Origin of the sequence: Oceanobacter sp. 4_MG-2023 (assembly GCF_030689165.1) — a bacterium.
GTDB lineage: Bacteria > Pseudomonadota > Gammaproteobacteria > Pseudomonadales > Oceanobacteraceae > Oceanobacter.
In genome coordinates this window covers 57,672-110,041 of the sequence record NZ_JAUYVV010000012.1, presented here as the reverse complement: position 1 = coordinate 110,041, position 52,370 = coordinate 57,672, and the positions used below count along the sequence as shown (strand labels likewise).

The window sequence follows — 52,370 nt, the reverse complement described above, 5'->3', positions numbered from 1 at the left end:
AGGCCTGCAAGTCGGCTTCGTGATTCGAAACCATCCGGTAGCCCAGAGTGAGCACCGGATTAAATAGATGTCCCCTACAGGGCAGCATTATTCGTTTGGCTATTTCACAGAGTAGTAGAAAATTTATCTAACTATTTGTTAAATAATCATTTTTTAGCAGTGAATCGTGGCTGGATTTTTTCTTTTCAAAAAAATGAAAGTCGGATTCCTGTTGATCTATGCAATAGCGGACATAATCTGCCGTGCTATAGTCGCCCAATTCTAACCCTTATTATTGCTGGAAAATCTATGCGACGTATCACTCGTGAGGATTGCCCGCCGGATACCCTTCATCGTCTTCTGGCTGGTGTGACTTTTTACAAAGAACTGATCAGTACCGATCAAACGCAATTCGAACTGCTGATGTCTCAGACCCAATTCGGTTTTGCCGAACAGGGAGAACTCATTCTGCACAAGGATGCCCCTGCCAATATTCTTTATTTTCTCTTGCGTGGCGAGCTGGAAGTGATGGCAGATGACAACAGCGAGACCATCAATATTATCAGCGCAGGAGAATTGCTTGGCGTAATGGCCATGGTGCTCGATGATCGTCGTTCGGCGTCGTTACGTGTTAAAACCCGCAATGCCATCCTCGCCGGTGTCGACTATGAGCATTTTCGTGATATTACCGATTTCTCGACGTTTTCCCTCGCCACCAAGCTGAGTTTTTTCCGCATGCTCACGGCGAATATCCGCTGGAACATCGAGAAAAACCGTTTTGCCAATCCATCCCACCCGCTGGTATCCCGGCTGCGTACCATCCCACTGTTCTCTGGCTCACGAGATACACCGGAAGAACTGGAAGCTCTACATGTACAGGCCCATGTACTGGCGGAATTGTTATGCGACTGGAATGCCACTCCGGCCGATACAACCCCGGCTACTTAAGCCCGCGCCCAAGAGGAAATGACTTGGATGTTGTTTCCACAGACTGACACCGCCCGCACGACACTTTCTCGCCATCTTACCCCGCAGCCCCTCAAAAATGACGACTTTGTACGCCTGAAGGCTTGATTTTCGTACGATTATCAACACCAAAGTATTGCAATGTTCGTTAATTAACTACTATTTCACGAATGTTTTCTGCTCTAGAATAGCCGCCTTACTATTTTATTGGAGATGGATACTTCTTCCCTCTCAATACGGCTACCGTGATGTCTGGTGAACGAAGTCTTTCATCGATTCGGAGCCCGCATGACAGATATACTGCAATACCTGCTGATAGGCTTGGCCGTTCTTGGCCTGCTATCCGTTGTCCTCGAAGAAATCATCCATATCAACAAAGCACAATCGGTGCTCTTCTTTGGCGCTCTTGCCTGGGTCTTGCTGTTTGTATTCAGTAGCAGCAACCCTGATCCCGCCGAGCATCAGCGTGTGATTGATGGGCTGGAAGAAAATATTGGCGAAATCGCCAGCCTCTGGCTGTTCTTGTTGGCCGCCATGACTTTTGTGGTGTATCTGAACAAAAAAGGCATGATCGAAAGCCTGATTTACAAGGTACTGCCCAGCCAGATATCCGAACGCAAATTGTTATTTCTGACTGGGCTGTTCTCGTTTGTGTTTTCTTCGTTAGCCGATAACATCACCGCCACCCTGATTTCCATCGCCCTGATTCTGTCGCTGAACCTGCCGACCCCAAAAACCCTGCGTTTTGCCACTCTGGTGGTATTCGCCGTCAACTCTGGCGGGGTCGCCATGATTACCGGTGATGTCACCACCCTGATGATTTTCCTTGAAGGCAAGGTCTCGATCACCAACCTGCTGTTGCTGTCGATGCCCTCGCTGCTGGCTGTTTTGTTACTCGCCACCATACTGTCCGCTCCACTCACCGATACTGCCATCATTCAGCACAAGACCCATGTCCTGCAAAGGGTCGACTCCGCCATTGCGATTATTTTCCTGTTTACCATTCTCTCCACCATTGCCGGTAATGTGCTGTTTGATATTCCGCCGGTACTGAGCTTTCTGACGGGCCTGGCAGTGATGTTTCTGGTGGCGCATCTGTACGGTGAAGATACGGTCAATGATCCGATTCTGGATTACGTTCGCCAGATCGAATTCGATACCTTGTTGTTTTTCCTTGGCATTCTGTTGCTGGTCGGCGCGTTGAAAGAGATCCACGCCCTCGACACCTTCGTCAAGCTGTACGAGCACCTGCCCGCCTGGTCGGCCAACTACCTGATGGGGTTGTTGTCATCCTTGATTGATAACGTGCCATTAACCGCCGCCTTGCTGAAAGCCGACGTCAGCATGAACCTGGCCGAATGGCTGTCGTTAACTTACGCCGTGGGTGTGGGTGGTTCGTTGCTGATCATTGGTTCGGCGGCCGGGATTGTCGCCATGAGCAAAATTGAAGCACTGACATTCGGTACTTACCTGCGCTATAGCCTGGCCTTGCTGCTGGCTTATAGCGTGGGTTATATCGCCGTATTGGGGTTGGGAATGGCTATTTCCTGAGCCGGTAGATACCGCTGGATTTATGCTTGCCGGGGAGGCTTTGCCTCCCTGTGTTTTCGCCTATCGCCTATCGCCAATTTCCTTCTGCCTGCTCCAGCTTGTTGGTCTGCTCCAGCGTGTTATTGGCGGGTAGCGTTCAAGGTAAACGAAAACGTAGCTCAACTTCAGCGCCGGTAATATTTTCCCGCATTGGTTTGGTCTCCGCCTCTTCCGACTCATCCCAGTACAGTTTGCCCGACATATCCAGCACCGATGCAGGTTGCTGTGTATTAAATACATTGGGCAGCAGCGCCGGGTTGGTACTGAAATTGTACGGCTCTTGTTCAAGGCTATCGGGTAATCGCAGGTTTAATGGCGGGTTTTCTGACTGCAGCATATCCTCTTCCAGCGCTTGTTGCTGCTCGGTCGGTGGTTGCCACTCCGCCACATTTTCCTGGATTTTGACAACGGTATTCTTGTTCTTTGGTTGTTCCAGAGACGGTTCCCTGGACTGTACCGGCGATGGTTTTGAGGTGGTTTCCTGCTGCTTCGGGTCTGCTGCTGCGGAGGACACCGCCTTGATGGCGTTATGATCCGCTGACTGGCTCGCGCCGGTCTGGTCATGTCCCTGATCCGTATTCGCGGACGAATCAGACTCGGTCAGCGGGTCAGTGCCCGCTATCGCTGCCGAAGGCAAGGTTGCAGTCGCACCCACACCGGCCTCATCTGCACCGGCCTGAATAGCAGGTATCTGTTGGCCAGTCAGAGATAACGACGGCTCCACCGAATTTATTCCCAAGTGCTCACGTATTTCAGGGAAAAATGTCGGCCAATGTGGCTCCCTAACCTGCCAATATCCTGCGACCGCTACACCTGTGATCAATATCACCAATCCTGTGGTCAGACCTTGTTGCATGTATCCTCGTTGTTTCTGTCTATGTTGGCTGCCAGCGATCCGTCCGCTGACTTGACGCTACACGTCAACCCAACCGGCTCTCTGGCCAGCAGGTCATCGGGCAGACCGTCGAACGACGTTAAGGGGTAGAGTCTGGAAATAACCACCGGTTCCGCCGCTAGTCGCCGGAGCACAGCACTCCAGACTGCCATAGCAGCGTACAGCCACCCTGGTCAGCGTCTGCTGCCACTGCCTGGTCGCAGGCAACTCCCACCACCGCCACCAGCGTTTTCTGCTGCTGTAACAGCGGCCAATGCGGCCGTAACCAAGGGGGAATACCGGCTTCTTGCCAGAGTTGTTTCAATGATTTGGAAGGACGCCCTGGTGGTCGTAATCTTGGCGTGTTCGACCTCTGAGTATGCGCCTGAAACGATGCCTGAATCTGTAACAGATTCGTCAACTGATACTCCCCTGGCCTGATAATGCCCGCAGGTGTAGCACGATTGGCCTCTGCCAGCACCAGCTCACCAACCGACCAGAACAACAAGTGGGTGGTCGTCACCGGCACACCCGGATCGGTTAATACCAGGGTAGTGGCCGGGGTTATGGGCCAGTCACGCTCAGCCTGTACCAGATGCAAACGTCCCCGGAAGCGCCGCACCTGCACATCTCCCAGTTCTATCAGCACCTGTGCATCGGCCGCGGCATATAACGCCTGTTTGACCAGCGCACCCAGCCGGGCTTCACTGACGACATCAACACCGGCTTGCTGTAACCAGGCAAACAGTAATGGCTCGTGTAATACCGCCGCTTGCCCTTGCCAGGCCTGAATATCCAGACAGGGGCCGACACTGGCGGGCCATTGATCGGCAGCCACACATTGCGCCAGCACCGGTGCCAACAGATGGTCAAAGGCGGATTTATCCGCTGCCAGACGCCGTACCGTACGCTTGAGTGAGTGCTCACGGCCAGGAAACCGCTGCGACAATTGCGGTAACAGATGTTGCCGCCACCAGTTCCGTTCCAGCCGGGTATCCTGATTGGAGGGGTCTTCTATCCAGTTGAGTTGGTGTGTCTGGGCGTACTGACGCAATTGTTGCCGGGAGCAAGCCAGTAACGGCCGTAACAACCGGGGAGCATGGCCTTTGCCGTCTGACGACAAATAACGCACTTGAGGCATCCCCAAGCCGCCCAAGCCACTGCCCCGGGTCAGGCGGCTGAACAGGGTTTCGACCTGATCGTCAGCATGGTGCCCTAACAGCAGCCAGTCGTGCTCCTGGCAATAATGCTGAAAAACCTCGTAACGCGCTTGCCGGGCCGCCTGTTCAAGGCCGTCTTGACGACCTCCTAACGTGACCCGTTCAACCACCAGTGGTATTCCCAGTTGCTGACACTGTTGCTGGCAAAAATCGACCCACTCATCGGCTTCTGCCATCAAGCCGTGGTGAACATGGATGGCGTGTAATCCGGCGCATAACGAAGCGCCACCTTGCTGTTGCCACCAATGCGCCAGCAAATGCAGCAACACACATGAATCCATACCACCACTGAATCCAACCCAGATCCGACCGGCTGGCGTTATCCGCCGGGCCAGAATTTCTGCCAGTGACGTTGCCAGTAACCCGGACTCCGCCTCAGGGGTGCTTGCCATCACTACGCTCTCCCCGTCATCGTGCTGCTGTCGACATCAGGCTAGCCGAACACCAGTTCGACCGCTTGCTCACCAAATTCATAGCGTAGTTGCAGCAACTGTTCATCGGTTGGGTTAACCCGCCATTCTTCGCCGAGGCGAATGTCACAACGGGCGGTCTCGTTACGATAGTCCAGCACCACCGGGCAGCCTCCTTCCAACGGCTGTAATAACTGCCCAAGTGACCGGCAAAAGGTATCATCCAGTTGTTCACCATTCATGTGAATACGGATTGATTGGGCGAAATTCAAACGGGCCTGGGTGATTTCCATGGCGGAACGACCAATGGCTTTCAAACCACCAGAATACGAGTCGTTGCTGATCTGGGCTTCCACAATCAGCACCTTGTCTTTGGCAACCACTTCCCGTACCTGTTCATAAACATCTGAAAACAGCGCCACTTCCATCCGGCCAGAGCGATCATCCAGGGTGACAAAACACATGTTTTCACCGCGCTTGTTTTTCATCAAACGCATATCCACCACCAACCCGGCCAGTTTCTGCGGTTTTTTGCTGTCTTGCAGGTTGGCCAGTTTGGCAGGAGCCAGCTGCCGCACTTCCGCTTCGTATTCATCGAACGGGTGTCCTGTTACAAACAGGCCAAGGGTATCTTTTTCACCTTGCAGACGTTCTTTTAGCGTCCAGTCTCGCAGCTTGCGGAAACGTTCGTACGGATCGGCACCCACCGCTTCTTCGGCCTGTACCTCACCAAACAGATCCATCATGCCGGCGGCTTCGTTGGCAGCAGTCTGGCCGGCGCTTTTCATCGCGTCCTCGATACTGGCCATCAGCACTGCCCGGGGGGCAGCAACCGGCAGGGCATCAAATGCACCACAACGAACCAGGGCTTCGAGTACTCGTTTGTTGAGTTTTTTTCCGTCTACACGCTGACAAAAATCAAACAGGTCCTGGAAGGGTTGACCGGCTTCGCGGGCGGCAATAATGGCCTCAATCGGCCCTTCACCTACGCCTTTCACGGCTCCCAATCCGTATACAATCGCACCGTCATCATTGACGGTAAAACCGAAGTGCGACTGGTTCACATCGGGCAAGACCAGCTCCAGCCCCATTTCCCGACACTCTTCAAAGAAGATCACGACCTTGTCGGTGTTCTGCATGTCGGAGGTTAATACCGCCGCCATAAAAGGTGCCGGATAATGCTGTTTCAGCCACAGTGTCTGGTACGACACCACAGCATAGGCGGCCGAGTGGGATTTGTTAAAACCGTAACCGGCAAACTTCTCCACCAGGTCAAAAATTTTCATCGCCAGATCAGGATCGACTCCGGTATCAATGGCACCGCTGCGGAAAATATCCCGCTGCTTGGCCATTTCTTCCGGTTTTTTCTTACCCATTGCCCGTCGCAGCATATCCGCGCCACCGAGGGTGTAGCCGGCCAGTACCTGGGCGATTTGCATCACCTGTTCCTGATAAACAATAACGCCGTAGGTGGGTTCGAGGACTTCTTTCAGGCTTTCGTGTTCAAAATCCGGGTGCGGATATGCCACCTTGGCACGGCCGTGTTTCCGGTTGATAAAGTCGTCCACCATGCCGGATTCCAGCGGGCCGGGGCGAAACAGTGCCACCAGGGCGATCATGTCTTCAATGTTGTCAGGCTGCAGGCGGCGGATCAGGTCTTTCATGCCTCGGGATTCGAGCTGGAACACCGCAGTGGTCTGGGCTTTTTTAAGCAGGGTGTACGACGCTTCATCATCAAGCGGAATATGCTCAATCTCGACCGGGGGCAGATTTTCCTTGGCGCGCTTGCTGTTAATGGTTTTCAGCGCCCAATCGATAATGGTCAGGGTACGCAAACCCAAAAAGTCGAATTTCACCAGGCCGGCTTCTTCAACGTCATTCTTGTCGAACTGGGTCACCAGACCACTGCCGTCCGGCTCACAGGCGGTGGCGGAAAAGTCGGTCAGTTTGGTCGGCGCGATCACCACACCACCAGCGTGTTTACCGGTCTGGCGGGCGATACCTTCGAGCTTGAGCGCCATTTCCCAGATTTCCTGGGCTTCTTCGTCTTCTTCCAGAAATTCTTTTAGCGGGGCTTCGGCATCGAGGGCTTTTTCCAGCGTCATACCAGGATCACCCGGAATCAGCTTCGACAAGCGATCGGCCAGACCAAATGGCTTGCCCTGGGCGCGGGCAACGTCACGTACCACCGCACGGGCAGCCATGGTGCCGAAGGTAACGATCTGGGAAACCGCCTGACGGCCGTAAGTGTCTGCCACGTAGGCGATCACTTTTTCGCGGTCTTCCATACAGAAGTCGATATCGAAGTCGGGCATCGATACCCGCTCCGGGTTCAGGAAGCGTTCGAACAGCAGGTCGTATTCCAGTGGGTCAAGGTCGGTAATTTTCTGGGCATAGGCCACCAGCGAACCGGCACCGGAACCCCGGCCAGGCCCGACGGGAATATCGTGCTGTTTGGCCCACTGAATAAAGTCCATCACGATCAGGAAGTAACCGGGGAATCCCATCTGGATAATAATATCCAGCTCGAAGATCAGCCGTTCATCATAGGGTTTGCGCTTCTCACGGTATTCTTCGGAGTCTTTCGGAATACCGGCCAGAATCACCTCCAGACGTTCTTCCAGACCCACTTCGGATATCTTGCGGAAAAAATCCGCTTCACTCATACCTTCGGGGATCGGGTAATCCGGCAGGAAATATTTGCCCAGCAGGACTTCAACCGAACAACGCTTGGCAATTTCGACGGTGTTCTGGATTGCCGTCGGGGCATCCTGAAACAACTGGATCATTTCTTCAGCACTACGGAAATATTGCTGATTGCTGTATTCCCGGGGCCGGCGCTTGTCATCCAGCGCATAACCCTGGCCAATCGAGACCCGGGTTTCATGCGCTTCGTAATCGTCGGCGTAAATAAACCGCACATCGTTGGTGGCCACCACCGGCAACCGCAATTTGCCCGCCAGTACCAGGCTGGCTTTCACCAGCGCTTCGTCACCAGTACGGCCGGTACGCTGGATCTCGAGATAAAAACGATCACCAAAAACCCGCTGATATTCCAGCGCCAGTGCCTCGGCATCTTCCAGTTTGCCTTTTAATACCCGCTGGCCAATATCGCCTTCCCGAGCACCGGACAACAGGATCAGGCCGTCGTTTTTTTCGATCAGCCATTCCCGCTTGACCACCGCCTTGTCGTGATACTGGTTCAGGTAGGCCTGGGAAATCAGCTCACGCAGACCAAGATACCCCGCCGGAGTCATACACAATGCCGTTACCCGAAACGGCGCATAGCTGTCTTCCGGGTTCTCAAGCCATAAATCAGCTCCCAGAATCGGCTTGATACCTTGACCCAGACAGCCTTTGTAGAACTTCACCAGCGCATACATATTGCTCTGATCGGTCAGGGCCACAGCAGGCATATCAGCCGCCACGGTGGCACCAATCAGCTTTTTCACCCGCACTGTACTGTCGTAGAGAGAATATTCAGAATGAACACGCAGGTGAACAAAAGCAGCAGGAGACGACATAACAAAGGCCTGTAGTAATACGTAATGATGCGCAGTAGTGCGTCGTGATAATGGATAATCAAACACGGGCAGGGAGTTTACCGCAGATCACACCATCGGATGCTGCAGTGGGCGGGATTCCTGCTCAGCCTTGCTTACGAACAGGACAAGGCTACCCGGACAGGACCCACTCCTCAGACAAGATAGCGACTCAAGGCGGCTACCGTGACGCCACTGACAATCGCCGGTAACGGTTTTTTGACCAGCAGCATAACGCCTGCGGTGGTTATCAAGGCCAGCCGGGCACCACTATCACCGTTAATCACCATCGGCGTCAGCAAGGCGACCAGCACAGAACCAGACATGGCCTGAATAAATTGTTTGACCCGGTAATTGATGGGTACAAACGCCATTACATAAACGCCACCCCAGCGAGTGGCCAATGTCACCAGCGCCATCACCAGCACCACCAGCAAGGCCCCGCCTCCGGCGGTTTCAATGTCCACTATCTTGCTCTCCACCCCAAACAGTACCCACGATGCCGCCTGCCAGGGCACCAACAATCACATGGCTGTTATCGGGTAAGTACCAATATGCCAGCGATGATGAAGCCGCAGCCACCACCCAGATAAACAACATGCGCACATCTTTTTCACCACCCACAATCAGGGCAAGGAAAAAACACCCCATCACCATATCCAGCCCAAAACTCTTGGGATCATTAATGGCATTACCAAAATGCATCCCCAGCCAGGTACCCAGTACCCAAAAGAGCCACAGGGCAATCCCTCCCCCAAACAGCAGGCCCAGACCGGGTTTGCCGCGACTGAACTCCTGCATCGACATGGCCCAATTGGCATCGGAGGCCACCAGCATCATGCCGTAACGTTTTAACGGAGGCTGGTGCCGTAACCAGGGATACAGGGTTGCTCCCATCAACAAATGCCGGGCATTAATGGCAAATACGGTGATGATCATCGTCAGCAGCGGTATCTGTGCGCCCCACAATTCCAACGCTGCAAACTGGGCGGCTCCGGCAAACACCAGGGCACTCATCATCATAATGGTTGAGTCATGCAGGCCGGTCTGTGCCGCAGCCAGGCCAAAAGCCACGCCAAAGGCAGTGACCAGCACAGAAATCGGTGCCAGTTGCTTGAAGCCAGACCAGACCAGCGGTCTGCTGACATGGTGTAATTCGGTATGACGATGGGTCATTATCTAATCCTCTTGCGGCACAGGGTTATCGACACAGCGGCTATCACTCACAAAAACGGGCAATGGATAACAGTGAAGCCCACTCAAACAGAACGCCTGTGGCGGGTACAGACACACAACAACTCTTTTTGACCCGGACAGTAGCGGCAGGCAGAACAAGCGCCTACAGCGATCAAGGTAATACTTGCCAGCTATCTCCCGGCGCACATTCTGGCGGCAACTGCCATGGCCCGATACTGAGCCGGTGTAGTGCCAGCACAGGGTTCCGGAAACGGCCAAACATGCGTTTGATCTGGTGATAGCGACCTTCGGTCAGCGTGACCTGTACTTGCCGCTCAGCCATGATTTCCAGCAATGCCGGACGGGTGGTGATATTTTCGTAAGGGAAATACATGCCGGCCGCAAACGCAGCAATACACTCCGTACTGACCGGGTGCGCCAGCGTGACACGATACACTTTGGCGACCTTGTGCTCCGGGGACATCAGCCGCCGCGACCAGTCACTGTCGTTGGTCAACAACAGCAATCCACTGGAAGCCCGATCCAGACGCCCGACAATATGCAGCTGCTGCAGTTGTTCTGTCGCCAGCGGGCAACCTGGATGCTGGCACAACTGGTCGATCACGGTTGTATGTTCGTCATCGCGGGTCGCACTGACCACGCCTGCCGGCTTGTTCATCCCCAGATACACCGGCTGCTGCTGTTGCAGCACCGCAGCGTCCAGGGTTATCCGATGAAAAGGCCCAATCGGCTGGTTAATATCCCGCGCGACCACCCCGTCAACCGTGATACGTTGTTGCGCCAGCAGCAAACGTACATCACGACGTGAATACGTTGAATGCTGGGCAATAAACCGATCCAGGCGATAGCGACAACTGGCCATACACGCGTCGAAGCTCCGATGACGAAAAAGCCGGTCATGATAACAGTCGACCAGCGCAAATTGCAGCGACAATCACTCCTTCCTGCCGTTATCAGGACTGGATTCGCAACACGTTGACCAGTACGCTTTGCCGTCTCTGCTTGCAGTACGGGAAATACCATGTTTCGACACGGATGTTTTGCCCTGTCACTCCGCCGCCGATTCTGGTGCGGTGCCAAAAGCCATTGGCGATGCCGCTTGCTGCTGCCAGTCATCTGCGCCGGATTGCTGTCCTGCCCGCAGCTGCACGCAGGTGGTATCAACTGGCAAGGCGGGCTGACCTGGCAATACGCCCGCCTTTCGCTGGAAGAGAGTCACCGCCACTACCAACTCGACAATCATGGCCCTGCCGTTTCGGCAACAGCAACCTGGAATGAGCAATGGTTTATCGCTGGCAGCATGGATCGCCAGCAGGCCACCGATAACGGCCTGAACTACCAGAACCGGGGTGGATCAGTCTCTCTCGGCTATTTGTTTCAGGACGGCTGGCTACGGCTGGAAGGCTCTCGTTTCTACGAGGATTACGACGTTCAGTTCGGTGTGTTGGAGGATCGCCATACTGTGCGCCAAAACCATAACGATCGCTCCCTGTCCGCTGCTGCCAGCCGGGATTTCTGGCTTGCTGACCAGTGGCTGCTTGGCAGCCATGTCCAACTGGGGCACACCCTGAGTCACTCGAAACGCCGGGAATCGGTCGCCATCGTGGCGCCCGGCTCAAGGGAGACCGGGCGTCGTGTCATCAGCCTCCAGGCCGACGATACCCAGACAGGTGTTGATCTGGGTACGGGGCTGAGCCTGACCTGGTTACTGGAAGAACAACAGAGCCAGCGCTTGTGGGCGCCCGGCGTCGCGCTGGATTACCAACGTATCTTGAGTGGCGATCTGTTAACGCCCCCCGCCAGCGGCGGCCTCGCCTATCGCTGGCAGCAAACTGGCGCTCGGACAACAACCGTCAGGCAGCAATGGGCCAGTGCCAGTGTGTTTGTTGCCTTGCTGAATACTCACTGGCAACTCACCAGCCAGCTGGTCATGCCTTTGCAGACACCACACGACCAGCAGATTTCAATCGGTCTCGACTGGTTTTGGTAACCGTTAATAACGTTTTAAACGCAGTTGTTGCCGTATGGCATTACGCTGTTGTGGCGACAAGCTCTGAAAGCGCTGACGCAGTCGCAGCCGCTGCTCCGGCGTCGCCTGTTGATAATTATGCAAGGCATCGAGAATTTGCTGGCGCTGCTCAGGGCTCATATCGCGCAAGGTGTGCAACCGATCCCGTAATATCTGCCGCTGACTTTCTGGCAAACTCTGCCAGCGGCTGAAGCGCTCACTGACGGCCTGCCGTTCACTGTCAGTCATCGACTGCCAGCGTTCAACCCCACGCAACAACGCTTGCTGCCGCTCGTCATCCAGACTGTCCCAACGTTCGGATATCCCCTCCAGTAACTGCTGGGTGCTGTCGGGCAAGCTTTGCCATTCCTGTGCCTGCACGGGTTTTGATAACAGTACCCATCCGCTCAACAGCGCCATCAGCATGAGTATTGTCAGACTGATTCGCCGCGGCCACTGCAGTAATACCTGGGGATGCTCACTCTTCATTGTCCACCTCCGACCGCGTCCCGGTTGGCTCGGTTGTGTCTGGAAAACCTACGCTTGCTTGTGGCACAGACGCCGGGCTGCTGACCTCGGTATCTTGCGGGGTCAGAGGCGACGCCCCCAGCAGCATCATCGGATCAATCCACTCGTCATCAATCTCGACCTGATCGGCCAGATAGAGCAACAGTCCAATATCCGGCGTACTGTCCGACTCACGTTTCGGCGCACCCTCCGGTTCTGCCTGAACAGGCACCAACGGCAGCATCCAGCCCGCAGAAGATGACAGGGTTATTAGTGCCGCCATCTTAACCGGCCTTATCCAGGACTGGGGGATTGGCATTCGGTAACTCGCTTAGCCAATAGGCAAATTCCAATTGCTGCAGTATATCCCATTCATCTTCATCAAGCGCCGCCAACGCCATCATGTCATCCAGTTGCTGCTGTGCCTCGACCTGTGCCAGAGCGACAGTATCATGGCCCGACGGATGGGTACCTGCTGGCGCCCCCTTCCCGGCTTGTATCAACCAGATCACACTGGCCAGTATCAAGCAGGCCGTCACTCCCACTGGCAATAGCGGCCTGGAGTACCAGGTAGCGGACGTGGAAGTTCGACCTGTATCGGTGTCAGCCATGGCTTGCCCGAAAGCAGCCGCCCGTCGTTGTGCCAGTTGATCGGTCAGGGATTCTGGCAACGCCTCTGCCTGCTCATCCAGCAGTGCCAGAAGCTGTTGCTCTGTTACGGTTACCGTCACCGGTCCAGCCCTTGAGGTTTTATCCGCAGATTTCGATATCATGATACTCAGCCCATCTCATTCAATTTTTGCCGTGCTCTGGACAAATGGGTTTTGACACTGCCCTCGGAAATATTCAGCGCATCTGCCGTCTCCCGTACGCTTAGCCCTTCCCAACAGCGTAACAAGAAACACTGCTGTTGCTGGAAAGGCAGGCTCTCAATGGCGTTGATCAGCGCTTGCTGTTGACGACTGCTGGCCAGGGCCTGATCCGGCTCGTCGCGGCAATCACCCAGATAGCCATCCATACCATCGGCACTGCCAGTGTCTGGAACATCCGTCTGACTGCCCGACCAGAACATCCAGCGGCGCTGCTTCCGTTGCTGACGCAAGCTGTCGGCGAGACAGTGCTGCAAGATGCGGAAAAACAGCGGCCGCCATTCCGCTTCCTCCCGGTCGCGATAGTGGCTGATCAGCCGGGTCATCGCTTCCTGCACTACATCCAGAGCATCTTCATCATTGGCAGCAGCAAGCCGCACCATCCGAAAGGCCCGACGCTCAACCGAGATCAGGAAATCATTCAACCTGGCGGTCATACCATGTCTGTCTCCAAGCCAGTCACCTCCGCTTCCTTTTCTGTCTTTCAGCCTTGTTTTACTGGGTGTAATCCGTAGTAGAGAAGGCTTTCAGCCAGTGTCATCTCCGGCATGGAGGTAAAGCGGGTGTCGTGGCTACGGCGCTCGGTCACTGCTCCGTTCAGGGTGAATCCATGGCCGCTGCGGGCGCTAACCATACCGCTCACCACATCGCCACCGCGCCAGACGACACTGGCACCGGTCAATATTTCTGTTGCGGTAAACGTACCGGTGTTATCAAGACTGCCGTAGCTCACAATCGGTGTCGCGTTATCCAGTGTCATAATCAAGGCCAGGCCGCCACTGCCGGTATAGGGAACCCCATCAATGTCATAACGCGTTGTTTCTGTCACAGCCACCACCAGATCGCCAAATTCGCCGCTGCGGTGCCGCATGGGGCGAATCGCCAGGGTAATCTCTGCAGTATCAGTATCGGAATGGATCAACTGGCCACGAACACGATGCTCCTTGTCCGTATCGTCGCTGGCAACAACCATCAGGAAAGGTTCGACTTCAACAACAGCGGGATCACAGGAAAGTACTTCGTTGGAAGCCGCCAGATCCAGATCCAGTGTCAGAGCTGCCACGCTGTTACGGCCAACATTCAGTTCTCCCTCGCCAAAATCAACGGATACTTCCAGGGTACTGATGGTTTCGCCATGGGAATCTACCGCTGTCGCGTTATAAGACACACCAGTACGGTCCTGAACGACAATATCAGCGTCAGCATAATCAAGATTGACCAAGACGCTACGGTAATAGCCAGCCGGTATGGACGCGACCATCAGCAGCTCACTTAACTGCTGATACTGAACAAAATCCACTGCCGTGGCGGCAGGAAGAACATCCACCTCGGTGCCATCGTCACGAACCAGAGTGATACCCAGTACCTCAACCTGATAAGTCAGAAAATCTTCTTCTGCATCGGTCAAGGCAATTTGAACCGTGCCGGTTTCACCAGCTGCCGGAGCGCTGGCGCTATCATCCCCCACACCACCGCAACCTGCCATCAGGCTGGCTGCAATTGCCAGCCACCATGCCGTTGCTTTCATAGGCCACTCCTGAAACTGACACCTGCTTGCTGTTGGAATATCGCTATTATGTTGTTTCACGTATTCATATAACGGAGCAGGTTCGTTTCGGTTGACACAACAAAAAAACAAATCGAGAAAAACAGGGCAACAGGACAACCGCTTCCAACGGCGCGCCGCAAACAAGCGGGAGCCGTGTCAGTGTATCGGCCAGCAAGGCAGGCTCATGACCCGCATGTCCGTCATGGCAGCAAAGCCGCCCGGACGATTAAAGCAACGGATGACGCACTTCGATGGTGATGTGCTGTAATTGCGGATAATCAGCCAGATGCTGACGAATCCGGCTGGCGATCTCGTTCTCACTACTGGCTACCGACAACACCAACGCATAATGATCTGCCGATATTTTCCAGATATGGATATCGCGAATTTCTGCTCCAGCGGTCAGTATCCGGTCGATAATCTGTTGCCGGATTGGCGCTTCAATACTGCCATCCAGCAGAATGCGACTGGTATCTTTCAATAACCCCAAAGCCCATACCGAAATAATCGTCGCTCCCACTATACCCATCAGCGCATCCAGCCATAACCAGCCCAGCATCATGGCTGCCGTCAGGGCCACGATCGCCAGGATTGAGGTCAGAGCATCGGCCAGGACGTGCATATAGGCTGCCCGCAAATTATGGTCTTGCTCGTGATGCTCGTGATGCTCGTGGTGATCGTGGTGATCGTGGTGATTATGATGTGCATGATGATGGGAGTGATGGTCTTTCAATAACCAGGCACTGGCCAAATTCACCAGCAAGCCAATGACTGCAACCGCAATCGACTCCGAAAAGCCGATTTCATGAGGCATAAACAAACGCTGAACCGATTCCAGCACCATCATCAGAGCCACCACACCCAACGCAACCGCACTGGCAAATCCCCCCAATACCGACACCTTGCCGGTACCAAAACTGAAATCCGCATCCATCGCATGACGACGAGCATAGCGGTAAGCAAACAGCGTGATGGTAAACGCCGCCACGTGCGTTCCCATATGCCAGCCATCCGCAAGCAACGCCATTGAGCCATATGCAGTACCGACAATAATTTCGGCCACCATGGTGAATAACGTCAACCACAGTACCCAAAGCGTGCGGGTTTCCCCGGATTGTCGATCCGCAATAAGGGTTGGCTGATAACACAAACAATGATTGGATGAAGGCATAAGTCTGACTATTGGCTAATAAAAAAAAGTGTATAAATACCGGAGCATCACAGGCACATGGATGGATTACGCTGATAATACAGCGGGCCTATCCATCGACTAACCCTACCTGTTCGCGCTATCTATTGGCCTATCGAGCAACAGCGTTGATCGACACGACCAGACACACACAAGGTGCCGCAGAATAACGCTCACACCGCAAAAAATCTGCCCTGATTTACTCAACAACAACAGAGAAGCAGTGACAGATGGTAACACTATTGGCAGACTCCACGGATCTTCAACGGATGCCTATCATGAGCCGACGCCCCCCTATCCAGCCCGCCCTGAGCATCGCTGGACACACGATCGAACCAGGTACTACCTGCCAATTGAACCTGCCATTGGGAAGCCTGTATACCAGCACCGATGTCACCATGCCGGTGTACGTTCGTCGCAGCAACAAGCCAGGGCCGACATTGTTTATCAGCGCAGCGATTCATGGCGATGAACTCAACGGGGTAGAAATCATCAATCGCCTGATTCACGGCTCCCGATTACGCAACCTGCGTGGCACCCTGATTGCGGTACCTATCGTCAACGCCTTCGGGGTTATCAACCAGAGCCGCTATTTGCCCGATCGCCGGGATCTCAACCGCTCGTTCCCAGGCTCCAGCCGTGGCACTCTGGCAGCTCGTATGGCCCATATGTTCCTTAACGAAGTGGTGGCCAAATGCGATTACGGCATCGACCTGCATACCGGTGCCATTCATCGCTCCAACCTGCCCCAGATTCGCGCCAACCTGGACGATGATACCACCCGGGAAATGGCGCTGGCCTTTGGTGTTCCGGTACTGCTGAATGCCAACCTGCGTGATGGCTCGTTACGGGAATCAGCCAACGAAATGGGGGTCAAGATCTTGCTCTACGAAGCAGGGGAAGCCTTACGCTACGATGAACTCTGCATTCGGGCTGGTGAGCGGGGAATTCTGCGGGTAATGCGCCATCTCGGCATGCTGCCGGCCAGCCGTCAGAAAAAATTTCCTATTGAACCCCTGATTGCCCGTAACAGCGGCTGGATGCGAGCCACCGACAGCGGCTTTGTGCGTAATCTCAAGCACCTCGGCGACAAGGTCGAAAAAGACGACATCATGGCTATTATCTGCGATCCCTTTGGTACCCAGCTCGATAAGGTTATCGCCCACAAGGACGGCATTATTATTGGCTGTCAGAACATCCCGCTGGTCCATGAAGGAGATGCCATGTTTAACGTTGCTTATTTTTCCGCGCCGGACGATGTCATCGAAAGCATTGAAAACATGCACGACAGCCTGCTGCCAGACGACATTCTGCTGCAAAACTGACCCATAACCCCAATCAGACCCGTATTCCTCAACAGCGGCAGGTAATACAGGTCAAACAGCTGGAGTGACAGGCCGAATGCTTAAAATCCTTCTCGTAATTCTTGCGGTAGTAGGCTATGCCTATCTCAATCGTATAGTGATGGGCTTTATCGAAGATCAGGGGCACAAAAGAAAAGTTAGTCTGAGTCGCGTGTTTTATTTGCAAAAAGCGCTGCAGATCGCCCTGTTCACCTGCTTGCTACTGGTAATCGGGCTGGTGGTCGGGTTTGGCTATACCGAGCTGACGTTTGTACTGTCATCGGCGGTCGCCTTGCTTGGCGTTGCCCTGTTCGCGCAATGGTCAGTGCTCAGTAACGTAACCGCCAGTGTGATTATCTTTTTCTTCTTTCCTTATCGTCCAGGCGACCGTATCCGCATTCTGGAAGAAGATTGCCCGGAAGCCGTGATTGAAGAAATCACTCTGTTTCATTTGCTCTTGCGTACCGACGATGGCTACGAATTGAGTATTCCAAACACCATGGTGTTTCAAAAGGCAGTGATCATGTCACAACGAGGGGAACGCTGGCTCTCGATTCGTCCAGCAGAAGACAAGCCACACAGTGCGGTCTTTCGGGAAGTTATTTCCGATCACCCTGACCACCAGCCAGTACCAACCGACCAGGACCAGCCCAGACAGTAACACGGCTTGCAGGCTTATCAGAGACAGAAATTATTCAGAACGGGGATGATTTCGCCGAGCAGCCGACGTCAGACAGGTTGACCCTTCTTTTCCACCCTGCAATTCACCGAATAGCAGGCACAAAAAAACGGGCACCAGGCCCGTTCTTTTATGTACTACTTAATTCACATCAGCGAATCAGATAGCAACGATGTTTTCAGCTTGTGGACCTTTCTGGCCAGGCTTGACAGTGAATTCAACACGTTGGCCTTCAGCCAAAGTTTTGAAGCCAGTGCTAGCAATAGCGCTGAAGTGAGCAAAAACGTCTGGGCCATTTTCTTGTTCAATAAAACCAAAGCCTTTTGCTTCGTTGAACCATTTTACTACGCCAGTTGTCTTAGACATTTTAATATTCCTGTATAAATAGAAGATAAGGCAGTGCGATTAATTCGCAAGCCAATCGCTGGAACTCAATTGGTGCTTATCTACTACAAACGAGGGAATATAAACTACTACTTCGAAGGGTACTAATAAATAAGGGCAATGCTTTCAAGCTGTGAACAAGTATACGCACAAATAGCTCCATGGCAACCATTATTTACCCTGCCGGAAAGTACCGACTCTCTCAACGTCTTCGACCTGCTCCACACCACCCCCAAAACAGCAGGCAACCACTTTTGCCGCAAAGCCAAATCTGCCATCAATCCCGACTCAACCCGACCGATGGCATTCGGAACACCGCCCATCCTTGGCCTTATTCTCCACTCAGCTACTCTACAAAGAGAGCAAACAGCCTGTTTATCAACACAAACACTGCATTTTCATCCGTGTTGTAACAATAATTGATCAAGCTAGGGAACCAATAAAGAACTTGGTGCATACTAGACTCACAGTACCCAAATCACGTTAAACTTCAGGATAAAGCCCTATCAGGGCCGCTGCGTTTGCAGTGTGTATTCCAGAACCAGTTTAATAAGCTAAACTAGGCCGGAAACGCCTTTAAAATGCGGATTTTCGTATTCAGAAGCGCTTCTTGGGCTTTATATTGGGCATGCCGGCGACACCATGGTTGGCCTGTACCAGACAGCATGGTGTCGATTGACGATTCCTTACACGTTAGCCTGTCGACTCAAACATCTTACGCAACGGAGCACAACTAGATGAACAAAAAAAACTACCTTCTTTCAGCACTGACACTGGCCGTCATGGCTGGCTGCGCTAGCCAGCCATCCAGCGACACGGCGTCTGCTACGCTGGAAGATTTTCCGGAATACCAAAGCCTGAAAGAATCCCGTGACGAACTGGAGCAGGAGAACGCCAAGTTAAAGGCTGAAGTAGAAGAAACCAAGGCGATGGCCGCCGGACAGGTAGAGGACTCCCAATCCATGGAGTCCATGTCAATGACGCCAACGGCTGACTCTGTCATGCCACCCAATGCCGTACCTGGCCACTGTTACGCCCGTCTGGTTATTCCTGAAGAATACGAAACCCAGATGCAACAGGTCATGGTATCTCCTGAGTTGTCCAAACTTGAGGTAGAACCAGCCAAGTACGAAATGGTGTCTGAAGAAGTTCTGGTCAGCGAAGAGTGGGAAGAGCTGGTCGTTGTACCCGCCACCTACAAAACGGTTACTGAAGAGGTTCTGGTCAAGGAAGCATCAACCAAACTGGTTAAGCTGCCAGCAGAATACGAAACCGTCGAAGAAAAAATTGTTATCCGTCCAGCCTACTCCACCTGGAAAAAAGGTAACGGCCCGATTGAGAAAATTGACGAAGCCACTGGCGAAATCATGTGTCTGGTCGAAGTGCCAGAAGAATCAAAAATCGTGACCAAAACCATTCTGGTAAAACCGGAACGTACCGAAGAAGTCGTTATCCCTGCTGAATACAAAACAGTTGAAAAACAAGTTGTTGATGTACCAGCACACACCACCAGCATCATTCACCCAGCTGTCTACGAAACTGTAGAAATTGAAAAAATGGTAGAAGCACCAAAAGAAATTGCTGAAACCATTCCTGCGGTTTATGAAGAAATTCCACAAACCGTCAAAGTCAAAGACGCACAACTGGAATGGCGTGAAATCCTCTGTGAAACCAACACCACAGAAGATGTTGTTGCTGAACTGCAACGTGCCCTGGAAGAGAAAGACTACAACCCAGGCCCTATCGATGGTGTTTACGGCTGGCAAACCATGAATGCAGTGACTCGTTTCCAAAAAGACAACGATCTGCCTTCTGGTCAACTGACCATTCAAACACTGCGTCTGCTGGGCGTTGCAAGCTGGGAATAATCCACTTGCCGGTGTAGCCATTCAATTGGTGTAACCACAAAAAAGGGCTGGCCATTTATTTGGCCAGCCCTTTTTTATTGGTGTTATAAAAGCCTGATGGCTTGGTCGCACTTACATATTCGGATAATTCGGCCCACCACTGCCTTCCGGTGTTACCCAATTGATATTCTGGGCCGGATCTTTAATGTCACAGGTTTTACAGTGCAAACAGTTCTGACCGCTGATTTGCAGCTGGTTTTTACCATCCGTTTCAATCACTTCATACACCCCGGCCGGGCAATAACGTTGTGCCGGTTCTGCGTATTTCGGCCAGTTCGAAGCCATTGGCACACTGGCATCTTTCAAGGTCAGGTGGCATGGCTGGTTTTCTTCATGGAAGGTATTCGACAAAAACACCGAGGTCAGCTTGTCGAAACTGAGTACACCATCCGGTTTCGGATATTCGATCTTGACGCACTCAGTGACGGGTTTCATTTGAGCATAATCAAGGTGATTGTCATGCAAGGTGAAAGGCAGCTTGCCGTTGAAGATATTCTGGTCGATAAAGTTGAAAGCACCGCCAATCAAAGTACCAAACTTGTGTAACGCCGGGCCGAAATTCCGGGTAGCGTACAGTTCTTCGTACACCCAGGAAGCCTCAAACCGCTCCGCATACCCCTGGAGATCCTTGCCGCCTTCGTCACCAGCAGCAACAGCGGCAAATATTTCCTCAGCCGCCAGCATGCCGGTTTTCATCGCCGTATGAACCCCCTTGATCTTGGCCGCATTCAGGGTGCCTGCATTACAGCCACTCAACAAACCGCCAGGGAAATGCATTTTTGGCAGGGCATTCAAGCCGCCCTTGGCAATGGCACGGGCGCCGTAAGAAACCCGTTTTCCGCCTTCCAGATAGTTCGCCAATACCGGGTGATGTTTGAGCGTCTGGAATTCATCATAGGGATTCAACCAGGGATTGCTGTAATTCAGATCCACGATCAGGCCAACCACTACTTGCTGGTTTTCTGCATGGTAGAGGAAGAAACCACCACCGGTACCGTCTTTACCGGCTCCGGTTAATGGCCAGCCCGCACCATGGATCACCAGACCGGGTTGATGTTTGTCGGCCGGAATATCCCACAATTCTTTCAAGCCGATGCCATAGTGTTGGGCATCAGCGTCTTTATCCAGTTCAAATCGTTGATATAACTCTTTACCCAGGCTACCCCGGCAACCTTCCGCAAAAATAGTGTATTTACCCAACAGATCCATACCGGGCGTATACATGCCGTCTTTCGGCTGACCTTGGGTATTCACCCCCATATCACCTGTTGATATTCCCGCAACCGACCCGTCATCGTTATACACAATGCCAGCCGCGGCAAAACCGGGATAGATTTCCACCCCCAGCGCTTCTGCTTGCTGGCCCAGCCAGCGACACAGATTACCCAGGCTAACAACGTAATTGGTTGTGCTGCCCAGATGCGCATTGTGCATGGTTTTAGGGATCATCATGCCGGGTAGCTTCACCGCTTTTTGCGGGTCTTTGAGCAAATACAGCTCGTCTTCGACTACCGGAGTATTCAAGGGTGCACCGAGTGCTTGCCAGTCCGGTAGCAGCTCATCCAGAGCACGGGTTTCTATCACCGCGCCGGAAAGAATATGCGCCCCGACTTCAGAGCCTTTTTCGACCACACAAATGGTCAGTTCCTGACCCTGCTCCTGCGCCAGTTGGGCCAGTCGTATCGAGGCACTGAGGCCAGATGGACCTGCGCCGACAATGACGACATCGTAGGCCATGGATTCACGTTGGGTCATAGCTATCTCTCACGGTTCACAGCAGCATTCAGGATGCTCGTTATTATTGATTCAGGACAAACATCGGATTATCCATAAAAAGACCTCTGACCAACCCGAGTTGGCCAGAGGAAAGCCGATAACCAAAAGCGCGTTACCGGCGAATTGTCGGAACAGGGTGAGCCCGACAATCCATGCTCATATCACCTTTGCTTCAAGCGATATATCCAGCCCCGGTCGATTTTGCATGTTCCGGGGTTGTTAAGGCAGAGCCGTTATCAGGGGCCTAGAACTGGTCGTTGGTCAGTCCCATGATGCTTTCGCTACCGGCCAGCAAGGCAGAAGCATGTGCCTGATGACGTGGCACCATGTGCTCGCAGAAGAAACGGGCAGTCACCAGCTTGGCTTGCAGGAATTCAGGATCTCCCTGGCCTGCATCCAGCATGGCTTTGGCTTTTTCTGCACTTCTCGCCATCAGCCAGCCACCAGTGACATAACCCATTTGCATCATGAAGTTGACCGCAGCACTGCCCAGCAAATGAGCATCAGAGCGCGCATTGGCCAGAATAAAATCACGGCTTTGCTTGGCGGTTGCCAACGCCGCGTCAAGCTGATCCAGAGCACTGTCTGGCAATACCGCGGCAGCCCGGGCAGACGCTGCAGTCGCCTCCATTTCGGTCAACAGGCCGGTCAGTACTTCACCGCCGTTGGACAGGGTTTTACGGCCAATCAGATCCAGTGCCTGAATCGCTGTGGTGCCTTCATAAATCGGCAGAATCCGGGCATCACGATAGTGCTGGGCTGCACCGGCTTCTTCGATAAAGCCCGCTCCACCGTGAATCTGTACTGCCAGGGAAGTCAGCTCCACAGAGAGTTCGGTACACCAGCCTTTGACAATCGGGGTATACAGCTCGGCACGAGCCATATGCGCCGCGGCGTCATCACCACCCACCAGACGGGTGCGATCCAGCTCGGCCGATGCCATCAGGGCCAGTGCCCGCATCGCTTCCGTGGTGCTCTTGATGGTCATCAACATGCGACGGATATCCGGGTGCTCGATAATGGCAATACGGCTGCCGTCTCGCAGCGTGCCCTGGATACGGTCCTTGGAGTACTGGAGCGCCAGCTGATAAGCCCGTTCCGATACCGACAGTCCTTGTACACCCACACCCTGACGGGCATCGTTCATCATGGTGAACATGTACTTCAGGCCCTGGTGCGGTTCGCCAACCAGATAACCCAATGAGTTTTCAAATTCCATCACACAGGTCGGGCTGCCATGGATACCCAGCTTGTGTTCCAGCGACAGGGCGCTGGCAGTATTCAGTTCGGCAGTGGTTTGGCCGTTTTCATCCAGCAGGAATTTCGGAACGATAAACAGCGAGATACCTTTCACACCAGCCGGTGCATCTGGCAGACGAGCCAGCACCAGGTGAATGATGTTCTCGGTCATCTGGTGATCACCCCAGGTGATAAAGATCTTGGTACCACTGACGCGATAGGCATCGCCATCCGCAACGGCACGGGACTTGATCGCCGCCAGGTCAGACCCCGCATCAGGTTCGGTCAGGTTCATGGTGCCAGTCCACTCACCGGAAATCAGCTTCGGCAAGTAGGTGTTTTTCATCTCGTCGCTGCCGTGGTGCGACAGTGCTTCGATTGCCCCCTGGCTCAACAGTGGACACAGGGCAAATGCCACATTGGCAGAATGCCAGATTTCATTAACCGCGGTGCTCAGCACCTTCGGCAGACCCTGACCACCAAATTCTTCCGGTGCATTCAGCGATAACCAGCCACCTTCTGTCATCTGCGCATAGGCTTCCTTGAAGCCCGGTGTCTGATGAACACCTTGCGCGTCGATACTGGCCCCTTTTTCATCACCTTCACGGTTTAAGGGTGCCAGCACACCGGCACCCAGCTTGCCAGCTTCTTCGACTACCGTGTTGGCCAACTCCATGTTGATGCCTTCCAGGCCAGCGTCTTCACACAGAGAGTCAAAACCAACCAGTTGGTCCAGTACAAATTCTGCGTCACGGTAAGGATGCTGATAATCACTCATAAATTGATTTCCTTGTTAGCCGTACCGCTCGCCCGTTCAGCGAGCGGCATTGGTATTAATAAAATGGGTGTTGATACATAAAAGCGTTTAATAAAAGGTGTTGCCATTGGCAACCATGGCCTTGATGCCATCAGTCAACTCGTACAACGGACCACATTCCGCATGGGTCTCAACCTGGGCAGCAAATACTGCGGCCCCCAGGTTGTCGATATAGCGTAATGCACCACCCCGGAAACGTGGAAAACCCAGTCCCAGAATCAGGCCCATATCGGCTTCCGTTGCTGAAGCGACGATGCTTTCTTCCAGACACCGTGCGGTTTCCAGACACATCGGTATCATCATACGCTCGATAATTTCAGCATCCGTGATCTCAGTGCTACGAGTGACGCGTTGAGACAAAATCGTGGCCACTTTTTCAGAACGACGCTTGTAACGCTTGCCATGTTCATCCGTGCCGTATTCATAAAAACCGATACCATTCTTCTGACCCAGAGCGCCCTGCTCCAATAAGGTTTCGATAATCGGGCGATCGTCGTGACCCATACGCTCAGGAAAGCCGTCTTCCAGTACCTTGTCGGCATGCACCATGGTATCCAGACCAATCACATCGGCCAGATAGGCCGGACCCATTGGCCAGCCAAACTGCTCCATTACCTGGTCGATCCGCTCAAAATCCACCCCGTCCATCAGCAGCCGGTTAAAGCCGTTGAAATAGGGGAACAACACCCGATTCACCAGGAATCCGGGGCAGTCGTTTACCACAATCGGGGTTTTGCCCATTGAAGCGGCAAAGGCTACGGTCGTCGCGATTGTGTCATCGCTGGTCTGGCTGCCCCGAATCACTTCCACCAACTTCATGGCGTGCACTGGGTTAAAGAAGTGCATGCCGCAGAATTTATCCGGACGCTGCAGACTCTCGGCCAGCAGATCGATAGAAATCGTTGACGTATTCGTGGCGACAATGGTGTTCTCGGAAACCTTGTGCTCAACCTCAGCCAGCACAGCCCGTTTGACATCAACCCGCTCCACAACAGCCTCAACAACATAGTCGACGTCGGTAAAGCCTTCATAAGTGAGTGTTGGGTGAATAGCTGCCAGGATGGCTTCTTTTCCGGCCTCGGTCATGCGTCCTTTGCTGATACTGCGATCCAGAATGCTACCCGCATGACTGATACCCAGATCCAGCGCTTCCTGGTTAATGTCTTTCATCAGCATCGGCGTACCATTCAGAGCCGCTTGATAACCGATACCGCCACCCATGATCCCGGCGCCCAGAACGGCGGCCTTGCCGACCGGATGGGCCTGCTTGGCCCAGCGTTTGGTTTCGCGCTTGAGGTATTGATCATTAAGAAACAGTCCAACCAGGTTTTTGGCTTCCACACCACTGGCCAGCTCACCAAAGATCTGGGCTTCCATCGCCTGTGCCTTGTAGAAATCTTCGGTCATGGCTGCGGTGATGGTCGCTAAAATTGCAGGAGCAGCGGGATAACGAGGGTCCAGCTTTTTACCCAACGTCTGCTGCAGGTTTGCCATGGCAGCAGCCGTCTCGGCGTTGTTTTCCAATGCTTCCTGTTTGCGATGACGATTAGCCAGATAATCACGCTCGCCGGCGATGGCTTCTTGCAGCAAGGCACGAGCGCTGTCGAGCAATTGATCGCCATCAACAACGCTATCCAACGCACCCTGTTGCTGTGCCTGTGCTGCTTTTACCGGTTTGCCCGACAGAATCCAGCCCAGTGCCGCTTCGGCACCCACCAGGCGACTCAATCGCACCGTACCGCCCCAGCCAGGGCAAATACCCAGAGTGACTTCCGGGAATCCAAGTCTGGCGCTGGTGTCAGCAATGCGGAAATCGGCCGACAATGCCAGTTCCATTCCGCCACCCAATGCCATGCCATTAACGGCGGCGACTGTTGGGTAAGGCAGTTTTTCAATTGTATTAAACAGCCCATGAACCTTGCCGGCCCAACGGGAAATATCAGAGGCCGACAGACCGAATAACTCAGTAAACTCGGTAATGTCCGCTCCTAGCACAAAGGCCGGCTTGGCACTGCGGATTAACAATCCCTGTACATTCGCCTGAGTACCCAGCGCCGCCAGCGCCTGACCCAGTTCATCCTGAAGATGGGCGTTCAACACGTTAACAGAGGCTTCATGGGTATCCAAAACCAGCTCGGCGATTCCCGAGTCGGTCAATGTCAGCGTTACCGATTGTCCAGCATACATAGTGAGCTCCTTTTCTGTGATGGCTGAGAGTCAATGTGAACAACGACATTACTCTCAAAAACCGAACCATGGTGAAATCGGTGGTGTTAATACCCCAAACCTTGAGGCAACACCGCCTTTGAATAATGTTTCTATTATTGCGAGGAAAGGTGGTGCCAATATTGTTTAACGGCTCATTTTTGTACCATGAGACAGCACCACCAATCTTGATTCAATCCTGTATTAGTCGCGCGCAAACAGTGCCGCAATACCCTGGCCACCTCCGATGCACAAACTCACCATGGCGTATCGACCACCGATGCGTTCCAGTTCGTACAGGGCCTTGACGGTAATGATGGCACCAGTGGCGCCAATAGGATGGCCAAGTGCAATACCACTGCCATTCGGGTTCAGACGTTCCTGTGGCAGCTTCAGTTCACGAGCCACTGCCAACGACTGCGCGGCAAAGGCTTCGTTGACTTCATAAACATCAATATCGTTGGCGCTCAAGCCCTGGCGTTCCAGAATCTGGCGCATCACTGGTACCGGGCCAATGCCCATGATTTTGGGATCAACTCCATGGACGGCGTAATCCACCAGTCGCCCAAGCACCGGGACACCTCGAGCCGTTGCCGCTTCACGCTCCATCAAGACCAATGCCGCGGCGCCATCGTTAAGGCCAGACGCATTACCGGCCGTCACCGTGCCATCTTTCTTGAATACCGGGCGCAATTTCTCCATATCCGCCACACTGCAATCCATGCGGACATGTTCATCTTGTTTGAATTCTTTCGGACCTTTGCGCGACTTCAGTTCAATCGGCAAGATCTGGCTTTCGAAATAACCGTTTTCAATGGCGTTCTGGGCACGCTGATGACCCTGAGCGGCATAAGCGTCCTGATCAGCACGGGAAATATGGTATTGCTCAGCCACGTTTTCAGCGGTCACGCCCATATGAATATGATTAAACGGACAGGTTAACGCCGACACCATCGGGTCAATCATGGCGCCATCTCCCATACGCTGGCCAAACCGGGCCGTCGGCAGATGATAAGGAGCACGGCTCATCGATTCTGCACCGCCGGCAATAACCGTTTCTGCCAAGCCCAGTTGCACTTGCTGCGCCGCACTGATCACCGCCTGCAAGCCGCTGCCGCACAAGCGGTTCAGCGTCAGTGCCGGGGCTGACTCACGTACACCACCATTCACGGCAGCCACCCGAGCGATATACATATCACGAGGTTCGGAGTGGATCACATTACCAAACACCACCTGATCCACATCATCCCCACTGATACCGGCACGCTTGATGGCTTCGGCGACCATTGCAGTTGCCATATCACACACGGGCGTCTCTTTCAGACTGCCACCATACGTACCAATTGCAGCGCGAACGCCACTGACCACAACCACTTCTTTCATTATTATTCTCCTTAATTTGACGATGATCATCGCTGCCAGACAACAAAGGCGGATGATGCGCTGACCAGACACCACATTAGCCAATAGCAGCCTTGGCAGCCCATTGCCACACCAGCCGAATTCTTAACATTTTCGGACATCAGCGTTATGCTCTGGGCTAAGCAACCACTATGGCCCTCTTTCTGTGACGCCACTATGACGTTTGAACATCGTTCTATTTCCATGCACTACGCCCGCACCATTGCGACTGCTGCTCGCCGCCATGGACTGAACGACCGGCAACTGTTGGTCGATGCCGGACTCGATCCGGCACTGGTGAGTGCCGCCCACAGCCACCGCATGACATCGGAACAATTTGCGGCCCTGTTGCTGGGTTACTGGCGTAGCGCCAACGATGAGTTTTTGGGTCAGACCCGCAACCCTGGCAAACACGGCACCTTTGCCTTGATGGCCAAGCAGGCCGTCAACGCCCGCAACCTGCGCGGCGTCTATCGTCATATCAGCCGCTTTTACGATCTGTTTACCGAGGAGTTCCAGCTCACGCTGGGTGAAGAAGGTGATGAAGCCTGGTTTGAAATGACGCTGACGCATCCGCAGCTGGATACAGATCATCTGTTTACCGAGTTTTTTCTGCTGCTGTGGCACCGCTTTCCCGGCTGGTTGATTGGTCGCTTGATTCCACTGGTGCGGGTTCAGGTCAATTATCCTCGCCCTGCCCATGGCCGGGAATACCGCCTGATTTTTCCATCGGATGTGATGTTCGAACAGCCCAGAATTGCGCTGGTTTTCGACCGCCAGTTGCTCAATGAACCCCTGGTACAAACGGAAGACACCCTGCGCCATCATCTCGAAAACGCTCCACTGGTGTGGGTCACACGGCCGAATTTTTTCCCGCATTACACGCGCAAGGTCAGTAATTACCTGCACCATTGCCTGCAAACCCGGCACACGCTCAATCAGGTCAGTATGGAAACCGCTGCAACTGAGCTGCACGTCACCAGCCGCACCTTGAGACGCAAGCTGACCCAGGAAAAAACCTCCTTTCAGGCACTCAAGGACAAGGTTCGGCAGGACCTCGCCATCCAGTTACTGAATCAGCCGGAACTCACCATCAGCCAGATATCCCAACGTCTGGGCTTCTCCGACCCTGCCGCATTCAGCCGGTCATTCAAGCGCTGGCTGGATATTCCACCGAAGGAATACCGCAAAAGCTGACGCGACTTGTACGCCTTGGGGAACCCTGGGGGCAGAGGAAGTATTGTCCGGTTTACACAGCCTTGTAGTGGCAAGTGCCAATATGAAGGAAAGGCGTGAACGCAATGCAGACTCAAAACAGGCAGAAATAAAACAGGCAGAGCGGGATACCCTGCCGGGCAAATAGAAGCTCGAAGCTCCCTCATGACCTGAAAGGAGTGGTAACAGGTCATAAGGGAAAGCCGCTGGCTACTACAACTTCCGGAGTCGGGGAATGTTCTCTCCAGAATCGCAGCCTGTCAGCGACACCAGGCTGCCTGTCACCTCCTTGTGACACAAGATGAAACGGGCGTTAGCCTGCTACTTCATCCACATCCACAGCACCATCCTTGGCCCACTGGCGCAATTTGAATTTTTGCACCTTACCGGTTGAAGTACGGGGTAATGCAGCAAAAATTACTTTTCTTGGTGCTTTGAAGTGCGCCATGTTCTGACGACAGTAAGCAATGATTTCGTCCTCATCGACCTTGACACCGTCCGCCAGCGTGACAAACGCACAAGGGATTTCACCCCATTTTTCATCCGGTTTGGCCACGACTGCCGCATCTTCAATATCGGGATGGCGGAACAGGGTTTCTTCCACCTCGATGGAAGAGATATTTTCGCCACCGGAGATAATAATATCCTTGGAGCGATCCTTGATCTCAATATAACCATCTTCGTGCCAGACAGCCAAATCACCAGAATGGAACCAGCCGCCTTCAAAGGACTCATCCGTTGTGCTCGGGTTTTTCAGGTAGCCCTTCATCACCACATTGCCGCGCAGGAAAATTTCACCGATGGTTTCGCCATCTTTTTCAACCGGTTGCAAGGTTTCCGGATCGGCGACCATCATGCCTTCCTGCATCGGCACCTGTACGCCCTGACGGGCTTTCAGACGGGCGCGTTCAGCAACGCTCAGATCCTGCCATTCGTCTTTCCAGCAACAGACCACACAAGGGCCATAGGTTTCCGTCAGGCCATAAACGTGCGTGACATCGAAGTTGATCGCTTCCATTTTTTCCAGCACAGATGGTGGTGGTGGCGCACCAGCGGTCATCACCTTGACGCTGTGATCCAGACCGGCACGCAGAGATTCATCCACGTTGGCAATCAGGTTCAGCACGATGGGCGCACCGCACATATGATCCACTTTTTCTGCCACGATCAGTTTGACAATATCGTCACCGCGCACATGGCGCAGGCAAACGCTGGCACCACCAATCGCAGCCATGGTCCAGGGGAAACACCAGCCGTTGCAATGGAACATCGGCAAGGTCCACAAGTACGTTGCATCAGCCGTCATACCCCAGGACAAGGCGTTGGAAGCAGCGTTCAGATACGCACCCCGGTGGTGATACACCACCCCTTTAGGGTCGCCGGTTGTGCCCGAAGTGTAGTTCAGTGTAATGGCATCCCATTCATTCGCCGGGCCACTCCAGCTGTCATTTTCGTCACCTTCGGCCAACAGCTGCTCGTAATCAAGCAAACCCAGCAGCTCGCCACCGTCAAAGGACGGATCATCGATATCGACCACAATCGGTGGTCTGGCCAACATATGCAGGGCTTTTTTGACCACCGCTGACATTTCGCGATCAACAATCAGCAGCTTGGTCTCGGCATGTTGCAGAATAAACGCCACGATCGGTGCATCCAGACGCGTATTGATGGAATTCAGTACCGCACCACACATTGGCACGCCAAAATGCGCCTCAAAATGTTCCGGTAAATTCGGTGCCATAATCGACACCGTATCACCCTTGCCAATTCCTCGTTTGCGCAAAGCACTGGCCAGCTGCACACAACGGCGATAGGTTTCATCCCAGTTACGGCGCACATCCCCATGAATCACTGCCGGTCGCTGCGGATAGACCAGCGCTGCCCGTTGCAGATATGACAGCGGACTGAGCGCCTGATAGTTGGCAGCTGCCGCGTCGAGGTGTTGGTCATAGATATTGTCAGTCATCGTATTTGCCTGCTGCTTTATGTTTGTTCCCATTTCAGTACACCGGGATCGATCTTGCCAAACCGATGCACCACCTCTACAGAGGTTCCTATTTGCCAACCCTGCTGGCGCTGAAGTTCCGTGCCATCACGCGCTGGAACTCGCCCACCACGCCACGACGAAACGACAAAACACACATAACAAAGATGGCTCCCATTATGATATGGATATAATTGCCCAGTTCACCACCGGAAAACAGTGTACTAATGGCGATCACGATCGCCGCTCCCACTACCGGGCCAAACAGGGTTCCCATTCCTCCCAGCAGCGTCATCAGCACCACTTCACCCGACATGTGCCAATGCGCATCGGTCAGACTTTCCAGCTCGAAGACCAGTGCCTTGGTCGACCCCGCCATGCCAGCCAGCGCAGCCGAAATCACAAAAGCCAATAACTTGTAATTCCCGACGCTGTAGCCCAACGATACCGCCCGCGGTTCGTTTTCACGAATCGCTTTTAATACCTGGCCAAAAGGAGAATGCACCGTGCGATACACCACAAAGAAGCCAAGCAGGAATACCGCCAGCACAAAATAATACATATTGAGGTTGTCGTTGAGATCGATCAGACCAAACAGCTCACCACGGGGAATCCCCTGCATGCCGTTTTCTCCGCCGGTAAAATCTGCCTGCAGATAGAAGAAAAACACCAGTTGGGCCAACGCCAACGTCACCATGGCAAAGTAGATCCCTTCGCGTTTCACCGACAGTTTGCCGAATACAAAACCCAGTATTGCTGAGGCCAGCGTGCCCACCAGCACACCCAGTTCCGGCGTCAGGCCAAAGTGCGTCATGGCATAGCCGGTGATATAACCACCGGTCGCCAGGAACGCTGCATGGCCAAACGACAACATACCAACAAACCCCAACATCAGGTTGAACGCACAGGCAAACAGTGCGAAACAAAGAAATTTCATCAGGAATACAGGGTACACCACCAGCGGAGCCAGCAAGCCAACGGAGATCAATCCCAGTATCAAAATCAGAGTCAAACCTCGTTGACGAGGTTGCGTTACTGCATTCATTTGGATTTGCGTCGTCATATCAGGCCTCTTTTCCGAACAGGCCGGAAGGTTTCACCAGCAACACCAGCACCATGACCATAAAGATCACTGTGGTGGATGCCTCGGGGTAAAAGTATTTGGTCAGTCCTTCGATAATGCCCATCATCAAGCCGGTCAGAATGGCACCACCGATCGATCCCATGCCGCCAATCACCACAATGGCGAACACCACAATCAGGATATTGGCACCCATATCCGGGCTGACGGAATACACGGGTGCCGCCAGCACTCCGGCCAGGCCAGCCAGGCCAACACCAAAGCCAAAGGTCAGGGTAATCATCAGCGGCACGTTGACACCAAACGCCTGCAGTAATGCCGGATTTTCTGTACCGGCTCGCAAATAGGCCCCCAGGCGGGTTTTTTCAATCACCCACCAGCTCGCCGCACAAACCAGCAGCGACACCAGAATGATCCAGGCGCGATACACCGGCAAATACATAAAACCGAGGTTATAACCGCCCTTGAGGGCATCCGGTATCGGATAGGATTGCCCGGAAGAACCGAACAAATGGCTGAACGTACCTTGCAGAATCAGGGCAATCCCGAAGGTCAGCAACAAGCTGTACAAATGATCCTGCCCGGCAATGGGGCGCACCAGCCAGCGCTCGATCAGCATACCAATAGCCGCTACGGCCAGGGGCACCAACACCAGCGCCAGCCAGTAATTCACACCCAGATGATGCAACGCCAGCCAGGCCAGAAAAGCCCCCAGCATATACAGCGCCCCCTGGGCAAAATTGATAATACGCAGCAGGCCAAAAATAATGGCCAGCCCCAGCGCCAGCAGCGCATAAAACGAGCCGTTGATCAGGCCCACCAGCAGCTGCCCCAGCAGGGCAAACAGATTGATTCCCATAAAGGTAACCATAAGGTCTTCCTCTAATGCGATGACGCCAGCCACCGCGTTCTTGTTCTTGTATCGGGTGTGAGTCCAGTCACCCCGGCGGCGCATAACCGCCGGGCCGCTGTCCTGTACAACCTGTGTCTTACCTGAACACGGACAGGCTTACTTGAAGTTGCATTCCGGCTTCATGGCACCAAAGGCCTGATCCCCCGGAATCACGTGCTCAATCTCGTACAGGTCGTTGGGGTTGCTGCGCTCGCTGCCTTTTTTCACCCGCACCTGGTACATGTCGTACACCATGCGGCCATCGGCACGCAACGCGGCGTTGCGCGCAAACATATCGTCCGGTTTCTCGGCTTTCATTTGCGCCATCACCGCCTTGCCATCATCCGTGCCCGTGGCTTTGATCGCCTTGAGGTAATGCAAGGTAGAGGAGTAGGCACCGGCATGCGCCATGGTCGGAATGGCACCGGTACGATCAACAAAGCGTTTGGCCCAGGCACGGCTGGCATCATCACGATCCCAGTAGAACCCTGTGGTCAGACGCATATCGCCAATAATGTCGGCATCAATGGCTTTGGTATCCGATGCAAACACCAGCAATCCCACCATGGTCGCTTGCTGGTTAAGACCAAATTCCGCCGCCCCCTTGAGTGAGTTGACAAAGTCTTTGCCGGCGTTGGCCAGAGCGACCACATCGGCACCGGACGACATCGCCTGCAATACAAAAGAGGAATAATCCGTCGTTCCCAGCGGTGCCCGGGCAGAGCCCACCACGGTACCGCCATTACTTTCAATAATGCCGGTGGCAACACCTTCTAACGCATGTCCAAAGGCATAATCAGCCGTAATGAAAAACCATTTTTTCTTGCCGCTATCCATCAGCGGTTTCACCGTACCCCTGGCCAGAGCCACAACGTCATAGGTCCAGTGAGCGTTAAACGGCGAGCAGGTTTTGGTGGTAAAGGTATTGGAACCGGCACCGGAAATCAGAATCGGCTTTTCATTCACGTTGGCCACCTGTGCCACTGCGCCCACAACAGATGAAGCCACCAGCCCATTGATCGCATCAACGCCTTCGCTTTCGATCCATTCACGGGCTTTGGCAGATCCCAGATCCGGCTTGTTCTGATCGTCCGCCGACACCACTTCGATTGGCTTGCCGAGGACGCTACCGCCAAAATCCTCCACCGCCATATTGACAGCATCAACGCAGTGGCGGCCGCACAAATCGCCGTACGTACCACTCATGTCGGCCAGTACCCCGATCTTCACCTTGTTATCAGACAGCCCGGTAGCCGCCTGTGCAGACAGCGCTGCAACCGACATCAAGGCCGCCACAGAACAGTGCAGTGCCAGCTTGAAACCCGCCTTCGGTGTATTGGTATTCCGTTTCATTTGAACCTCTTTTATTGTTATTAATGGTTATTTGTTTTAATGGCTTGCGTATCAAACGCCCAGCAGGGCATTCAGTTGATCCTGCTTTTCGTGCAGTTGGTGTTGTTGGATTTCTTCGACGATATGGCCGTGTTCCATCACGTAATGACGGTCGGCAATCGGTGCCGCAAAATGGAAGTTCTGTTCAACCAGCAGAATGGTCAGGCCACGCTGTTTCAGCTGCATCAGCACCTCGGCCAGACGCTGCACAATCACCGGGGCCAGCCCTTCTGTGATTTCATCCAGCAGCAGAATATTGGCACCACTGCGCATGATTCTGGCCAGCGCCAGCATTTGCTGTTCACCCCCCGACAAGCGGGTTCCCTGACTGTAGCGACGCTCCGCCAGATTGGGGAACATGGCGTAGATTTCTTCCAGCGGTACGCCATCCGAACGCACGTCCGGTGGCAACATCAGGTTTTCTTCCACATTCAGACTGGAGAAAATGCCCCGCTCTTCCGGGCAAAACCCCAACCCCAGCCAGGCGATCTGGTGGGCTGGCATCGTGATGGTTTCCTGGCCATTGATCACCACACTGCCGGTGCGGCGACCCACCATATTCATAATGGATCGCAGCGTGGTCGAACGACCTGCGCCGTTGCGGCCCAGCAGAGTGACCAGCTCGCCCTGATTCACATACAGGTCAACCCCGTGGAGAATGTGTGATTCTCCGTAAAACGCATGCAGGTCGCTGACCCGGATTTTTTCATCACCGATTCGATGAGGCTGGCCATTGGAATCATTCTTTGGCTGGCTCGATGTTGGAGTGCTCAATGTATCCGTCATGCCGCCGTCTCCTTGTCTGCTGCCACACCCAGATACGCCTCACGAACCCGAGGATCGTCTGACACCGTGACATAATCGCCTTCGGTCAGTACCGCTCCACGCTGCAAGACCGTAATCCGGTCAGCCAGCTGCGAGACCACTTTCAGGTTGTGCTCGACCATCAGAATGGTACGATTGTCTGCCACCGAACGGATCAGATTGGCGGTGCGCTCGACATCTTCCTGCCCCATGCCCTGGGTCGGTTCGTCCAGCAGCAACATCTCCGGATCGAGGGCCAGCGTGGTGGCAATTTCCAGGGCGCGCTTGCGGCCATAAGACAAATCCACCGTCACCACCCGCGCAAAATCCTGTAATCCCACAGACTCCAGTAACTGCTCTGCCCGTTCGTTCAAGCGATCCAGTACCGACTCCGGTTTCCAGAAATGAAAGCTGTTGCCTTCCCGTTGCTGCAACGCAACCCGGACATTTTCCAGCACCGTCAAATTGGGGAATACCGCCGAAATCTGGAAGGAGCGCACCAGCCCCTGACGGGCAATGGCTGACGACTCAATCGCAGTAATATCACGGCCGTTAAACAGGATGGTGCCGGAGGTGGGGCTCAGATATTTGGTGAGCAGGTTGAATACCGTGGTTTTACCGGCGCCATTAGGGCCAATCAGGGCATGGATATGACCGCGCTGAATATTCAGGCTAACGTCATCCACGGCGGTAAAACCTTTGAATTCTTTCGTCAGGTGGTGCGTCTCGAGAATATAATTATTGTTCATTTCTCGTATCCGATGAGGTTGAAATCTGCTTGTCAGCCGGGGTATCTCACCCTGGCCAAGGGCATATTCAACGAATGTCTAATTGGCAAATATTATTTTTATAACCCGGGAATTTATAACCAGCCCCGGTGTTCAATAACCAAACTAGACGCACATCGTGTCGTGAATTTTTCTCAAATGTATCCAAATGTTTCACGGCGACATTTTTCATAAAAAATAACCCACCCGGGACAGGACATATTCTTCATAAGCGCCGTTTATCCCGCATTGATCATTGACGGCTTGTGCCGCTCTCTGCATCAATAGAGGCTTTTGCCACGGTTATCTTTTTTTATGTCCTCCTCCACGGTTCATGCCACCTCCCAGCCGGTGATCAAGGCGCACAAGGCCCGCCTTGCGCGTCAGCTGTCGCTGATCATTCGTGGCATTCTGCTTGTGGTGTTTGTTTTTGTGTATTTCTATACCGTTCCGACAATCAAACAGCAGGTATTTGAAATAGAGCGTAATTCATCACGATTGGCACTGAATAACGTATTTGAAATTGCCGACCAGATGTATACCGGTGTCGAAGAATATCGGCAGCAGGCGCTGGACAACCACAAAGAACAACTGACGCTGGTCGTTGATTTGGCCGAGAATTTTTTACAATCCCATTTCCAGGAAGCCGCTAAACAAGGTATCCCGCTGGAACAGGCGCGACAAACAGCCTTCGCTTATCTGCGTGATTTTACCTTTGGCAATCAGGATTATATCTGGGTGGTGGATCATGATATCCAGGTTTTATCCCACCCGGATGAACGCTTTCAATACGATGGCGAGCAGCAGGAAGATGATACCCCTCAAAACATTCTGACCCGGGTTGTCAGGCAAGCCATGCAAGACGGCGAAGGCTATTACTATTATAAATGGTCCCGTATTGCCGGTGATGACGAGCTCGACAAGGTATCGTTTGTCCGGGACTACCCCGAATGGGGGTTTGTGATTGGCTCCGGGGTTTACCTCAACGATATCGAAATCGAAGTGCGCCAGCGTCGCCAGCAAGCCCTGATGGAGCTGCGCAATGCATTACAAGAAATCAAGGTCGCCAAAACCGGCTATATGTACGTCTTTGATTCCAACGGCCATATGCTGATTCACCCCAACGACAACCTCGATGGCGTTACCTTCACCACCCTGCAAAACCCGCTCAGCCAGCAACCGATCTATCAGGAACTGATGGCGGTGGCCGACACCGGCAACGAGTTGACCTATCGCTGGGACAAACCCGACGACCCCGACAACTACGCCTACGACAAGCTCTCGCTGGTGCGCTACATCGAAGGGTTCGACTGGTATATCTGCTCCTCCGTTTACCTCGACGAGCTGCAAAGCAGTGCTGATTTGCTCAGCGCGCGCATCATGATTCTGGCGGGCCTGACCATGTTGGCCACCCTGCTGATCTCCAATTTTCTGGTCAACCGCATTACCCGCCCTCTGGAACAGCTCGCCAGCACCGCACTCAACGTGCAACGTGGCGACTTGTCGGCCCGCACCGGCATTCAGCGCGATGATGAAGTCGGTATCCTCGCTTCCAGTATCGATGCCATGGTGCAACGGCTGCGACACAATATCGAAACCCTCGACGCCCAGGTCAAACAGCGCACCGAAGAACTGCTCGCCACCAACGCCCGGGTGCAGCGTATGAGCGCCGTTGGTCAACTGTCCGGCGGGCTGGCCCACGACTTCAACAATCTGTTGTCGATCATTGTTGGCAACCTGATCGTCGCCCGAGAGCATTACAGCGCCAGCAACCCGGAGCTGGACAAACTGCTCAGCCCGGCCGAACGCGCCGCCCGCCGGGGAGCCGATATCACCCATCGCCTGCTTGCCTTCTCGCGCCGCCAGCCGTTACAGCCAGAAACCGTCTCGATCAATGCCATGATGACCGAGGTGCTGGAGCTGCTGCACAGCGCCTTCAGCGGCCCCTATCGATTACACTACCGGCCACAACAACCGCCTCTGCAAGCCTGGATCAACGTCGACCCCGGCCACCTTGAAAACGCACTGGTCAATCTTGGCCTCAATGCCCGCGATGCCATGCACGATGGCGGCACCCTGACCTACAGCTGGAAACTGCGCGATATCCGCCAACCCATCGAACAGCAGTTCGACGAGATCGTGGCCCCCGGACGTTATATTGAAATCGGCGTCGCCGACACCGGCACCGGTTTCAGCCAGTCTGCTCTCGAACAGGCGTTCGAACCCTTTTTCAGCACCAAGGAAGGCAGCAACAATTCCGGACTGGGGTTATCGATGGTCTATGGTTTCGTCAAGCAGTCATTCGGGTATATTCAACTGCACAACCGCCCCCAGGGCGGTGCCATGATACGCCTGTTACTGCCCGCCAGTGACGCACCGGCCAACCCGGAGCTGAACGATAACGACAGTGACAACAGACCCAAACTGTCTCCAGGAGGACTGTATTTGCTGGTTGAAGACAACCCCGACGTCCGGGCCGTCATTCGCAAACAACTGATCGACCTCGGCCAACACGTGGTTGAAGCCGCCGACGGTAACGAAGCCCAGACCTTGCTGGACGACCTGCTGGCTAGCGGTGCCAATCCACTGACCGGAATGGTTAGCGACATCATGATTCCCGGCACCATGAATGGCCGCAAACTGGCCGCAACGTTACGCCGCCGCGCCCCTGAAGCCGTAATCCTGCTGGTCAGTGGTTACACCGATGATCCGGCCCAACAAGACCAGGGCCACGATGCCATTGACCAGCAAGACCCCATGCTGGTGCTATTACGCAAACCGTTTGACCGCCAACAACTGGGGCAAGCGCTGGAACGTGCCAGCACCCGCATCCGTCTACATCGTCAACACAGGAGTTTACCGTGAGCCAACAGGCGCTGATTTACCTCGTCGAGGATGACGCCGACATCACCGAACTGGTCAGAGGCGAACTGAACCGCTATGGCCACCAGGTACGCTGCTTTCGCACCGGAGCCCAGCTCACCAATGCGCTGCGCCAGCAACCACCTCGGGTGTGTATTGTTGACCTCGGCTTGCCAGACATCGATGGCCTGGAGCTGGTACGCCACCTCACCACCCGTGAAGACGTCGGCGTCATCATTATCTCCGGCCGCGACAGCCTGCCCGACCGGGTACTGGGGCTGGAACTGGGTGCCGACGATTACATCAGCAAACCCTTTGACCCCCGCGAACTGGTCGCCCGTACCAACAGCATCGTCCGGCGACTGGAAAAAAACGCCCGCCTGCAAACCAGCACCTTCGGCCCCGACAAGGACTCACCCTCCGTTGCCTGTTTTGCCAACTGGCAGCTGGATTGCGCCACCCTGACCTTACGAAAGGACAACGGCACAGAATTTGTCCTCAGCGCCGGAGAAATGGACCTGCTGGTGCGCCTGCTGAAATACCCACGCCAGATTCTCAGCCGTGACCAACTGCTCAAACACCACGACGAAGCTTTCGACCGCAGCATCGACGTGCGTATGTCGCGCATCCGCAAAAAGATTGAAGACGATCCCAAATCCCCACGTCTGATCAAAACCATTTACGGCATGGGCTATATGCTCACCAGCGATGTGCAATGGCAAAACGGAATCCACGGCGGGAACTAAAGCGTTCATGCCAGCGACCCTAGGATAACAACACCAGCACAGACACAGACAGTCCCTGCGCTGGCGATCCGCATGTACAGCTTGCCTTTCTTCTCTTTCCGCTATAATTTAACTAATCAACTGATCAGCTATATGGATAATGGCCATGTCCAGGCGCGGACGATCTATCGACCCCGAAAAACAGCAACGAACCCGGCTGGCGTTAAAAAATGCCGCTCGTGTCTTGCTGGAAAATCGTTCTTATCACTCACTGACAATCCGCGATATTGCCACTCAGGCCGACACTCAGTCGGCTATGGTGAGTTATTATTTTGGTGGCAAGGATGGCTTGTTCCGCGCGCTGATCGACGACAGCAGTGTTATGCGCCAAGAACAAGTAGATACCCTGATTGCCACGTTACCGGCCGATCCGGCTGCAGCCTTGCATCATCTGGTCTCTGGTCTGCTCGAGCTGATGTGCCTGGAGCCATGGCTGATCCGACTGGTTCAGGACGATATTTTTAATCAGGATTCGCAACTGCGAGAGCACTTCATGCAGCACATACCCATGAAGCTGGGCGCCAACCTGAAGCAGCTGCTGGCACAGCTGCAACAGCAGGGTCTGCTACGAGCGGATCTGGATATCGCCTGGGCAACCACCAACCTGATCAGCCTGATCATCTTCCCGATTGTGGCAGAACCGGTATTCAGCCAGACGACCGGCGTCGATCGCCAGACCCTGCATTCGGCGAGCTGGAAAGACCATATCTCCCGCTTGCTGCTGTCCGGTTTTGCCACTGACGCCACCCAACTTCCGGCCAGCCAACCGGACTCACCATCCTGTTCCAGCCCGGTATCACTGTGAGGATCTGCCCATGCCATCGATCTGGTTAAAGCGTCCATTTATACTGCCCATCATGGCGCTATCGGGAGTCGCTGCGCTGGTGATTGGCGCACAACTGAAACAGCCACCGCAGCAGGACAGCCACCAACGGCCCGGTGTCGCCGCTCACGTGATGGTGGCACATGCCGCTCCCATAATCCCTCGGGTAGTCGGCCATGGCGTGGTACACCCCACGGTACAATTATCTCTGGTTGCAGAGGTCGCTGGGCGGATTGTCTGGCGCCATCCTCAATTGGATCATGGCGCGCTGCTGGATGCCGGTACCGAACTGTTACGACTGGACGCTACCGACTACCAGCTGGCGGCCCGTCAGGCACAAGCCAATATTGCCTCGGCAAACGCCCAGATCGCACAACTGGAAATCAACGCCAGCAGCCTGCAGCACAGCCAGACATTAATGGAGCAGCGCCTGGCATCAACACGCAAGGAGCTGTTGCGCAAACAGGCCTTGTTGCAACAGGGTGCATTGCCTCAATCCCAGCTGGATGCGGAACAGCGCGCCGTCTTGCAAGCAGAGCAGGAGCTGGTCTCGTTACAGCAACAACTGGCTGTTTTGCCCGCCCAGCGTGATGTGCTTCTGGCGCAACAACAGATTGCCAACAGCCAGGCCCAGCAACAGCAACGCAATATCGATCGTACGACACTGGTGTTGCCAGTCGCCGCCCGGATTGCCAATACCGCACCGGAAGTCGGACAGTTTGCAGCCGTTGGCCAACCCTTGATCGAGGCCCAGGGCATTGATTCGGTAGACATTGAGGCCCGCTTTACGCTCAGTCAGCTGCGACCATTTATGCAGACTCTGGCCCGGCAAGCGGAAAACCACCCCGAACCACTTGTTGCAGGAACCGATCCAGCCTCCGTATCAACACCGGCATCTGTACCGGCATCAACACCGACAACCCAGGCCATCAACCGGTTAATTACTCAGGGGCAGCTGTCGGCACAAGTCGAATTGCCGATACTGGATGACAGCGGTACGCCACAGGTCTGGCAAGGTCAGGTAGTGACGTTTCGGGAAGGTATCGACCCACAAACCCGTACACTGGCCATTCTGGTACGTATCCCCAACCCATATCGCGATGTAGTGCCCGGGCAGCGACCGCCCTTGATTACCGGATTAAACGCCCGTGTCACGCTGCAGGCCCACGAGGTCGAAGCGATTGCCATTCCCTCTACCGCTATCCATGCCTTCAGTAATGAACAAGGCAGTGACAACAGCACCGTGGTGTATCTGCTGGATGATCAGCAGCGCCTGCAGGTTCAGGCCGTCACGCCGCTGATGAGCATGGCGAACCAGACGCTGCTGGCCGCTGATTCCTTGCCGCCACACAGTCAGGTAATTTTGTCCGATGTGGTACCAGCGGTGGCAGGGACCTTGATTACTCCGGTGGCCACAGGCGCGGCAGAGGGACACTGAATCATGGCGACACCTTCCTCTTCCGGCAGCCAAACAGCCAATATCAGCACAGCCAACACCTCCAGGTCGGTCAATTCACTGACCGGATTTTTTGCGCATCACCCAACCGCAGCCAACCTGCTGATGGCCGGTTTTCTGATTCTGGGGTTAATCAGTCTGCCGCAATTACAACGCCAGACGTTTCCCGATACCCAGGCCTACGAAATCCGCGTCACAGTGCCATATCCGGGGGCGACTCCGGACGACGTTGAGTCCGGTATCTGCCTCCCGTTAGAGGACGCGATGGACAGCATTGCCTACGCTGAAGAAATCCGTTGCGATGCTCGCGATAACGTCGGCCAAATGACGTTAAAAATGCAAAGTCAGGGGGATTTTGACGATTTTCTTGATGATATTCGCGCTGCGGTTGACGGGATCAGCAATTTCCCGGACGACGCTGAAACCGCCACCATTCTGGAATTGGGCCGGACATCTCCCGTCGTCACCGTAGCACTGAGCGCCGACTTGCCCACCACTCAACTCAAGGATCTGGCCAAACAGATTCAAAGCCGAATGCAGCAAGACGCGGCGATTCCACTGGTCACCCTGGAGGGTTTCAGCGAACGCCAGCTACGCGTCAGTATTCGCACCGACACCTTGCGCCGTTACCAGCTCAGTCTGGACCAGCTGGCCGCAATCCTGCAAAAACAGAATCTCGATCTCCCCCTCGGGACCTTTGTTGCCCAGCCCACTGCCAGCACAGACTCGGCAAACCATTATGCGCGGGAATACAGCTTGCGCCTCAACGACCAGCAAACCGACGTTCAGGCACTGGGCAATCTGGTTATCATCAGTAACCCGGATGGGGCTGAAATCCGTCTGCGCGATCTGGCGACCATCACCGACACCTTTGAAGACAACGATCATCAAGTGATTTTTGATGGCCAGCGGGCGGCTCTGTTGCGAGTCGCCAAAAACAGTACCGATGACAGCCTGCGGGTGCTCGACGCCGTCGAAGCCTTTATCGACCGTGAAACCCCCTACTTGCCTGCTGGCAGCCACTTTGTGCTAACCCAGAACTTCACCGATATTGTCAAGGACCGGCTGTCGATGCTGATCAACAATGCCTGGCAAGGATTACTGCTGGTTTTTCTGACGCTGATGCTGTTTTTTGGTTTCCGCTATACCTTCTGGGTAGTGATGGGCCTGCCGGTAAGTTTTCTCGCCAGTTTTTTTCTGATGCTGCAGTTTGGCATATCAATCAATATGATGAGCATGGTGGCATTATTGCTGGCGCTGGGCATTCTGATGGACGATGCCATCGTTATTGCCGAAAGCATCGCCGAGCAACGCCAGCGTGGTCTGACGCCACTGGATGCCGTTGTAACCGGCACCCGGCGCGTCGCCCGAGGCGTCTTGTCATCCTTCCTGACCACCGTCATGGTGTTTGGTGCACTGATAGGACTCGAAGGCCAACTGGGACAGGTATTTCGCGTTGTGCCCATTGTGCTGATTGTGGTGCTCAGCATCAGCCTGATTGAAGCCTTCCTGATTTTGCCACATCACCTGCGTCATACCATGGAACATGAAGCCGGTTCAGGCAGTGGTGCCCAGGGTAACTTTCAAAAACAGGTTAACCGCCGCTTTGAACAGTGGAAACACGCACTTGGCTCACAACTCGAAATCGCCATTCGTTACCGTTACCTGACGGTTGGTATCACCATCGCCGTATTTTTGCTGTGCATCAGCATGCTGGTATCCGGCGCCCTCAAGTTTAATGCCCTGCCAGAAATGGACGGCGATGTACTTGAAGCCCGTGTGATTCTTGCCGCCGGGACACCGCTAGCCCAGACAATGGCAACCATGACAGAAGTGGAAGCAGCATTGCAGCGAGCGGTGCACACGCTGGACCAGCAAGAATCATCAACTCTGATACGCCACACTAACATCCGTTATAGCCAAAATGCCGACGCCTTTGAACAAGGCCCGCATCTGGCTACGCTCTCAGTGGATTTACTCACCGCCGAAGCTCGCCATACCAGTCTGGATACCCTCACTGAACACTGGCAAGCCGAGTTGCCGGCCCTGCCGCAACAAGTAACCCTGTCGATCACCGAGCCGGCTCTTGGCCCGGCTGGGCGCGCCATCGAACTTCGTCTCAGCGGGGTTGACCGCAACAGCCTGCAGCAGGCTTCACGGCAATTGCAGTACTGGCTGGCCCAGTATCACGGCGTCTTTAATGTGTTTGATGACTCACGACCGGGCAAGCCGGAGCTTATGATCCAGCTGAAACCCGAAGCCAGAGCCCTGGGGCTGGACGGGCACACCATTGCCAGCCAGTTGCGCACAGCCTACTCCGGCCTGGAGGTCACCTCCCTGTATCGCGGTGGCGATGAGCTGCAGGTCGTTGTGCAACTGGATAACCGCCACGATACCCTGGCCGACCTGGCGGACTACCCGCTGGTCAACCCCGCCACTGGGCAGATTATTCCCCTCGCCAGCGTAGCGACACTCAGCCAGCAACGGCATATCTCCCGTATTCACCGCATCAACCACCAGCCGACCATCACCCTGTTTGCATCACTCAACAAGCTCAAGGCCAATACCGGTGAAGTCGTGAACGATACCTTGCAGCACATGCTGCCTCAGCTGCAGGCAGAATATCCCGGCCTGCAGCTGTCTGTTCAGGGTGAGCTGCAACGCAGTGCCGTTACCCAGGACTCCCTCAAAACGGGATTATTGCTGGGACTGTGCGGCGTTTTTATTCTGTTGAGTCTGCAGTTTCGCAGCTATATCGAACCTCTGATCGTGATGGTCTCGATTCCCATGGCGCTGATTGGTGTCATCATCGGGCACCTGCTGATGGGGCATGACCTGTCGATGCCAAGTATGGTGGGGTTTGTCTCACTGGCGGGGATTGTGGTGAACAACGCCATTTTACTGGTCGAATTTGTCAAGCAACACGTCCGGGACGGCATGGATTTGCACGCCGCCGCCCGACAAGCCAGCCAGGATCGGTTACGCGCCATTCTGCTAACCACCAGCACCACCGTTGCCGGAACACTGCCACTGTTGTTCGAAACCAGCCTGCAGGCCCAGGTACTGATTCCACTGATTATCAGTGTGACTTTCGGCTTGCTGATTGCCACCTTTCTGGTGCTGGTGCTTTTACCCTGCCTGTATACGATTCTGGAGGATATACGGACTCGCTAGAAACCCATTCAGGGTATACGCCTCGAAGACAGTCAGCTGCTATGAATGCTTATTCATTCTCATTCTGGATAGGCTCAACCACCCTGACCGCGCCGCCACTCTGATTGGTCAAAGCCATTACAAACGCCTCCCGGTCACTATCGGCGACCAGCAGTGCCATACAGACCCGAGCCTGAAAGTCGCAATGCTCAATGGTAGTGCTGTATTGATCCAGCAAATGCCTGACAACGGCTTCCATTGGGTAGTCGTATTCCAGCGTCAGGCGGGTTTGCGGTACCCGTTGCTCGGTTGCCAGTGCTTCCAGCCCCTGCAACACGGCCTCTGAATAAGCCCGCTGCAGCCCACCGGTACCCAGCTTGATGCCGCCAAAATACCGCACGACAGCAACAACAATTTCTCCCAGGCCACTGTGTTGCAAGACTTTCAGCATTGGACGGCCAGCGGTACCGCTCGGCTCACCGTCATCACTCATCGACATCACGGTGGTATCCGGTGCTCCGGCGATATAGGCCCAACACACATGACGCGCCTGGGGGTGCAATTGACGCACCGAGCGGATAAACGCCTCCGCTGCGGCCCGGTCACTGGCTTGCCCGACAAAGGTTATAAACTGGCTGCGCTTGATTTCCAGCTCAGAGATATGGGGCGTTGGGGTAACAGGGACAGCATATACGGAGGTCATAACAGAACTTATAGGCAAGGAAAACGAGGAAATTCTGACGCCTAATGGCGTCAGTGTCGACGAGCAAGTCGCTGTTTCCTCAAGGGGACATATATTTAATCCGGTGCTCACTCTGGGCTACCGCCGTCCAGTGCGGTGTTGACGAATTTGAAAAGGACTCGTCATTTCGCTGCATTCGTCGCCTTGCCCTGAACAACGGCAACACTCGCGCAGAGCCGTGCAGGATTAAGTAGATGTCCCCTCAAGTATTGCCCGTTCCAGAGCCTAGAACGACAGCATCAACCCGGCAGAGACTGCTTGTGGCGACCGGCCTGGCAAGGTGGCCAGCTCATCACCGTGGGTACCGTCAACCCCCTGGAAGCTGGCATTATCTTCGTTATTGGTGCGGGTATAAACGGCGTAGGTTTTGATTTTTTTGGACAGTTTGCGTTCGACACCCAGCGATAACATCAAGGCACCTGTATCTTCGCTATGACGATAGCTGCCTGCTTTCATGACACTGCCAAGCCAGGTCAGCTGGCCGGATTTCCAGGCGCTCTGCAGTGCCCAGGCCTGACGGTCGAGAACGGTGACGCTGTGATCGTCGGGCTGGTAACGCAGGTTTTCCATCAAGCCTTGCAGGGTCCATTGCTCGCTCCGATAACGCGCCAGAAAACGCCAGCTGTCCGAGTCACCACTGGCCGAACCAATCGCCAGCTGCTGCCAGTGCTCCGTCGCGGCGGCCAGGGTCCAGTGCGCAGACGACCAGTCTGCCCGAGCACCCAGGTAGAGCCGCTGATTGTTATCGACGTAGCCAGATGACTTCACCGCATCCGGTGAATACTGCACCGCCAGTTTCATCAAACCACTCGCCAGCGGTGCCTGCCAGCGTCCCATCAGCATGTTTTCGACCCGCAGGTCCAGCACATTGCCCGTACCGGAACCGGCCCCCAGGATGGCCCCCCGATCAGCAACCGTATGCTTGAGCAGGCTGTAATCCAGCGCAATGCCCTTTACCAGGCTGTCGTGACGGCCTGCAAGCAACTCGCCCTTGCGTTTTTTATCCTCAGACCAACGCAGCCCCAGGTAAGTATTACGTGTCGCCCAGGTATTACTGCTGCTGCCATCCGGGGTAAGGTTCTGTTCAATCTGATAAAAGCCCGTCAGCCCATCGAGCTCGGTGGCTATTTCGCCTTTCAGGCCAATTTTTGAAGAGTTGAACGACAGGCTGACATCCCCCGACGACAGTTTGTCAGTATTGCTGGCAGAGGCTTCAGCCGCGGATACATCGGAATCGAGATAATCCAGCGAGGCATGCAGACTGCCATAAAAATTAATGGAAGGATCTTTGGATGCCATCGCCGTTACAGTCCATGTGGTACCAAGCAACATAACGCCGGCGGTGAAATACTGGCTTTTTTTCTTCATTTTACATCGTCCTGAATGTCAATTAGTGAGGGTAGAGCGATTTGCAGGCCGGTTTTTCCGGTTGCCTCATTCGCTATATAAGCTAATATACAGCGGACTTAATAACCACATTTTTTATAGGGGTATTTGGCATGATTGCTAAACGGACAGCTTTTTCAACACTCCTCAAGCCGGGTAATGCCCAGCCTGAGAGCCACCCGCAGCGGGCTTGGATCATCCGCCGCTCCGCCCTGATGCTGGCCCTGACGCTGGGGCTGTCGACCGTGCAGGCCGACACGGTATCGGTGGCGGTGGCAGCCAACTTCACAGCACCCATGAAGCAAATCGCGGCAGATTTTGAGAAAAAGACTGGCCATGTCACCCAGTTGTCATTCGGTTCATCCGGCAAGTTTGTGGCGCAAATCAAGAATGGTGCGCCTTTTGAGGTGTTTTTGTCCGCCGACCAGCAAAAACCGGTTGTACTGGAAAAAGCCGGTATCAGCGTTGCGAACAGCCGCTTCAGTTATGCACTTGGACGTTTGGCGCTGTGGACCATAAAACCGGATACCGACCCCTTCGCCACCCTGCACAGTGGCAAGTTCAACAAACTGGCAATCGCCAATCCACGCCTGGCGCCGTATGGACTGGCAGCCACCCAGGTGCTTGAAGAACAAGGCCTGACCCAGAAAGTCAAAAGCAAATTGGTGCAAGGGGATAACATTGCCCAGACGTGGCAATTTGCCAGCACAGGCAATGCCGATCTCGGCTTTGTCGCGCTGTCGCAGATCAGTTACAAAGGCAACATAAAGGAAGGAAAGGCATGGGTCGTACCGCTCAAGCAACACGACCCGATTCGCCAGGATGCAGTGCTGCTGCAGAAAGGCGCAAACAACCAGGCAGCAAAAGAGTTATTGCAGTATCTGCAATCCGAGCCGGCCCATGTGATTATTCGCCAATACGGCTATGAGATTCCGCAATAAAGCCCGGCAATAACAGGTACCGACACAACCAGCACAGACCAACCTCGGCAACCGGCTTGCCGAGGCCAGCCACCGGCTTTCAGACATCGACCACCAGCACGACGCTGCTGGCTTCAAACAACGCACAAGCTGGTTGTTGTTGCTGCAATGCCAGTGCGTCGAGGCTGTGATTGGAAATCACCGCGCTGATGGTTTTGCCATCCGCCAAGGCCAGCACCACATCGGCATTGACTGCGCCTCGGGTAATGCGGGCCACGGTGCCCACCAACTTGTTACTGGTACTGAGTTGAATATCCAGGTCATTCGACAACATCACTGCCGGAGCCTTGATCAAGGCCACCAGCGTTTGGCCCGGGGTAATCTCCAGGCTACTGAAACTTTCGGCGGTAATTTGCGCCGTCACCAGATGATCTGAGGTAATCCGCAGCAAGACATCGCTGTTGACAGCACCAGGAACCACCGCTTCCACGACGCCCCGAAACTGGTTACGGGCACTGGTTTTTAACTGCCCGGCTCGTAGCAAGTCGCTGATATCGTCAGTGACATCCTCCAGCGACTGAACCCGCTGACGTATACGCTGCAAGAAGATTTCGTGTGCTTCCTGCAAGATCAAAAAACCGGCTAATATGCGTTCGCCATAATCGGTCAATACCGTACCGCCCCCTCGCGCTCCCCCGGCCGCTCGTGCCACCAGAGGCTGATCAGCCATATTGTTCATGGTATCAATACGATCCCAGGCGGTTTTATAACTGACACCCACCTGTTTGCCCGCAGCCGAAATGGAACCGGTATCGGCAATGGCCTGCAACAGCTCGACCTGTTCACGGGCAAAGGGACGTTCCTGCCCCTGCATCCAGATGCTGCCCTGCAAGGACGCCGGCTCCAGCGGATTTGCCACAGCGCTCACTGGCTGATCGGAGGTTTTATCAGAAGATTGATCGGGGGATTTCATAGGCGGGATACTATCGGGTAAGGGATTACACGTTATGCAAGACAGTAACATCCGGCGAAGCCATCACCAGAGTCAGCATGCGGGACAGAAGGATGTCCCGCTGCAATCAAATCGCTCGGTCCGAGCGTTTGATAATGTCTTACTCTGAAATGGGCACGGCGTTGGAATTGGTTACATTCGCAAACACGGTATCAAACTCGGCATACGCCTTGCGCATCCAGACCTTGGTGCGCTGACGTTCCATCAGGCTCAGGCTGGCACCGGAGGCATCGCTCTGGTTCACAGCGGCCCAGAAGGACATTTCACGCTTGTTGATCTTGAACATGGTGGGGGCATGCAAGGCTGGCAAGGTCATGCTGAGAATACGCGCCAGATCATCCTCTTCGTTCAGGGCTGGCAGTGCTTCCACATCACGGAATACCGTTCCCCGGCCTTCATTCTTGACCACCACACAGTTCATGTAGTACTTGTACTTATCGAGAAATTTTTCCAGCAACTCCAGAGAATCCGGGCTATCGTCCACCACATTCCAGAAGACGATTGGAATATTCATCTCTTCACACATATCCAGCACGCCGTTATCGTCAATCCAGCGATCCAGAAAACGCTGGCTCTGGGCGGGCAAATCCACCACGACCTGTTGATCGGCTTCCAGCGCACACTCCATGATGGCATCGGTACTTTCAAACTGATCCAGCGTCAGAGCCTGAGTAAATTCCTTGTAATAACGAGTTGTCGTGGCGTGTGACTGGTCGGCATCCAGACCGGCGTAATGCAGCCCCTTGTCCAGACAATATTGAGATAATAAACGGGCAACGACGGATTTTCCGACACCGCCTTTCTCGCCACCGACAAAGTGAATCATGCTCATGATGAGTTCCTTACAAAAAATGGGTCAGAGCTAACATTTATACCACAGTCGGGCTGTCACACAGCAGACTGGCCATCCGGTTGGCCACATTTCTATAATGTCGCCTTCATTCCTTGATCTGCCCCGGCGACTCCCGGTTGCAGTCAGTCTAACCGGACGAATCCATGAGCAAGAAAAACCGCCGCGCTGTGCCCGAATATCACCGCCCGATTATCGAAACACATTTTCATCTCGACTACCTCAAAGAGGCACCGGCAGACACTATTCTGGCGGAAGCCCGCGCCATTGGGGTTGAACGTTTTATGACAATCAGCGTTCAGCCCGACAATATGCCAACGGCTCTGGCACTGGCGCTGGCCCACGATGATGTCTACGCCACTCTGGGGGTTCACCCTCACGAAGCCGCCTTGTTTGATGACGCCACCGTCGCCTATATGCGTGACCACGCAGCCAATCACAAAGTGGTTGCCGTTGGCGAAATTGGCCTGGACTATTACTACGACCACTGTGACCGCAGCGTGCAACGCCAGGTATTTTGCCATCAGCTGGAACTGGCGATCGAGTTCGACCAACCCGTTGTTATCCATACACGGGAAGCCGATGCCGACAGCATGGCCATTCTGCAGGAGTACGCCCCGCAGATGCGCCGCAAAGGCGTGATTCACAGCTTCACCTCCGGGCTTGAGCTGGGCCAGCTGGCAGTGGAGCTGGGTTTTAATCTCGGCATCAATGGCATTGTCACTTTTAACAAGGCGGTTAATGTTCGCGAAGTGGTCGCCGCCACCCCACTTGAGCGGCTGCTGCTCGAAACCGATTCGCCTTATCTGACTCCCATGCCGTACCGAGGAATCGAGAACGCTCCCAAATATCTGCCTTTCGTTGCCGAAAAAATTGCCGACGTCAAAGGCCTGCCTGTCGAAACCGTGCTGGAGCAAACCTGGCAGAATGCCATGGCGACGTTCTTTCCAGTAGAATTGAGCTAACCCTCTGCCCAAGTAATAAACTGACCCAGCAAATATCTGCGGGTCAGTCTTGTCGAGCCGTCGCTATTGGCACATGATAACCAACGGCGACTCCAACTATCTATCCCGACGACAGAGTGGCCGCTGGCATACGTTTCCATCGTGTGGCTGACAGCGTTGTTTTATCAATAGCGCGGTATAAACCTGACAGTCACTCCACAATCCCATCATGAAGACATTGAACTGTGGTGCACCCTCTGGCACTCTGGTTCGTTAATTGCCCACGTGCAAGAGCTAGACATGAAACGACCCACCAAAAAGGAAATACGCCAGCAGCTGAACGACGAGGTTGAACAGTATCTGCAAAAAGGCGGAGAGGTCAGCGAAGTGGTTCGCGGAGCGACGGGACTACAAAACGGGCGCTATGACGAACGCAGCATGGCTTTCGAAAAACCCAAAGAAGAACGCACTCCGGTACCCGAGGTCATGCAGGCCATCGACCAGCGCCGGGATTCCCAGCGCAAGCCTGGCCGGTCAGTAACCGCCACCAGCCAACCCCGTCGACGATTACGTAAAAAGATCATTTACGATGATTTTGGCGAACCATTACGTATTATCTGGGAATAACGGCCTTACTCCCCAACGTCCCGGATTCCAGTCTCTTCACGGATAGCCAGCAGAACCATGAGTAACCATTCACTGCTACTGACTCTGGCAGCTACCCTGCTGTTCTACAGTGCCTTTTCAAAACGCATCGACCAATCCGGTATCAGCGCTCCAATGCTGGTCACCCTGATGGGGATTATCGTCGGACCACAACTGCTCGACTGGGTGCCCGCCGATATCCAGGCCAACGAACTGACCATGCTGGCGGAGTTGACGCTGGCCCTGATTCTGTTTACCGATGCCAGCCAGATCAAGCGTGCCCAGCTGGTGCGTTTCGAAATATTGCCGATTCGCCTGCTGGCTGTCGGTTTGCCACTCACCATGCTGGCGGGCTGGCTACTGGCGGTTCCTGTGCTGGAGTTGGCCTGGCTGCCTGCCGCCTGGCTGGCAATTATGTTATCCCCTACCGATGCCGCGCTGGCGCAAGCCATTTTTTCCGACAAACGTATCAGCTTGCCGTTACGCCATACCATCACCGTTGAGAGTGGCCTGAACGACGGCCTGGCGTTACCAGTGCTGCTGTTTGTACTGGCGGTAATGAACGCAGGAGATTACGCCTTTCTCGACTCGATGCAGTGGCCGGTATTTGTCACACAGCAGTTTGTGGTCGGCGTATTGGCAGGGATTGTCGTTGGCCGCTGGGGAGGCCGACTGGTGCAATGGGCCGTCGATGCCCATGAAATGATGCCGCTGTTCCAGCGCCTGTCATCTTTGTCTCTGGCATTTCTGGCTTACTCTGGTGCAGAGTCTCTCGGCGGTAATGGGTTTATTGCCGCGTTTATTGCCGGATTGTTTCTGGAGCCGCAACGGATAACCGTCATGAGCCGTTTGCGCGAATTTGGCAAGGCCGAAGGAGAAATGCTGAGCCTGCTGATGTTTTTCCTCTTCGGGCTGATTTTTGTCGCCGAAGCCTGGCCGTTGTTCAGTTGGCCAATGTTGGTATACGCGCTGTTAAGCCTGACTCTGGTGCGGATGATTCCGGTGC

43 protein-coding genes (1 of these 43 only partly in view) are annotated in these 52,370 nt (G+C 54.2%); 16 read left to right on the top strand and 27 right to left on the bottom strand.

The features are described 5' to 3' along the window. Window positions 1–288 precede the first annotated feature (288 nt). Both Q8W24_RS10530 and nhaD read left to right on the top strand, forming a co-directional pair. Window positions 289–927 carry a cyclic nucleotide-binding domain-containing protein gene (locus Q8W24_RS10530; protein ID WP_303431902.1) on the top strand — a complete coding sequence of 213 codons (639 nt, stop codon included), beginning with the start codon at window positions 289–291 and terminating at the stop codon, window positions 925–927. Window positions 928–1,233: 306 nt separating this feature from the next. Continuing rightward, window positions 1,234–2,496 carry a sodium:proton antiporter NhaD gene (gene nhaD / locus Q8W24_RS10525; RefSeq protein WP_303431901.1) on the top strand — a complete coding sequence of 421 codons (1,263 nt, stop codon included), beginning with the start codon at window positions 1,234–1,236 and terminating at the stop codon, window positions 2,494–2,496. Window positions 2,497–2,632: 136 nt separating this feature from the next. Here the strand turns inward: nhaD and Q8W24_RS10520 are convergent, their stop codons facing one another. The 6 genes from Q8W24_RS10520 to Q8W24_RS10495 form a co-directional block, all read right to left on the bottom strand. Then, window positions 2,633–3,259 carry a hypothetical protein gene (locus Q8W24_RS10520; RefSeq protein WP_305414041.1) on the bottom strand — a complete coding sequence of 209 codons (627 nt, stop codon included), beginning with the start codon at window positions 3,257–3,259 and terminating at the stop codon, window positions 2,633–2,635. A gap of 289 nt (window positions 3,260–3,548) precedes the next feature. After that, window positions 3,549–5,021, bottom strand: a complete 1,473-nt coding sequence (gene tilS / locus Q8W24_RS10515; RefSeq protein ID WP_305414039.1) for a tRNA lysidine(34) synthetase TilS — start codon at window positions 5,019–5,021, stop codon at window positions 3,549–3,551. A 41-nt stretch (window positions 5,022–5,062) separates the two neighbouring features. Continuing rightward, the gene (gene dnaE / locus Q8W24_RS10510) at window positions 5,063–8,563 is read right to left on the bottom strand and encodes a DNA polymerase III subunit alpha (protein ID WP_305414037.1); all 3,501 of its coding nucleotides are present in this window, start codon (window positions 8,561–8,563) and stop codon (window positions 5,063–5,065) included. A 173-nt stretch (window positions 8,564–8,736) separates the two neighbouring features. Then, on the bottom strand, window positions 8,737–9,048 hold the full coding sequence (locus tag Q8W24_RS10505) for an AzlD family protein (RefSeq protein WP_305414035.1): 312 nt from the start codon (window positions 9,046–9,048) through the stop codon (window positions 8,737–8,739). Beyond that, a complete protein-coding gene (locus Q8W24_RS10500; RefSeq protein ID WP_303431896.1) occupies window positions 9,038–9,757 on the bottom strand; it encodes an AzlC family ABC transporter permease in 720 nt (239 codons plus the stop codon). The genes Q8W24_RS10505 and Q8W24_RS10500 overlap by 11 nt, the downstream gene beginning before the upstream one ends. A gap of 172 nt (window positions 9,758–9,929) precedes the next feature. Continuing rightward, a complete protein-coding gene (locus Q8W24_RS10495) occupies window positions 9,930–10,712 on the bottom strand; it encodes a pseudouridine synthase (RefSeq protein ID WP_303431895.1) in 783 nt (260 codons plus the stop codon). Between the two features lie 87 nt (window positions 10,713–10,799). Between Q8W24_RS10495 and Q8W24_RS10490 the strand changes: the two genes are divergently transcribed. Then, the gene (locus Q8W24_RS10490) at window positions 10,800–11,768 is read left to right on the top strand and encodes a hypothetical protein (RefSeq protein WP_305414033.1); all 969 of its coding nucleotides are present in this window, start codon (window positions 10,800–10,802) and stop codon (window positions 11,766–11,768) included. A 3-nt stretch (window positions 11,769–11,771) separates the two neighbouring features. Here Q8W24_RS10490 and Q8W24_RS10485 read toward each other — a convergent pair whose 3' ends face one another. From Q8W24_RS10485 to dmeF, 6 genes are all read right to left on the bottom strand, one after another. After that, window positions 11,772–12,275 carry a DUF3106 domain-containing protein gene (locus Q8W24_RS10485; protein WP_303431893.1) on the bottom strand — a complete coding sequence of 168 codons (504 nt, stop codon included), beginning with the start codon at window positions 12,273–12,275 and terminating at the stop codon, window positions 11,772–11,774. Then, the gene (locus Q8W24_RS10480; protein WP_305414029.1) at window positions 12,265–12,576 is read right to left on the bottom strand and encodes a hypothetical protein; all 312 of its coding nucleotides are present in this window, start codon (window positions 12,574–12,576) and stop codon (window positions 12,265–12,267) included. The genes Q8W24_RS10485 and Q8W24_RS10480 overlap by 11 nt, the downstream gene beginning before the upstream one ends. A 1-nt stretch (window position 12,577) precedes the next feature. Further along, window positions 12,578–13,024, bottom strand: coding sequence for a hypothetical protein (locus Q8W24_RS10475; RefSeq protein WP_305414027.1), 447 nt, complete (start codon window positions 13,022–13,024; stop codon window positions 12,578–12,580). Between the two features lie 47 nt (window positions 13,025–13,071). Next, window positions 13,072–13,599, bottom strand: coding sequence for an RNA polymerase sigma factor (locus Q8W24_RS10470; RefSeq protein WP_305414025.1), 528 nt, complete (start codon window positions 13,597–13,599; stop codon window positions 13,072–13,074). A 47-nt stretch (window positions 13,600–13,646) separates the two neighbouring features. Continuing rightward, the gene (locus Q8W24_RS10465; RefSeq protein ID WP_305414023.1) at window positions 13,647–14,690 is read right to left on the bottom strand and encodes a DUF4382 domain-containing protein; all 1,044 of its coding nucleotides are present in this window, start codon (window positions 14,688–14,690) and stop codon (window positions 13,647–13,649) included. Between the two features lie 247 nt (window positions 14,691–14,937). Then, entirely contained in the window at window positions 14,938–15,882 is a 945-nt protein-coding gene (gene dmeF, locus Q8W24_RS10460; RefSeq protein WP_305475238.1) for a CDF family Co(II)/Ni(II) efflux transporter DmeF, read from the bottom strand. Window positions 15,883–16,178: 296 nt separating this feature from the next. Between dmeF and Q8W24_RS10455 the strand changes: the two genes are divergently transcribed. Both Q8W24_RS10455 and Q8W24_RS10450 read left to right on the top strand, forming a co-directional pair. Then, window positions 16,179–17,225 carry a succinylglutamate desuccinylase/aspartoacylase family protein gene (locus Q8W24_RS10455; protein WP_303431887.1) on the top strand — a complete coding sequence of 349 codons (1,047 nt, stop codon included), beginning with the start codon at window positions 16,179–16,181 and terminating at the stop codon, window positions 17,223–17,225. 76 nt (window positions 17,226–17,301) lie between these two features. Next, the gene (locus Q8W24_RS10450; protein ID WP_303431886.1) at window positions 17,302–17,904 is read left to right on the top strand and encodes a mechanosensitive ion channel family protein; all 603 of its coding nucleotides are present in this window, start codon (window positions 17,302–17,304) and stop codon (window positions 17,902–17,904) included. Window positions 17,905–18,081: 177 nt separating this feature from the next. Here the strand turns inward: Q8W24_RS10450 and Q8W24_RS10445 are convergent, their stop codons facing one another. Then, window positions 18,082–18,288, bottom strand: coding sequence for a cold-shock protein (locus Q8W24_RS10445; RefSeq protein ID WP_303431885.1), 207 nt, complete (start codon window positions 18,286–18,288; stop codon window positions 18,082–18,084). A 755-nt stretch (window positions 18,289–19,043) separates the two neighbouring features. On the opposite strand from Q8W24_RS10445, the gene Q8W24_RS10440 reads away from it, so the two are divergent. After that, complete coding sequence (locus Q8W24_RS10440; RefSeq protein WP_303431884.1) at window positions 19,044–20,174, top strand: peptidoglycan-binding domain-containing protein; 1,131 nt, start codon at window positions 19,044–19,046, stop codon at window positions 20,172–20,174. Window positions 20,175–20,285: 111 nt separating this feature from the next. Here the strand turns inward: Q8W24_RS10440 and Q8W24_RS10435 are convergent, their stop codons facing one another. From Q8W24_RS10435 to bktB, 4 genes are all read right to left on the bottom strand, one after another. Continuing rightward, window positions 20,286–21,968 (bottom strand): electron transfer flavoprotein-ubiquinone oxidoreductase, encoded by a 1,683-nt coding sequence (locus Q8W24_RS10435; RefSeq protein WP_305414016.1) that lies wholly within the window; start codon window positions 21,966–21,968, stop codon window positions 20,286–20,288. Between the two features lie 265 nt (window positions 21,969–22,233). Continuing rightward, entirely contained in the window at window positions 22,234–24,006 is a 1,773-nt protein-coding gene (locus tag Q8W24_RS10430) for an acyl-CoA dehydrogenase (protein WP_305475236.1), read from the bottom strand. Window positions 24,007–24,093: 87 nt separating this feature from the next. Beyond that, window positions 24,094–26,232 carry a fatty acid oxidation complex subunit alpha FadB gene (gene fadB, locus Q8W24_RS10425; RefSeq protein WP_305475234.1) on the bottom strand — a complete coding sequence of 713 codons (2,139 nt, stop codon included), beginning with the start codon at window positions 26,230–26,232 and terminating at the stop codon, window positions 24,094–24,096. Between the two features lie 222 nt (window positions 26,233–26,454). Further along, window positions 26,455–27,633 carry a beta-ketothiolase BktB gene (gene bktB, locus Q8W24_RS10420; protein ID WP_368501362.1) on the bottom strand — a complete coding sequence of 393 codons (1,179 nt, stop codon included), beginning with the start codon at window positions 27,631–27,633 and terminating at the stop codon, window positions 26,455–26,457. A 195-nt stretch (window positions 27,634–27,828) separates the two neighbouring features. Between bktB and Q8W24_RS10415 the strand changes: the two genes are divergently transcribed. After that, complete coding sequence (locus tag Q8W24_RS10415) at window positions 27,829–28,848, top strand: AraC family transcriptional regulator (RefSeq protein WP_303431880.1); 1,020 nt, start codon at window positions 27,829–27,831, stop codon at window positions 28,846–28,848. 331 nt (window positions 28,849–29,179) lie between these two features. Here the strand turns inward: Q8W24_RS10415 and Q8W24_RS10410 are convergent, their stop codons facing one another. The 6 genes from Q8W24_RS10410 to Q8W24_RS10385 form a co-directional block, all read right to left on the bottom strand. After that, entirely contained in the window at window positions 29,180–30,832 is a 1,653-nt protein-coding gene (locus Q8W24_RS10410; RefSeq protein WP_305414010.1) for an acyl-CoA synthetase, read from the bottom strand. A gap of 88 nt (window positions 30,833–30,920) precedes the next feature. Next, a complete protein-coding gene (locus Q8W24_RS10405; protein WP_303431911.1) occupies window positions 30,921–31,895 on the bottom strand; it encodes a branched-chain amino acid ABC transporter permease in 975 nt (324 codons plus the stop codon). A gap of 19 nt (window positions 31,896–31,914) precedes the next feature. After that, window positions 31,915–32,802 (bottom strand): branched-chain amino acid ABC transporter permease, encoded by an 888-nt coding sequence (locus Q8W24_RS10400; protein WP_303431877.1) that lies wholly within the window; start codon window positions 32,800–32,802, stop codon window positions 31,915–31,917. Window positions 32,803–32,940: 138 nt separating this feature from the next. Continuing rightward, on the bottom strand, window positions 32,941–34,176 hold the full coding sequence (locus tag Q8W24_RS10395) for an ABC transporter substrate-binding protein (RefSeq protein ID WP_303431876.1): 1,236 nt from the start codon (window positions 34,174–34,176) through the stop codon (window positions 32,941–32,943). Between the two features lie 51 nt (window positions 34,177–34,227). Further along, on the bottom strand, window positions 34,228–35,001 hold the full coding sequence (locus tag Q8W24_RS10390; protein ID WP_368501361.1) for an ABC transporter ATP-binding protein: 774 nt from the start codon (window positions 34,999–35,001) through the stop codon (window positions 34,228–34,230). After that, on the bottom strand, window positions 34,998–35,768 hold the full coding sequence (locus tag Q8W24_RS10385; RefSeq protein WP_305414008.1) for an ABC transporter ATP-binding protein: 771 nt from the start codon (window positions 35,766–35,768) through the stop codon (window positions 34,998–35,000). The genes Q8W24_RS10390 and Q8W24_RS10385 overlap by 4 nt, the downstream gene beginning before the upstream one ends. 333 nt (window positions 35,769–36,101) lie before the next feature. Here Q8W24_RS10385 and Q8W24_RS10380 point away from each other — a divergent pair, with 333 nt between their 5' ends. From Q8W24_RS10380 to Q8W24_RS10360, 5 genes are all read left to right on the top strand, one after another. Continuing rightward, window positions 36,102–38,651 (top strand): cache domain-containing protein, encoded by a 2,550-nt coding sequence (locus Q8W24_RS10380; protein WP_305475233.1) that lies wholly within the window; start codon window positions 36,102–36,104, stop codon window positions 38,649–38,651. Further along, complete coding sequence (locus Q8W24_RS10375; protein WP_305414004.1) at window positions 38,648–39,394, top strand: response regulator transcription factor; 747 nt, start codon at window positions 38,648–38,650, stop codon at window positions 39,392–39,394. The genes Q8W24_RS10380 and Q8W24_RS10375 overlap by 4 nt, the downstream gene beginning before the upstream one ends. Window positions 39,395–39,539: 145 nt before the next feature. Continuing rightward, the gene (locus Q8W24_RS10370) at window positions 39,540–40,238 is read left to right on the top strand and encodes a TetR/AcrR family transcriptional regulator (protein WP_305414002.1); all 699 of its coding nucleotides are present in this window, start codon (window positions 39,540–39,542) and stop codon (window positions 40,236–40,238) included. Between the two features lie 10 nt (window positions 40,239–40,248). Next, on the top strand, window positions 40,249–41,694 hold the full coding sequence (locus Q8W24_RS10365; RefSeq protein WP_305475232.1) for an efflux RND transporter periplasmic adaptor subunit: 1,446 nt from the start codon (window positions 40,249–40,251) through the stop codon (window positions 41,692–41,694). 3 nt (window positions 41,695–41,697) lie between these two features. Continuing rightward, complete coding sequence (locus Q8W24_RS10360) at window positions 41,698–44,886, top strand: efflux RND transporter permease subunit (protein WP_305475231.1); 3,189 nt, start codon at window positions 41,698–41,700, stop codon at window positions 44,884–44,886. 49 nt (window positions 44,887–44,935) lie between these two features. On the opposite strand, the gene Q8W24_RS10355 is transcribed toward Q8W24_RS10360, so the two are convergent. Both Q8W24_RS10355 and Q8W24_RS10350 read right to left on the bottom strand, forming a co-directional pair. Then, on the bottom strand, window positions 44,936–45,568 hold the full coding sequence (locus tag Q8W24_RS10355) for a YigZ family protein (RefSeq protein WP_303431869.1): 633 nt from the start codon (window positions 45,566–45,568) through the stop codon (window positions 44,936–44,938). A gap of 264 nt (window positions 45,569–45,832) precedes the next feature. After that, window positions 45,833–46,975, bottom strand: a complete 1,143-nt coding sequence (locus Q8W24_RS10350) for a porin (RefSeq protein WP_303431868.1) — start codon at window positions 46,973–46,975, stop codon at window positions 45,833–45,835. 131 nt (window positions 46,976–47,106) lie between these two features. On the opposite strand from Q8W24_RS10350, the gene modA reads away from it, so the two are divergent. Continuing rightward, on the top strand, window positions 47,107–47,934 hold the full coding sequence (gene modA, locus Q8W24_RS10345) for a molybdate ABC transporter substrate-binding protein (protein ID WP_305475230.1): 828 nt from the start codon (window positions 47,107–47,109) through the stop codon (window positions 47,932–47,934). A 79-nt stretch (window positions 47,935–48,013) separates the two neighbouring features. Here the strand turns inward: modA and Q8W24_RS10340 are convergent, their stop codons facing one another. Together Q8W24_RS10340 and Q8W24_RS10335 are read right to left on the bottom strand one after the other, a co-directional pair. After that, window positions 48,014–48,886 (bottom strand): TOBE domain-containing protein, encoded by an 873-nt coding sequence (locus Q8W24_RS10340; protein ID WP_305475229.1) that lies wholly within the window; start codon window positions 48,884–48,886, stop codon window positions 48,014–48,016. 139 nt (window positions 48,887–49,025) lie between these two features. Then, window positions 49,026–49,757 carry a division plane positioning ATPase MipZ gene (locus tag Q8W24_RS10335; protein WP_305413992.1) on the bottom strand — a complete coding sequence of 244 codons (732 nt, stop codon included), beginning with the start codon at window positions 49,755–49,757 and terminating at the stop codon, window positions 49,026–49,028. Between the two features lie 164 nt (window positions 49,758–49,921). On the opposite strand from Q8W24_RS10335, the gene Q8W24_RS10330 reads away from it, so the two are divergent. From Q8W24_RS10330 to Q8W24_RS10320, 3 genes are all read left to right on the top strand, one after another. Next, window positions 49,922–50,740: a TatD family hydrolase gene (locus tag Q8W24_RS10330; RefSeq protein WP_305475227.1), complete on the top strand. Its 819-nt coding sequence runs from the start codon at window positions 49,922–49,924 to the stop codon at window positions 50,738–50,740. A 279-nt stretch (window positions 50,741–51,019) separates the two neighbouring features. After that, window positions 51,020–51,346, top strand: coding sequence for a hypothetical protein (locus Q8W24_RS10325; RefSeq protein WP_303431863.1), 327 nt, complete (start codon window positions 51,020–51,022; stop codon window positions 51,344–51,346). Between the two features lie 57 nt (window positions 51,347–51,403). Then, window positions 51,404–52,370, top strand: the 5' portion of a protein-coding gene (locus tag Q8W24_RS10320; RefSeq protein ID WP_303431862.1) for a sodium:proton antiporter. It continues 233 nt past the right edge of the window; the window shows 967 of its 1,200 coding nt (coding positions 1–967); its start codon is at window positions 51,404–51,406; its stop codon lies beyond the right edge, outside the window.

Coding starts and splice junctions, on each gene's coding strand:
- Q8W24_RS10370 (WP_305414002.1), top strand. CDS start 39,540: ATGTCCAGGCGCGGACGATCTATCGACCCCGAAAAACAGCAACGAACC.
- Q8W24_RS10440 (WP_303431884.1), top strand. CDS start 19,044: ATGAACAAAAAAAACTACCTTCTTTCAGCACTGACACTGGCCGTCATG.
- dnaE (WP_305414037.1), bottom strand. CDS start 8,563: ATGTCGTCTCCTGCTGCTTTTGTTCACCTGCGTGTTCATTCTGAATAT.
- Q8W24_RS10470 (WP_305414025.1), bottom strand. CDS start 13,599: ATGACCGCCAGGTTGAATGATTTCCTGATCTCGGTTGAGCGTCGGGCC.
- Q8W24_RS10500 (WP_303431896.1), bottom strand. CDS start 9,757: ATGACCCATCGTCATACCGAATTACACCATGTCAGCAGACCGCTGGTC.
- Q8W24_RS10390 (WP_368501361.1), bottom strand. CDS start 35,001: ATGACGGATACATTGAGCACTCCAACATCGAGCCAGCCAAAGAATGAT.
- Q8W24_RS10410 (WP_305414010.1), bottom strand. CDS start 30,832: ATGACTGACAATATCTATGACCAACACCTCGACGCGGCAGCTGCCAAC.
- Q8W24_RS10480 (WP_305414029.1), bottom strand. CDS start 12,576: ATGGCGGCACTAATAACCCTGTCATCTTCTGCGGGCTGGATGCTGCCG.
- tilS (WP_305414039.1), bottom strand. CDS start 5,021: ATGGCAAGCACCCCTGAGGCGGAGTCCGGGTTACTGGCAACGTCACTG.
- Q8W24_RS10405 (WP_303431911.1), bottom strand. CDS start 31,895: ATGAATGCAGTAACGCAACCTCGTCAACGAGGTTTGACTCTGATTTTG.
- Q8W24_RS10355 (WP_303431869.1), bottom strand. CDS start 45,568: ATGACCTCCGTATATGCTGTCCCTGTTACCCCAACGCCCCATATCTCT.
- Q8W24_RS10485 (WP_303431893.1), bottom strand. CDS start 12,275: ATGAAGAGTGAGCATCCCCAGGTATTACTGCAGTGGCCGCGGCGAATC.
- Q8W24_RS10435 (WP_305414016.1), bottom strand. CDS start 21,968: ATGACCCAACGTGAATCCATGGCCTACGATGTCGTCATTGTCGGCGCA.
- Q8W24_RS10340 (WP_305475229.1), bottom strand. CDS start 48,886: ATGAAATCCCCCGATCAATCTTCTGATAAAACCTCCGATCAGCCAGTG.
- Q8W24_RS10415 (WP_303431880.1), top strand. CDS start 27,829: ATGACGTTTGAACATCGTTCTATTTCCATGCACTACGCCCGCACCATT.
- Q8W24_RS10380 (WP_305475233.1), top strand. CDS start 36,102: ATGTCCTCCTCCACGGTTCATGCCACCTCCCAGCCGGTGATCAAGGCG.
- fadB (WP_305475234.1), bottom strand. CDS start 26,232: ATGTATGCTGGACAATCGGTAACGCTGACATTGACCGACTCGGGAATC.
- Q8W24_RS10455 (WP_303431887.1), top strand. CDS start 16,179: ATGAGCCGACGCCCCCCTATCCAGCCCGCCCTGAGCATCGCTGGACAC.
- dmeF (WP_305475238.1), bottom strand. CDS start 15,882: ATGCCTTCATCCAATCATTGTTTGTGTTATCAGCCAACCCTTATTGCG.
- Q8W24_RS10325 (WP_303431863.1), top strand. CDS start 51,020: ATGAAACGACCCACCAAAAAGGAAATACGCCAGCAGCTGAACGACGAG.
- Q8W24_RS10365 (WP_305475232.1), top strand. CDS start 40,249: ATGCCATCGATCTGGTTAAAGCGTCCATTTATACTGCCCATCATGGCG.
- Q8W24_RS10445 (WP_303431885.1), bottom strand. CDS start 18,288: ATGTCTAAGACAACTGGCGTAGTAAAATGGTTCAACGAAGCAAAAGGC.
- nhaD (WP_303431901.1), top strand. CDS start 1,234: ATGACAGATATACTGCAATACCTGCTGATAGGCTTGGCCGTTCTTGGC.
- Q8W24_RS10530 (WP_303431902.1), top strand. CDS start 289: ATGCGACGTATCACTCGTGAGGATTGCCCGCCGGATACCCTTCATCGT.
- Q8W24_RS10330 (WP_305475227.1), top strand. CDS start 49,922: ATGAGCAAGAAAAACCGCCGCGCTGTGCCCGAATATCACCGCCCGATT.
- Q8W24_RS10430 (WP_305475236.1), bottom strand. CDS start 24,006: ATGAGTGATTATCAGCATCCTTACCGTGACGCAGAATTTGTACTGGAC.
- Q8W24_RS10335 (WP_305413992.1), bottom strand. CDS start 49,757: ATGAGCATGATTCACTTTGTCGGTGGCGAGAAAGGCGGTGTCGGAAAA.
- Q8W24_RS10465 (WP_305414023.1), bottom strand. CDS start 14,690: ATGAAAGCAACGGCATGGTGGCTGGCAATTGCAGCCAGCCTGATGGCA.
- Q8W24_RS10360 (WP_305475231.1), top strand. CDS start 41,698: ATGGCGACACCTTCCTCTTCCGGCAGCCAAACAGCCAATATCAGCACA.
- Q8W24_RS10450 (WP_303431886.1), top strand. CDS start 17,302: ATGCTTAAAATCCTTCTCGTAATTCTTGCGGTAGTAGGCTATGCCTAT.
- Q8W24_RS10490 (WP_305414033.1), top strand. CDS start 10,800: ATGTTTCGACACGGATGTTTTGCCCTGTCACTCCGCCGCCGATTCTGG.
- modA (WP_305475230.1), top strand. CDS start 47,107: ATGATTGCTAAACGGACAGCTTTTTCAACACTCCTCAAGCCGGGTAAT.
- Q8W24_RS10400 (WP_303431877.1), bottom strand. CDS start 32,802: ATGGTTACCTTTATGGGAATCAATCTGTTTGCCCTGCTGGGGCAGCTG.
- Q8W24_RS10350 (WP_303431868.1), bottom strand. CDS start 46,975: ATGAAGAAAAAAAGCCAGTATTTCACCGCCGGCGTTATGTTGCTTGGT.
- Q8W24_RS10385 (WP_305414008.1), bottom strand. CDS start 35,768: ATGAACAATAATTATATTCTCGAGACGCACCACCTGACGAAAGAATTC.
- Q8W24_RS10395 (WP_303431876.1), bottom strand. CDS start 34,176: ATGAAACGGAATACCAATACACCGAAGGCGGGTTTCAAGCTGGCACTG.
- bktB (WP_368501362.1), bottom strand. CDS start 27,633: ATGAAAGAAGTGGTTGTGGTCAGTGGCGTTCGCGCTGCAATTGGTACG.